At 58.4% G+C, this 57671-nt stretch carries 48 protein-coding genes and 1 pseudogene (2 of these 49 running past the window's edge); 18 read left to right on the forward strand and 31 right to left on the reverse strand.

All coding sequences use genetic code 11. From position 1 onward, the window contains the following. On the forward strand, positions 1–571 hold the end of the coding sequence (locus ACM6I7_RS19415) for a PQQ-dependent sugar dehydrogenase (protein ID WP_097087366.1). Its footprint begins 575 nt before the window's first position; 571 of the gene's 1146 nt are visible here — the last part of the coding sequence; its start codon lies off the left edge, out of view; its stop codon occupies positions 569–571. 144 nt (positions 572–715) lie between these two features. On the opposite strand, the gene rimI is transcribed toward ACM6I7_RS19415, so the two are convergent. Continuing rightward, positions 716–1825, reverse strand: a complete 1110-nt coding sequence (gene rimI / locus ACM6I7_RS19420; RefSeq protein WP_414889075.1) for a ribosomal protein S18-alanine N-acetyltransferase — start codon at positions 1823–1825, stop codon at positions 716–718. A gap of 92 nt (positions 1826–1917) precedes the next feature. Between rimI and ACM6I7_RS19425 the strand changes: the two genes are divergently transcribed. Both ACM6I7_RS19425 and ACM6I7_RS19430 read left to right on the forward strand, forming a co-directional pair. Next, positions 1918–3492 carry a RimK family protein gene (locus ACM6I7_RS19425; RefSeq protein WP_414889076.1) on the forward strand — a complete coding sequence of 525 codons (1575 nt, stop codon included), beginning with the start codon at positions 1918–1920 and terminating at the stop codon, positions 3490–3492. Positions 3493–3499: 7 nt separating this feature from the next. Further along, complete coding sequence (locus tag ACM6I7_RS19430; RefSeq protein ID WP_047597123.1) at positions 3500–4423, forward strand: magnesium transporter CorA family protein; 924 nt, start codon at positions 3500–3502, stop codon at positions 4421–4423. A gap of 145 nt (positions 4424–4568) precedes the next feature. On the opposite strand, the gene ACM6I7_RS19435 is transcribed toward ACM6I7_RS19430, so the two are convergent. Then, positions 4569–4904 (reverse strand): DUF2834 domain-containing protein, encoded by a 336-nt coding sequence (locus ACM6I7_RS19435; protein ID WP_414889077.1) that lies wholly within the window; start codon positions 4902–4904, stop codon positions 4569–4571. A gap of 252 nt (positions 4905–5156) precedes the next feature. Here ACM6I7_RS19435 and ilvA point away from each other — a divergent pair. Next, positions 5157–6152, forward strand: a pseudogene (ilvA, locus tag ACM6I7_RS19440) (threonine ammonia-lyase, biosynthetic); the annotation flags it as partial. 24 nt (positions 6153–6176) lie between these two features. Here the strand turns inward: ilvA and ACM6I7_RS19445 are convergent. Both ACM6I7_RS19445 and eco read right to left on the reverse strand, forming a co-directional pair. Next, positions 6177–6482, reverse strand: coding sequence for an NIPSNAP family protein (locus tag ACM6I7_RS19445; RefSeq protein ID WP_003225174.1), 306 nt, complete (start codon positions 6480–6482; stop codon positions 6177–6179). 21 nt (positions 6483–6503) lie between these two features. Further along, a complete protein-coding gene (eco, locus tag ACM6I7_RS19450) occupies positions 6504–6989 on the reverse strand; it encodes a serine protease inhibitor ecotin (protein ID WP_096796565.1) in 486 nt (161 codons plus the stop codon). 370 nt (positions 6990–7359) lie between these two features. Here eco and ACM6I7_RS19455 point away from each other — a divergent pair, with 370 nt between their 5' ends. After that, positions 7360–7629 carry a DUF1652 domain-containing protein gene (locus tag ACM6I7_RS19455; protein WP_047597127.1) on the forward strand — a complete coding sequence of 90 codons (270 nt, stop codon included), beginning with the start codon at positions 7360–7362 and terminating at the stop codon, positions 7627–7629. Here the strand turns inward: ACM6I7_RS19455 and ACM6I7_RS19460 are convergent. Both ACM6I7_RS19460 and ACM6I7_RS19465 read right to left on the reverse strand, forming a co-directional pair. Further along, on the reverse strand, positions 7626–8024 hold the full coding sequence (locus tag ACM6I7_RS19460) for a hypothetical protein (RefSeq protein WP_414889078.1): 399 nt from the start codon (positions 8022–8024) through the stop codon (positions 7626–7628). The genes ACM6I7_RS19455 and ACM6I7_RS19460 overlap by 4 nt on opposite strands. A gap of 90 nt (positions 8025–8114) precedes the next feature. Next, positions 8115–8384 (reverse strand): DUF2790 domain-containing protein, encoded by a 270-nt coding sequence (locus ACM6I7_RS19465; RefSeq protein WP_027612725.1) that lies wholly within the window; start codon positions 8382–8384, stop codon positions 8115–8117. Positions 8385–8873: 489 nt separating this feature from the next. Between ACM6I7_RS19465 and ACM6I7_RS19470 the strand changes: the two genes are divergently transcribed. Next, positions 8874–9170: a hypothetical protein gene (locus ACM6I7_RS19470; RefSeq protein ID WP_414889079.1), complete on the forward strand. Its 297-nt coding sequence runs from the start codon at positions 8874–8876 to the stop codon at positions 9168–9170. Between the two features lie 97 nt (positions 9171–9267). Here the strand turns inward: ACM6I7_RS19470 and ACM6I7_RS19475 are convergent, their stop codons facing one another. The 3 genes from ACM6I7_RS19475 to ACM6I7_RS19485 are packed head-to-tail and all read right to left on the reverse strand — an operon-like array spanning position 9268 to position 11248. After that, positions 9268–10281 carry a tetratricopeptide repeat protein gene (locus tag ACM6I7_RS19475; protein WP_256578391.1) on the reverse strand — a complete coding sequence of 338 codons (1014 nt, stop codon included), beginning with the start codon at positions 10279–10281 and terminating at the stop codon, positions 9268–9270. Then, positions 10281–10856, reverse strand: a complete 576-nt coding sequence (locus ACM6I7_RS19480) for a hypothetical protein (protein ID WP_143503059.1) — start codon at positions 10854–10856, stop codon at positions 10281–10283. Before ACM6I7_RS19480 ends, ACM6I7_RS19475 begins: the two co-directional genes overlap by 1 nt. Positions 10857–10903: 47 nt before the next feature. Beyond that, positions 10904–11248, reverse strand: a complete 345-nt coding sequence (locus tag ACM6I7_RS19485; protein ID WP_027612728.1) for a hypothetical protein — start codon at positions 11246–11248, stop codon at positions 10904–10906. A 2-nt stretch (positions 11249–11250) separates the two neighbouring features. Between ACM6I7_RS19485 and ACM6I7_RS19490 the strand changes: the two genes are divergently transcribed. Further along, a complete protein-coding gene (locus tag ACM6I7_RS19490) occupies positions 11251–11493 on the forward strand; it encodes a hypothetical protein (protein WP_143503061.1) in 243 nt (80 codons plus the stop codon). A 169-nt stretch (positions 11494–11662) separates the two neighbouring features. Here ACM6I7_RS19490 and ACM6I7_RS19495 read toward each other — a convergent pair whose 3' ends face one another. From ACM6I7_RS19495 to ACM6I7_RS19510, 4 genes are read right to left on the reverse strand one after another with little or no spacing between them, the layout of a single operon-like run. Then, positions 11663–12637, reverse strand: coding sequence for a tetratricopeptide repeat protein (locus tag ACM6I7_RS19495; protein WP_027612729.1), 975 nt, complete (start codon positions 12635–12637; stop codon positions 11663–11665). Positions 12638–12645: 8 nt separating this feature from the next. Then, on the reverse strand, positions 12646–15936 hold the full coding sequence (locus ACM6I7_RS19500; RefSeq protein WP_414889080.1) for a hypothetical protein: 3291 nt from the start codon (positions 15934–15936) through the stop codon (positions 12646–12648). A gap of 33 nt (positions 15937–15969) precedes the next feature. Next, positions 15970–16833 (reverse strand): DUF4123 domain-containing protein, encoded by an 864-nt coding sequence (locus tag ACM6I7_RS19505; RefSeq protein ID WP_414889081.1) that lies wholly within the window; start codon positions 16831–16833, stop codon positions 15970–15972. Continuing rightward, a complete protein-coding gene (locus tag ACM6I7_RS19510) occupies positions 16824–18878 on the reverse strand; it encodes a type VI secretion system tip protein VgrG (protein WP_414889082.1) in 2055 nt (684 codons plus the stop codon). The genes ACM6I7_RS19505 and ACM6I7_RS19510 overlap by 10 nt, the downstream gene beginning before the upstream one ends. 374 nt (positions 18879–19252) lie before the next feature. Between ACM6I7_RS19510 and ACM6I7_RS19515 the strand changes: the two genes are divergently transcribed. Further along, positions 19253–20554: an OprD family porin gene (locus ACM6I7_RS19515; protein ID WP_414889083.1), complete on the forward strand. Its 1302-nt coding sequence runs from the start codon at positions 19253–19255 to the stop codon at positions 20552–20554. Between the two features lie 142 nt (positions 20555–20696). On the opposite strand, the gene ACM6I7_RS19520 is transcribed toward ACM6I7_RS19515, so the two are convergent. The 12 genes from ACM6I7_RS19520 to ACM6I7_RS19575 form a co-directional block, all read right to left on the reverse strand. Further along, complete coding sequence (locus ACM6I7_RS19520; RefSeq protein WP_414889084.1) at positions 20697–21317, reverse strand: hypothetical protein; 621 nt, start codon at positions 21315–21317, stop codon at positions 20697–20699. A gap of 43 nt (positions 21318–21360) precedes the next feature. Beyond that, positions 21361–22299, reverse strand: coding sequence for a carbohydrate kinase family protein (locus ACM6I7_RS19525; RefSeq protein WP_414889085.1), 939 nt, complete (start codon positions 22297–22299; stop codon positions 21361–21363). A 13-nt stretch (positions 22300–22312) separates the two neighbouring features. Continuing rightward, the gene (gene xylB / locus ACM6I7_RS19530; protein ID WP_414889086.1) at positions 22313–23809 is read right to left on the reverse strand and encodes a xylulokinase; all 1497 of its coding nucleotides are present in this window, start codon (positions 23807–23809) and stop codon (positions 22313–22315) included. A gap of 131 nt (positions 23810–23940) precedes the next feature. Then, entirely contained in the window at positions 23941–25416 is a 1476-nt protein-coding gene (locus ACM6I7_RS19535) for a mannitol dehydrogenase family protein (RefSeq protein WP_414889087.1), read from the reverse strand. Between the two features lie 17 nt (positions 25417–25433). Next, positions 25434–26537, reverse strand: coding sequence for an ABC transporter ATP-binding protein (locus tag ACM6I7_RS19540; RefSeq protein ID WP_103367020.1), 1104 nt, complete (start codon positions 26535–26537; stop codon positions 25434–25436). A gap of 165 nt (positions 26538–26702) precedes the next feature. Continuing rightward, the gene (locus tag ACM6I7_RS19545) at positions 26703–27533 is read right to left on the reverse strand and encodes a carbohydrate ABC transporter permease (RefSeq protein ID WP_003225143.1); all 831 of its coding nucleotides are present in this window, start codon (positions 27531–27533) and stop codon (positions 26703–26705) included. Positions 27534–27541: 8 nt separating this feature from the next. Then, entirely contained in the window at positions 27542–28468 is a 927-nt protein-coding gene (locus ACM6I7_RS19550; protein WP_003225141.1) for a carbohydrate ABC transporter permease, read from the reverse strand. A 153-nt stretch (positions 28469–28621) separates the two neighbouring features. Next, positions 28622–29932: an ABC transporter substrate-binding protein gene (locus tag ACM6I7_RS19555; protein ID WP_103367022.1), complete on the reverse strand. Its 1311-nt coding sequence runs from the start codon at positions 29930–29932 to the stop codon at positions 28622–28624. Between the two features lie 341 nt (positions 29933–30273). Beyond that, positions 30274–31179, reverse strand: coding sequence for an AraC family transcriptional regulator (locus ACM6I7_RS19560; RefSeq protein WP_096796578.1), 906 nt, complete (start codon positions 31177–31179; stop codon positions 30274–30276). A 68-nt stretch (positions 31180–31247) separates the two neighbouring features. Continuing rightward, on the reverse strand, positions 31248–32117 hold the full coding sequence (locus ACM6I7_RS19565) for a phosphatidylinositol-specific phospholipase C domain-containing protein (RefSeq protein ID WP_414889088.1): 870 nt from the start codon (positions 32115–32117) through the stop codon (positions 31248–31250). Positions 32118–32261: 144 nt separating this feature from the next. Continuing rightward, positions 32262–33554: a glycosyltransferase gene (locus tag ACM6I7_RS19570; protein ID WP_225135050.1), complete on the reverse strand. Its 1293-nt coding sequence runs from the start codon at positions 33552–33554 to the stop codon at positions 32262–32264. A gap of 82 nt (positions 33555–33636) precedes the next feature. Then, positions 33637–33999 carry a response regulator gene (locus ACM6I7_RS19575; RefSeq protein WP_027612743.1) on the reverse strand — a complete coding sequence of 121 codons (363 nt, stop codon included), beginning with the start codon at positions 33997–33999 and terminating at the stop codon, positions 33637–33639. Between the two features lie 262 nt (positions 34000–34261). On the opposite strand from ACM6I7_RS19575, the gene ACM6I7_RS19580 reads away from it, so the two are divergent. Genes ACM6I7_RS19580 through ACM6I7_RS19600 form a run of 5 tightly spaced genes read left to right on the forward strand, consistent with a single transcriptional unit; the run spans position 34262 to position 40815 of the window. Further along, positions 34262–37762: a response regulator gene (locus tag ACM6I7_RS19580; RefSeq protein WP_103367024.1), complete on the forward strand. Its 3501-nt coding sequence runs from the start codon at positions 34262–34264 to the stop codon at positions 37760–37762. Then, positions 37762–38595: a CheR family methyltransferase gene (locus ACM6I7_RS19585; RefSeq protein ID WP_027612745.1), complete on the forward strand. Its 834-nt coding sequence runs from the start codon at positions 37762–37764 to the stop codon at positions 38593–38595. The genes ACM6I7_RS19580 and ACM6I7_RS19585 overlap by 1 nt, the downstream gene beginning before the upstream one ends. Next, positions 38592–39185 carry a chemotaxis protein CheB gene (locus tag ACM6I7_RS19590; RefSeq protein ID WP_097087405.1) on the forward strand — a complete coding sequence of 198 codons (594 nt, stop codon included), beginning with the start codon at positions 38592–38594 and terminating at the stop codon, positions 39183–39185. Before ACM6I7_RS19585 ends, ACM6I7_RS19590 begins: the two co-directional genes overlap by 4 nt. Further along, positions 39179–40393, forward strand: coding sequence for a hybrid sensor histidine kinase/response regulator (locus tag ACM6I7_RS19595; protein ID WP_027612747.1), 1215 nt, complete (start codon positions 39179–39181; stop codon positions 40391–40393). Before ACM6I7_RS19590 ends, ACM6I7_RS19595 begins: the two co-directional genes overlap by 7 nt. A gap of 44 nt (positions 40394–40437) precedes the next feature. Beyond that, the gene (locus tag ACM6I7_RS19600) at positions 40438–40815 is read left to right on the forward strand and encodes a response regulator (RefSeq protein WP_003225116.1); all 378 of its coding nucleotides are present in this window, start codon (positions 40438–40440) and stop codon (positions 40813–40815) included. Positions 40816–40931: 116 nt separating this feature from the next. On the opposite strand, the gene ACM6I7_RS19605 is transcribed toward ACM6I7_RS19600, so the two are convergent. From ACM6I7_RS19605 to ACM6I7_RS19615, 3 genes are all read right to left on the reverse strand, one after another. Beyond that, positions 40932–42602: an ATP-binding protein gene (locus ACM6I7_RS19605; RefSeq protein WP_183779953.1), complete on the reverse strand. Its 1671-nt coding sequence runs from the start codon at positions 42600–42602 to the stop codon at positions 40932–40934. Beyond that, on the reverse strand, positions 42599–44101 hold the full coding sequence (locus tag ACM6I7_RS19610) for an ATPase domain-containing protein (protein ID WP_027612749.1): 1503 nt from the start codon (positions 44099–44101) through the stop codon (positions 42599–42601). Before ACM6I7_RS19610 ends, ACM6I7_RS19605 begins: the two co-directional genes overlap by 4 nt. A 140-nt stretch (positions 44102–44241) precedes the next feature. Continuing rightward, the gene (locus tag ACM6I7_RS19615) at positions 44242–45297 is read right to left on the reverse strand and encodes a tetratricopeptide repeat protein (protein ID WP_027612750.1); all 1056 of its coding nucleotides are present in this window, start codon (positions 45295–45297) and stop codon (positions 44242–44244) included. A gap of 172 nt (positions 45298–45469) precedes the next feature. On the opposite strand from ACM6I7_RS19615, the gene ACM6I7_RS19620 reads away from it, so the two are divergent. The 3 genes from ACM6I7_RS19620 to ACM6I7_RS19630 are packed head-to-tail and all read left to right on the forward strand — an operon-like array spanning position 45470 to position 48780. Further along, a complete protein-coding gene (locus tag ACM6I7_RS19620) occupies positions 45470–47605 on the forward strand; it encodes an FUSC family protein (RefSeq protein ID WP_414889208.1) in 2136 nt (711 codons plus the stop codon). Further along, positions 47595–47795: a DUF1656 domain-containing protein gene (locus tag ACM6I7_RS19625; protein WP_414889089.1), complete on the forward strand. Its 201-nt coding sequence runs from the start codon at positions 47595–47597 to the stop codon at positions 47793–47795. The genes ACM6I7_RS19620 and ACM6I7_RS19625 overlap by 11 nt, the downstream gene beginning before the upstream one ends. Positions 47796–47799: 4 nt before the next feature. Further along, positions 47800–48780: an HlyD family secretion protein gene (locus ACM6I7_RS19630; RefSeq protein WP_027612753.1), complete on the forward strand. Its 981-nt coding sequence runs from the start codon at positions 47800–47802 to the stop codon at positions 48778–48780. A gap of 58 nt (positions 48781–48838) precedes the next feature. Here the strand turns inward: ACM6I7_RS19630 and ACM6I7_RS19635 are convergent, their stop codons facing one another. From ACM6I7_RS19635 to mexE, 3 genes are read right to left on the reverse strand one after another with little or no spacing between them, the layout of a single operon-like run. After that, positions 48839–50260, reverse strand: coding sequence for an efflux transporter outer membrane subunit (locus ACM6I7_RS19635; RefSeq protein ID WP_414889090.1), 1422 nt, complete (start codon positions 50258–50260; stop codon positions 48839–48841). After that, entirely contained in the window at positions 50260–53448 is a 3189-nt protein-coding gene (locus tag ACM6I7_RS19640) for an efflux RND transporter permease subunit (protein WP_096796769.1), read from the reverse strand. The genes ACM6I7_RS19635 and ACM6I7_RS19640 overlap by 1 nt, the downstream gene beginning before the upstream one ends. 15 nt (positions 53449–53463) lie before the next feature. Beyond that, positions 53464–54717 (reverse strand): multidrug efflux RND transporter periplasmic adaptor subunit MexE, encoded by a 1254-nt coding sequence (mexE, locus tag ACM6I7_RS19645; protein ID WP_027612756.1) that lies wholly within the window; start codon positions 54715–54717, stop codon positions 53464–53466. A gap of 295 nt (positions 54718–55012) precedes the next feature. Between mexE and ACM6I7_RS19650 the strand changes: the two genes are divergently transcribed. Beyond that, complete coding sequence (locus tag ACM6I7_RS19650) at positions 55013–56419, forward strand: McrB family protein (protein ID WP_049827894.1); 1407 nt, start codon at positions 55013–55015, stop codon at positions 56417–56419. A gap of 2 nt (positions 56420–56421) precedes the next feature. Beyond that, on the forward strand, positions 56422–57671 hold the 5' portion of the coding sequence (locus tag ACM6I7_RS19655; protein WP_414889091.1) for a hypothetical protein. Its footprint extends 79 nt past the window's final position; 1250 of the gene's 1329 nt are visible here — the first part of the coding sequence; the start codon lies at positions 56422–56424; its stop codon lies beyond the right edge, outside the window.

The following is a 57671-nucleotide window of genomic DNA, read 5'->3' on the forward strand; positions in this document are numbered from 1 at the left end:
CAAGGTCGTGCGGATCTTCCCCGACGGCAAGGTGCCGGATGACAACCCGTTCGTGGGCCAGTCCGGCGTGCGTCCGGAAATCTGGTCGTACGGCCAGCGCAATCCGCAGGGCGCGGCGCTCAATCCGTGGAATGGAACTATCTGGGAAAACGAACACGGCCCCCGTGGCGGCGATGAGGTGAACATCATTGAGCGCGGCAAGAACTACGGTTGGCCGCTGGCGACCCACGGCATCAACTACTCGCTGCAACCGATCCCGGAAGCCAAGGGCAAGAGCGTCGAGGGCGCGGTTGACCCACACCATGTCTGGGAAAAATCACCCGGTGTCAGCGGAATGGCGTTCTATGACGCTGACCGCTTCAAGCCTTGGCAGCAGAACCTGTTTATCGGCGCGCTGGTTAGTCAGGAGCTCATTCGTTTGCAGTTTGACGGGGACAAGGTGGTGCACGAGGAGCGTTTGCTGGGCGACTTGAAACAACGAATTCGCGATGTACGGCAGGGGCCGGACGGGTATCTGTATGTGCTGACGGATGAGCAGGATGGTTCGTTGTACAAAATCGGTCTGAAATAACTTCACTTCAGACACTGAGTTTCAACTGTAGTGAGGGGATTTATCCCCGATGGCCTGTGCAGCAGGCCCTTAAAAATTCAGGAGGGCCCGCTTCGCGCCATCGGGGCGGTGCGACGTTTCGCTAAATCCCCTCACTACAACGGGTCAGCCAGAGATTTCATTCCGGGCATACAAAACCACCGCCGCGCGCAATTTCCCACGCCCAAACCGGCTCATCTTCTCAAACTCGCCATGGCTGACCGGCACATGCTGGCAGTCCATCGGCTGACGATGCTGGCTGTGATCGACATCCGGATCGTGCAGATACACAAAGTCTTCATCGCAATCGGTGACCACCACCCAGTGCGGTGACTTGGAACGGGTGAGGCGATAGCTGCTGATCAGCACCAGAGGCTGTCCGCCAGCCTGTAACAACTTCGGCAAATCCAGGTGGGTGCCAATCTGCCGATCGATGTCGGTTTCGTGCATTTGCGCAGTGAACTCCTCGTGCACCAGGCGCATGACGTCTTTTTTATGCTCATCGCGCACGCCATCGAGGAACAATGGTCCGGCCATACTCAGCTGCAAACGCACCTTAAAACCCCGTCGCCAGGCCGCCAGTGCCAAGCCCTGGGGGCTGCAGCCACCATGGCCGGAGGTCATGAACACCGTGGTCGCTTCACGCCAGATCTGCAATTCCTCACGCCGCTCCAGCAAGCGCTCAGGTTGCAGCGCGCCCATGGCCATCAGCAGGCAAGCCGGGCCACAGGTAAATTCAGTGGTTTGCGGGTAATAGGGCACCTTGATGTTGCGCGAGTCACGGTGCTGAACAATGCGCTTTTCCAGACGCAACGCATCGGCGTGGTCTTCGTAGTAATCGTGAATCAACGCAAAGCGTCGGTAGCCGTTGCGCTCGTAAAGCGCGATGGCGGTGGGGTTGTCGATACGCACTTCAAGGCGCAGGTATGCGCAGTCATGCTCGACGGCGCAGGCCTCGATACGTTGTAGCAACTGTTTGCCCAAACCGCTGCCGCGAGCCTCGCCAGCAATGGCGATCGAGTACAGGCGCGCCAGCGAGGTGCCGCGATGAAACAGCACCAGTGCGTAGCCGAGCAATCGACCGTCAAGCTCGGCCACCAGCAATTGCGCGTGGGCGCGAGTGATCATCCATTGAAAGCTGCGGCTGGTGAGCCGGTCGGTGGTGAAACATTGCATTTCCAGGGCCAGCAGCGCTGGCAGATCTTCAACTACCGCCAAACGAAAAACAGCATTCATATGACCACCGTAAAAGTTGCGTAACGAAACGGGACTTTCGAAAAACTTCGTGCTTAATAGAAATGGTCTTGTTCTCCAACGGATCAATCTCTATGTCAGCGGTACAGGGTCATTGGCGCGAAGTATCCGAGCAAAGTTTGCCGGCGGCAACTTTTTTTAATCCAGCCATCAGAACTTCCAGTCAAGTGTTGATTATCGTCGAACGCAAGGAAGACTGGGCCTCGTACTTTCCCAGCGAGGACATCGTCACAGCTCAGGAATACCTCGAGCAAACCCGTGACAGCGAGCCGGGCAAGCGCGTGCAGGTGATCAACCTGTGCCGCAGCTACAAATACCTCGGGCACGGTTACTACTGCTCGCTGCTGGCTGAAGCCCGCGGCCACAAGGTGATTCCATCGGTGCGCACCATCAGCGAACTGACGAAAAAATCGCTTTACGGTCTGGCGCTGGACGATCTCGATAAAACCCTGGAAAAAGCCCTCAGTCATCATCTGTACAGCGATACCGAAGGTTTCACCTTGACTCTTTACTTCGGCAAGACTCATATCGAGCCGCTGCAGGATCTGGCTCGACAGTTGTTTGAAGTGTTTCCTTGTCCAATCCTGTTAGTTGAGTTTCGGCGAACTAACGGTTGGCACATCGAAGGCATAAAGTCCGGCGCGCTGCACAAGTTGCGTGACGATCAGGAAGACCAGTTCGCCAATGCGCTGGACGGCTTCAGCCGTAAAGTCTGGCGGGCGCCACGCTCGCCACAAGTGGCGCGTTACGACCTGGCGATCCTGCACGATCCGCAGGAAGCCTTGCCGCCATCCAACGCCAAGGCGCTGGAAAACTTCGTGCGGGTCGGCAAACGCATGGGCATCGACGTCGAACTGATCGAGCGCAGGGATTATGCGCGGATCGCCGAGTACGACGGCTTGCTGATCCGCGAGACCACCAGCGTCGACAACCACACCTATCGCTTTGCAAAAAAAGCCGAAAGCGAAGGGCTGGTGGTCATGGATGATCCGACGTCGATCCTGCGCTGCACCAACAAGGTGTATCTGACCGACCTGCTCAACAGCCACCAACTGGGCATGCCCGCCACCGAAATTCTCTACAAGGAACGACCGGAAGACTTCGAGCGGGTCGGCGAACGCCTCGGTTTTCCGCTGGTGCTGAAGATCCCCGACGGCTGTTTTTCTCGCGGAGTGATCAAGGTCGAAAGCCAGCAGGCGTTGCTCGAAGCCACCGCCGAACTGTTCGAGCACTCGGTGTTGCTGCTTGCTCAGGAGTTTTTCTACACCGAGTACGACTGGCGCATCGGCGTGCTCAACCGCAAACCGATCTTCGCCTGCCAGTACTTCATGTCCAAGGGTCACTGGCAAATCTACAACCACAAAGCCAAGGGCCAGGACATCAACGGCGAGTGTCGCACCCTGGCCGTGCACGAGGCGCCGCGAGCGGTGGTGGAACTGGCGGTCAAGACCGCCAACCTGATCGGCGATGGCCTCTACGGCGTGGACCTGAAACAGGCCGGCGACAAAGTGGTAGTAATCGAGGTCAACGACAACCCCAACCTCGATGCCGGTATCGAAGACGCCTACTTGCAGGACGATCTGTATTCACTGGTGCTGGAAGAGTTCGTGCGACGGCTGGAGCTCAAACGTCGCGGCCAGGCCTGGTGACGCGCCGATGATCAGCAGTTTCGCATTGAGTCATGGCGCGCTTCAGCGGGTCGAGCGGCTGGACGCCGAGGTGATGCTGTTCAGCAATCCCGATGCTGCCGAGCGCGATTTGCTGCACAGCCACTACAAGGTCGACGAACACGCGCTGGCCTCGGCGCTGGACCCGGACGAGGTCTCGCGAATCGAGTTTCACCCGGATCATTTGTTCCTGATCTGGAAACGTCCGGAAAACTATTCCGGCGGTGGCAGCCTGGCGTTTGAAGTGTCGTCCTGTGGCCTGCTGTTTGCGCCCGGGCAACTGCTGGTGATCGCCACCGACGACACGCCGCTGCACGGCATCGGCACACGCCAACCGCTCAATGCACCGCTGGATGTGTTGCTCGATTTGCTGTTCAACAACATCCATCACTACCTCGGCCATCTGAAGGTGATCAAACTGGTTGCCCGCGAGCTGCAACAGAAATTCAACGCCTCGATGCAGAACCAGCATCTAGTGCAGATGTTTAATCTCAGCGAAAGCCTGATCTATTACATCAATGCCCTGCACAGCAACGGCGCGGTGCTGACGCGGCTGCGCAATCATGCGGAAAAACAGCATTTCGGCAGCGAGGCGATCGGGCTGATCGACGACCTGATCATCGAGAATAACCAGTGCTACAAGCAGGCGGAGATCTACTCCACGGTGTTCTCGGGGCTGATCGATGCGCGCGGCAATCTGATGAACAACAGCATGAACAACCTGCTGCGCAAGTTGACGTTGATCAACGTGGTGTTTCTGCCGTTGAACCTGATTGCGAGCATTGGCGGGATGTCGGAATTCAGCATGATGACGGCGGGCACGCCGTGGTGGATTTCATACCCGGTGTTTCTGCTGGTGATGTTGTTGGGGGCGGGGGGGATGTTGTTTGGGTTGCGGCGGTTGGCCAAGTGATCTGTGGTGGCTTGCCGACGCCTTCGCTGGCAAGCCAGCCCCCACAGTGGATCGCGGGCTGGCACGGGATCTGTGCCTGACACAAATCCCTTGTGGGAGCGGGCTTGCTCGCGAAAGCAATTTCAGCAGCACCGGAGGCTCAGGATCAGCTCGCCGGATCTGCCACAGTCACGTTCCTGCGCTCCCGAACCCCACGCACCACCAGATACAACAACGGCCCAATCGACACAAACACCGCCGTCAGCAACAGATACGGCACCACCGACCAGACCGACATCCCTCGCGAGCGGGCGTCCTTGACCATCCATACCCCGGCCAGCGTCGCCAGCAGATACAGATCAATCACCACCTGCGCTGTGTCCGGACGCGACATCAGGCTGATACCGAAGTCGATCAACGACTGTTCGGCCTGGAGCATCACCGACACGGTGTAGCCAGTAAACGCAATCAACGCCGTGAGGGGCAGGGCGACAGGCATCATGTATTCCTTCCTTGGGGTGATGAGCAGAATCGCCAGCCTACCTTGGCGTCCGCAAATAAGCCATTGACTCGCCGGCCGCCGCCGGGCTAATTTCAGGCCTATGACTTCCACCGTATTGCGCTGCCAGCCAAGCATTATTACCGCCATTCCTCATTTGGCGGGCTAGCTCACGACTGCAGCACCCAACCCGCCCTAGAGGCGGGTTTTTATTTTCTGTCTCCGGGGTTCTGATCAAAACGTCAGGAGACGACCATGCCGCACAGCCCCGACCAACAAACCCTGCTTGAGCAGTACGTGAAAAGGATCCTCGCCGCGCCGGTCTACGACATTGCTGTGCGCACGCCGTTGCAAGCTGCGCCGGCGCTGTCCGAGGCGCTGGGCAACCGGGTCCTGCTCAAGCGCGAAGACCTGCAACCGACGTTCTCCTTCAAGATCCGTGGCGCCTACAACAAGCTGGTGCAATTGAGCGATGCGCAGAAAGCACGCGGGGTGATCACCGCTTCGGCGGGCAATCATGCCCAAGGCGTGGCGCTGGCAGCGCGGGAGCTGGGGATCGCGGCGACCATCGTCATGCCCTCGACCACGCCCGAACTCAAGGTGTTTGGGGTGCGAAGTCGGGGCGCCGAGGCGCTGCTGCACGGCGAGAGTTTTCCGTTTGCCCTGGCCCATGCGCTGCAACTGGCCGAGCAAACCGGGCGCACCTTTGTCTCTCCATTCGACGACCCGGATGTGATCGCCGGCCAAGGTACGGTGGCCATGGAAATCCTCCGTCAGCATCAGGGCTCGCTGGATGCGATCTTCGTTCCGGTCGGTGGGGGCGGGCTGATCGCCGGCATCGCGGCGTACGTCAAATACCTGCGACCGGAGGTACGGATCATCGGTGTCGAATCGGAGCATTCGGCCTGCCTGAAGGCGGCGCTGCAAGCGGATGCGCGCGTTGTGTTGCCCAGTGTCGGAACGTTCGCCGATGGCGTGGCGGTGGCGCAGATCGGCGCTTATGGTTTTGAGGTGTGCCGGTTCTGCGTGGACGAGGTGGTCACCGTCAGCAATGACGAGCTGTGCGCGGCGATCAAGAATATCTACGACGATACCCGCTCGATCACCGAGCCTTCCGGGGCATTGGCGGTGGCCGGCATCAAGCAATACGTGGCGCGCAGCGGTGTTCGCGGGCAAACCTTCGTCGCGATCGACTCCGGCGCGAATATCAACTTCGACAGCCTGCGCCATGTCGCCGAGCGCGCCGCGATGTGCGGCGTCCCGGCGTGATACCGCTCAGGGCAGCAATGGGCGCAGGAAACTGCGCTCGTAGCTGACGATGAATTTCTTCTGCACCAGTGATTCCACCAGCGCCGTGCTTTCCGGGTCGGTCAGCGCGATGTGCCGGTAGCTTTCGTAATCGGCCAGCGAGGGAAAGCTGAACAGGCAATAAGCGATGTTGCTCGCGCCCTCGGAGGGCAGGAAATAGCCGTGATGCGTGCCGCCCAAGCGCTCGACGATGCCCAGCCAGGCCTTGGCGTAGGCCTCGAATTCGGTCAGTTGGTACGGATCGATCACGTATCGCACATGGCAGGTAATCACGTTTGGCGCTCCCTGTTCAGGTCATTCCGCAATAGCAGTGCCGACCTTGTCCGAAGCCGACCAGATGCGATAGCGCACCTCTACATCTTTCGGGGCGTAGATCACCAGTGGCAGCTTGCTGTTGTAGCGCAGCATGAAGCCGTCACCGACAACCGGGACAAAGGCGCGTTTCTTCGCGGTGCCGGGTGGGCAGGCCATCAGGGTGCTCATCGGGCCGATGACTTTTTCCAGTCGGTAGAACGGGTAGCCCCAGCCTTCGAGGTTTTTCTCGTCCAGAGCGCCGCCCAGGCGCTGGCGATTGCAGTCGACTTCCAGGGTTTTGCCGGCGAGCACTTCAACCTGGAAGTTCTCCTCCTGATCCTGTTTGGGCAGGTAGATGACTTGGCGGGTGAAGCCGTTTTCCGCCTTGGGATACGGCGCGACGTCTTCGAGTTTGGCCGCGTGGGCGAGGGTAGACAGGCCGGCAACGAGCAGACCGATTGTCGCGCGAGCGCGTAAAGAACCCATGAAAGCCTCCTGGCGGGTGTAGGGTGGATGTCGGGCATTCTCACTGTCATCAGCGATGAATGCAAACCGGCGTCGACTTGCAAATTGCAGTGCTCAGGAGGGTCGATCTTGCATTTTGCAACTGGCCAACTGCTGGCCACCGCGCCAAGTGCTTGATTTCATGAGGGTCGAAATGACCCGATGAAAGGCACGTTTTATGTGTCGCTTTGGTGCAGCGCACCGGCTTCGGGCGCCTACACTCCAATGGGCATTTCGCAGTACAACCGTTTGCCGCACCAGGGAATCAGCGGGGACACACCCGTGCAGGGGCAGCAAAAGTGGTCAACGTGAAGAGTTGATTGGCAGTTTCATCAATAAGGAGAGGTTCATCATGTTTCTGTCTGCCTTGGAACTACGCAATATCATTGAAAGCAGTTTTCTGCCTAAACGCTGCCAGTGCACGCTGTCGCCAGACCTGTCGATGACCGTCAAGGTATTCGGCGATCACCAGACTGACCAGGTTGATTTGCACGTCAGCGGTATCGATGCCAGCCATCTCAATGGCTGTCGCGAGATCAACGATCTGATTGCCGGCCTGCGCTCGGATCTGGCGCAACAAACCACACCACAGCATTACAGTCCTCGCTCCAGAGCGCTTTAACTCACCGTTTCACCCAGTTCGACCGTCACGCGCCGGGCCTGCACAAAGCCTAGGCCCAGCGCGAACTCGACCAGCACCGCGAGCAGAATCCCGGGGCCGGCGTGGCCGTTCAGCCATTCGCCAAAACCCAGTACCGCCAGACCAAAACAACCGACGATAAACCCGTTACTCAGGGCATTGCGCCCCAGCGACGGCGGCGCGCTGCGCACCAGATAAAACATCACTCCCAACGCTGCAAACAGCACCGCACTGCGTCGCGCTACAAAACCGGCAGCGCTCGAATACTCAATGCTCCAGATCGCCAGAAACACCTGCGGGAAAAAGCCCCAAGCCAGCGCCAGCACGAAACACAACAAAGATGTGATGATCGACAGCGTGCGAAACGACAACTGCATGGCGAGTCCTTGCGGCAGTGAGAAGTGACCCCGAGCATAACCCGCGAGCCCCTCACCGCCTACCGCAAAGCCGCAAATCAGAGCCTTCTGTCAGTTCTGGAAGCTGCAGGCGTCAGACATTTTCCGGTAGGTGATTTCCGCCGGCTTGCCTGCATTGTCGATGTACTTCATGTCAGCGGTGATGACCTTGCACTGCTGAGTCTGTGGCTCGGTCAGCGAGATCACTTTGTTCACATGCAACGGCATGCCGTACTGGTAAGGAACGGGCTGGGTAGCAGCGTTGGTGTCATTGGCCTGAGCCAGCCCGGCGAATGCGCTGCAGGCGAGGGCGGAGGTGAGCAATAGCGTGCGAATGTTCATGAATCGGACTCCCGTGCGACGGAATAAGCGTTCGGCGCCATACAGCCGAACCTGCCGCACTCGGCGCCAGCCAGGGGCTGAGGTGTGCGGTTCAGTACAGTCTTGGACTGCGGCGTTAAGTGATGGTTAACCTGGCTGAACGCCGGCTGTCTGGCAGAGGGATGATTTCTCGGGAATGCGGTGCCGATTCCTACAAGGGGTGATGCCTTGTCTGCTTTCGGCGCTTGGAGCGGGGCGGTTATGGTTTGGCGTCGCTGCAAAATCAGCGGCTCGGGTTTGGTCACCTGAGAATAATCGATTGCATATGTGCCATCATTTGCACCGCGGAGTTCTTTGACCGTGTAGTGCATTGCTGTGGTGGCCGTGTGCAGGACGCCTTCGGGCGAGCTGAGTTGATTGTTCTCGGTTGACCAAGCCTGTACACGGTCCGCCTCCCATCGTTTGGTCACGGTGCTGGCGGGTTACTTTCGAAACAATCGAGTAATCAATATGCTTACACCAAATCCGCTCCCAAGCCGCTATCACCCGCTCAACAGCGGCGTCACCGACAGCGCGCCAATGGTCATCGACACCCTAGCCAACCCCCAAGACATCCTCGAGTCCGCCGTCCAGCGCATCCGCGCCTGCAGCGACTTGCTCGAAACCCTGCACTGCATGTGCTTCCGGCATGGCGATGTTCAGGACATTCCACACACTACCCATGCGCTGTATCTGCTGGCTCAGGATGGCAATGATTTGCTGCAGGTGGCACAGCAGCAGATGCTGGATTGGAAGGCGCCGGTTTGATGTTGTAGCAAGAAGGGAATGAGTGAGGTTGAAGTAGAGTTCATACAACTCACTCTTTCCGTTATTTACGGCATTTCTTTCGCAGAAATAATTGTTTTTAACGTCCCAGTTTTTCGGGGAAAAAGGAGAGGGGCGGGTGACTGTCTTTCCATTTTTTAGCGACTGCTTTTGAGCTTTCAATCTGTTCGGAAGTCATCTTTGCCCCAATCTCTTCAAGAGTATCCTGAACGAAATCCTGAATGGCACCACCCCCATCCAGCTCTTTGAGTAGGCTAATCAGTGCATAGCCCTTAACCAAATCCAAAGGGTAACCAACCTGATCAGGCGCATGAGCAAGGTAAGAGCCATAGCTGCTGATTGCTTTTTGATCCCCTGTTTCAGCCGCTACTTGAAGCCAATGACGGACGCCCTCGAGATCGTTGTTTTTATAAAGGATCTCAATGTAATCCATCATTGCTTTTGGATTCCCTCCCTCAGAAGCCGCTTTCAACCACCGGCTTACTGATGCTTCCCGCTTCCCGGGAAGAAGGAAAAATCCCTCACCTTGCCGATCACCGACGGCCATCCAATACTGTGCGAGCGCGTAGCCTGAGCTAGCCGATTTTTCTAACCAGGTACGATCGAAAGTTATTTCATACATCAAATACAAAGACTCAGGATCGCCTTTGCTTGCTCCCTTCATAGCTTGATCTTTTGCCTGGCTCAACCATTCGGCGCTTGATTTTTCGCTAGGGGGGCAGTTGTTCATTTTTTTGCAAAGATCATTGTTTTGGCGACCTAATTGAATCATCGCAAATATAGATCCATTATTCGCAGCTTTTCCATACCATTGCTGTGCTTCTCTCGTCATGTAGCGATTCCGCTTTCGAAGAGCCTCTCCTAAGTAATATTGGGAATCTATATCGCCGGCCTCTGCGTCTTTTTCTAATTGTGGAATGGCAGCGTCGATTTTTAATTGGTTGTATAAGATGATTCCGCTAATTTTGTTGCGGTTATTCTGACTGTCTGGCGTGGAAGCAAATGCTGCAGTACTTACGCTCTGAGAGAAAATAACAGACCAGATGATTAGCGAGCGAAGCGCCTTATAAATACTCATATTTTCTGTGCTCATTAGAAATTTCTTAAAAATGGTGACGCTCCACTACTAGAGTAGTTTGGACGAGGAACGAAATTTTTCTGGCAATACTCTGAAAGATTTGCGCCAAGCAGCCTTACGTGATTTTTGTAACGCTCTCTGGCACTGTTGCTTTGTTTGTCTAGTAAGTTTTGAACGCCTTCTGCCATGAAGCTATCTAGCGCAAATCGATTCTTGCAGTAATCTTGCTCTGAGTTAGCAGCTCTTACGCCGAATTCATTCATCGACATACACGCCATCTCAAACTGGCTTTGTGCTTTGTCAATAGTGTTGTTCTTCTGTGCGTTTTTAACAATCCAACCTAAAATCCGCTCGATTGCTTTCTGTTGAAGTGCATGAGCTTCCGATTGTGGATATGTCCGTTTTGAACCTTCGCTATTTACAGAGAACGCCTCAGGCGGGCTACTTAATGTTCTAAGTAGCGGGCCCAATGCGCTAGGGATTGCATTAATACACCAGTCCTCTAGCTCGCTCTGGTTGCCGTACTCAACAATCGCATCCGCAATTGGGCCACCCTTGCCACTACGAGTCAGCGCCTCATATAGGCTCATCACAACATCACAACATCACAACATCACAACATCACAACATCACAACATCACAACATCACAACATCCCAACGCATCATGTACGCCATCGCCACGTTCAACCCGGCAGCACCCAATGCATTAAGCGCTGACGCATATTCACTCGCTTCAGGATCCATCCACTCGACCTTACGACCTTTAGTCTTGTGAAGTTCCTTACGGTACAAGTTGATGATATCAACCACCGCCTCATAACCAATCTCAAACTTAAAGCTGCCGTTAGCACCAGGGCCCAGCACTACCGCAGCCTTCAGATTGAGAATAAAGCGGCCCTTATCCACAGAAATCTGCGCCGTTCCCTGGAATCCTGCGCCCAGCGCAACCCCCACAGACCCACTCAGCTTGGCAAGCGTCAACCATGGATTCGCTTTTTTTCGCGTCTTTATCGCTGCCGATACCCATCGTTGGTGCGGTGCGCAGTGCGACCAGCTCTTTAGGTGGTGCCCAGTTCAGTGCGCCGGTGAGTTCGATGGCGGCTTGCAAGCCTCCGAAAACATTGAAAGTCGCTTTCGATTTGGACATTGGCGGCACGCCCGGTCAGCACTTGGTCTGTGCTTTTGGTGCTGGCAACGGTGCCGGATTTGGACTTGTGTTGTCATGATTGTGTTTTAGTCATTTATTCTTTGGGCCGTAATATGTCGCTCTTCCGCCAGAAAGGTATGTCCGGCCATAGTGCGTAAATCGTTGAAAAAATTCGTCTAGTCTCGCGCCAAGCTCCTCAACATGTTTTTTTGTATCTAGCCCTAATCTGGTCGTGGAAGTGCTTTGAATTAGCGTCCAAGTTTGTCGGGGAAAAAGGAGAGCGGCGGGTGAGTAGCTTTCCACTGTTGTGCAAATATTTTTGCTTCTGCTATTTGATTTTGCGTCATTTTTGCAGCGATTTTAGGAAGCTTATCATTGACGTTCGCATCCATGCCGCCTCCGCCATCAAGCTCTTTCAATAAATAAATTAAGGCATAGCCTTTGATGATGTCATAAGGGAAGCCATAAGTATCGGGCTCATGGGCAAGGTCTGACCCATATCCATATACTGTAGTAGCGAAGCCAACTGAAGCGGCTTGTTCATTCCAATATCGAAAACTCTCCACGTCACCCTTCTCGAAAAGAATGGCAGCGTACTCCATCATTCCCTTGGGATTACCTCCCATAGCAGATGCCTTTGCCCAACTCTCCACAGCTTCCGATCGTTTCCAAGGCAACAAAAAGGATCCATTACCTTCCTTATATCGAATGGCAAGCAGCCATTGACCTTGAGCAAAACCAGACTCTGCGGATTTTTTTAACCAGTCCAACTGGCCAGTCGCCAAATACATGATATAAGCGGACTCAGCGTCACCCTTTTCAGCTCTAGATGTTGCTAACTCTTTTACTTTATCCATCCACTCTGCCGAAGTTTTTTGCCCGGGAGGGCAGTTTTTCATTGTCGTACAGAGATCATCGTCCGAGCGGGCGAGCCTAAGCATGGCGTAAAGATCACCTTGTGCACTTGCCGCCTCTAACCATTTTTTTGCCTCAGTCGTAATGTATTGGCTTCTTTGTCGGAGCTCTTCAGCCAAGTAGAATTGTGATTCAGCGTCACCTGCTTCTGCAGCAATCCGAAGTTCCGTTTCAGCAGGTTTATATTGATTAAAAAGCGTAATTCCTTTTTCTTTAGCAGTTGCCTGAGCGCTTGTGAGTGCCATAGCGGAATTAGATACGAACACCAGGAGCACAAAAAAGATTTGGGATATTGATTTGTATTGCATGTTTTTAATCATTTTACACTGTCGTCCGGTCCGGTATAGGTTGCTTTTCCACTTGGCAAATATGTTCTTCCATAGTGTGTAATCCGAGCGCAATAGCCGTCTAGTCGCTCGCCAAGAGTTTTAACATGCGCTTTGTATCTAGCTCTGGTGTCGTCACTTGTTCGATCTTGAAGTCGCATAACTGCTTCCGACATGAAATTATCCATGTGCAGGCGGTTCTCGCAATATTTCTGGTTTTGGTTCTTCTCTTTTGTCCCAAACCTGTTCATGCACATGCAGGCTTCTTCAAATTGGCTTTGTGCTTTTAAAATAGTTCCGTCTTTTTCGGCGCGCTTTGTTATCCAACCAAGAGTGCGCTCAATTGCTTTTTGCTGAAGAAGGTGAGCTTGGTCATGACTATACTCAGTAGCGAGGCTGCTGTCGGAAAGTTTTAGTGGGATTTTGAACGCTTCCGCTGCACTGGTAAGTGTCATTAGCATCGGACCCAACGCTCCTGGCGTAGCTGCTATGAACCACTCTTCAAGCTCTGCTTGGTTTCGATATGTCATGATTGTATGAGCGACAGTACCGCCTCGACCACCTCCTGTTAACGCCTCATACAAAGACATCACCATATCAACGCCCTGCATATAAGACATCGCCACTTCCATACCGGCAGCGCCAAGGAAATTGAGCTTGTCGATATAATCCGATGCTTCATCCGTAACAAAAATCAGCGATTTATCCTGGTTCTTGTGAATCTCGCGGCGTAGGAGGTTAATCAGGTCAGTAACCCCGTCATAACCGACTTCGAACTGGAACTCGCCGCCGGCTCCCGCTCCGACAATGACAGATGCCTTGAACCGCATAATGAAGCGGCCTTCGTGCAAGGAAATGCCAATGTCTGCATTCGTGCCAAGCCCGTATGCGGCAGTAAAACCAGCAGTAAGTCTGGCAAGACTGGACCATTGACTGGCTTTGGTGCTGTTGACGCTGTTACCCATTCCGGGCGTTGGCGCGGTGCGCAAGGCTGCTATGTCTTTTGGTGGTGCCCAGTTCAGAGCGCCGGTCAGTAGGATCCCTGCCTGCACTCCAGCAAAAAGGTTGAATTGAGCTTTGGCGCCGTCCTCTACTCGAACTTTGGCGGCATTGCCTTCCAGCACCGGTTCGCTTCTCACGGTTCCAGCGGTTGAATTTGTCGTTTCAGGACGTTTTGCGTCGGTGATTTCCGGAAGATTTAGGCCGCCTTGTACGTTTGCACGTCCCAACTGCACGCTGGAGGAAAGGAGGAGAGTGGCACCTGTGTATCCCCAGGCTCTGGCGCCCAGGTGGATGGAGAACCGACCGAGATTCAGGTTTTTGCGATTTTTGTCGTAGTCGAGGTAAGGAATCAGGATGTCTTTGGCCTGATCTCTGCCCGGAAGATCCATTTTCATCAGTTCGACTTCGCCACGTGCGAGGTCAATGCCCAGGCTTGCTTCAGCCTTGGCGGAAGCTTTGAAGTTATCCGCGACACTGAATGTCGGGCCGTTTATCTTAGCGCCAGTGTGGATTGATGACTGCGGCGGTGTGAGGCAACGCACGAGTTGCGCTTGGGGGCTATTGTCGAACAGGCGCAACGAGCTTCTGACTTCTTCTTTGAAGAGCAACTGACGAAGACGAAGTCCCCAGTCCTTGCGGGCTCCTGCATCCTCAAAGGTTTCGACCTTGTAGTTTTTCGACTTCAGGTAAGAATGGAACAGCTCTACATCAAACCAGCCTTTCTCATCAAACCAGTCACTCTGCTGATCTTTGATGGCTAGTGCACCTTCCGCTCGCAGCCACTCATGGAAAGGATTGTCGTCAGTGTCCGATGTTGCTTTTCCGTTGCTGTTTCCCGGAAGTTTCTTCAAATCCTTGCTTGCTTTGGCGCCGATTTCACTCGCGTCCTTTTTCAGTACCTTTGTGATGCCCTCCAGATTGAGCAGACTCAGGTGTTTAACGGGACTGTTGGGACTATTGAAAAGTGCAACTTCGCGCAAAGGAAATTCTGCTTTGACCAAGCGCTCTTCCGGTTTTGGTTGAAACTGCTCGGGTTCCCACAGGAGGTGTCGTAATGGCAGGGCTGCAGCAACCGCTGCTTCAGCGTCTTCGCGGAGTTTAAGGCGATCTTGTTGGATGCGCTGCCACTCTGCTTGCTCCGCTTCCACGATTCCTGTGGGGGGCGCGACGTTTTGGCCGCTGGCGTCAATCCAGGCTTTATATTTCGTGCGGATCTGCTCGGTGAGCTTGATCTGTTGCTGCTCCATCTCGAGATATGCTTTGAACTTCTCGACACCTGCGCTGATGTCACCCGTCTCAGGAATGAGCGCAAACTCCGGTAGGGCCAATCCGTAGTCGGCAACTTTCAAAATCGCATCGATATAAGCAGCGAAGTCTTTTTCGACTTTTTTGCGCTCGTTAGCAACTTCCTTTAAATAACCACACATCCGGGCTTTGCCATCGATTACGCAGTTTGTGGCGTCCAGATAAGCCTTTTTGTTTTTCTGAAAGTCTGCCTCCTTCAGAGTCGTCAACTTGCCACTCTTCGTGAGCGCAGCGCGGGCTTTCAAGTAAGTCTGCACGCGATTTCTTGCTTCGATCGCCCCTGGGGAAAACAGGTTGCCGCTTTCGTAGGTGTAGCCAGCAATTTTTGCCTGTGCAACTGCAATCGCTTTCAGCTTCTTCCATTCGTTGTAGAGGCGCTGCAGTTTCTGGCCGTCAGAGTTGGCTTCAAGCAGGCTCGCTTGCTGTTGATTGGCAAGCTCCCGATTGCGAGCGTATTCGCTTTGGTCTGGCAGTTTGTCCAAAGCAGCGGAGTTCCGGGCCTCTCGGCTGACAGCCTTCAATCGCATAGCCATGGTGGGCTGCGCGATATCGGGTTCCTGAGCCTCGATTTCGAGCATTCGGCTTTTTTGCTCGCCTTGCAGGAAATTACTCAGTTTGGGCTCCAGAAAGTACTCTAGAAGCCCTGCGGTGTTCATTCCCTTGAGTCGTTCTTCCGGAGACTTGCTGGCGCTGATGTGTTGCTCGAGTTCATTCATCGCCTCTTTGATCGAGCTGGCCGCTCGCTTAGGCAACAGGTAGAACATTTTTTCCTTGGTGGCGTAAATCACTTCGCCATATTCCGTCGAGCAGGCCGCCTTCACTTCGTCGAACGCGTTAGAGCAACTGTCAGGCGCCTCAGGCTGGGGATCAAGTTCCAAAGCAGGCTTGCTTTCGACCGGTACCGCTGAAGTCGACGCGTTCGCACGTGGTCCGTTGAGATCTACCTCGGGTGCTTCTGAAATTTCAGTTTCCATTTCGCTTCCATTCATTCTTTACGGACGGGGTCATCAAGCAACGCTGTTAGTGAGTTGCTGCAACTGCTGCACTTTGATGAACGACTCTTCCTTGGATTGCAGGATGGCCATTGCCTGTGGCTGCGTTTCGAGCAGCGGGCCGTTGGTGATTTGGCCCAGTTTCAGTAAATGACGCCCTTCGTAAATGTTGTGGGCAACCAGCACATTGAGGTTTTCCACGAGGTTGGGCAGTTGTTCGTCGGTAGGTTCACCGTAGGCAGAGTATTGCTCGTCTGCCCAGTAAACCCATCCAAGATGCTCCTGAACCTTTGGCGCTGCTGGTGGCAGGTTGAACGCTGAGACGTCGCCCAGCCATTCAAGTTCCGAAAGGGCTCGCCAACTGAGCCAGCGACCGCGATTGCGCCCGAAGTGAACCGGTGCCGGGCTGTATACGTGTTGCCAAGGGCCGAAGAGCTGATGTGAATGTTCAGCGGTGGTGTAGGCCAGTGCGGCCCACAGGCTTGGCTTGTGATAACTCAACAGGCTTTGACCGCCGGAGCCATCGTTGGCACGCAGGAGCCAGCGGGCGTGTGCAAGTGCTTTGACTGGATCTGCTGTGGTGAGGGCGATGCCGGCAAAGTTCTCTTCGCAGAGACCTGCCGCTTCTGCAGCGAGGCGACTGCCCCACGGGGCGACCAGCCAGAGAGGGCCGTCAGCGGCGATTTCGGCGAAGTCGGTGTTGAGGAACAGGCCTTGGGTGTCGACGGGTTCGCCGACACGGTAGAGGCGGCTCATGGCTTCTGGCTGACGGACGCGATCAATGATGAAACACAGGCTCAGGTCGGAGCTTTCTTTCGGCAAACCCTCGAAGGCGTAGCGCGGCGCTTCGAGGAGGGCGCTCAGTGCTTTTACATGCATGTGCAATCCTTACGGCTGCAAGCGCCGTTGCTTTGTTTGCCGCACAACGGCGTGATACCGGACTCGTTGAGGCGTTTGGGCAGCGGGATGAGCACTTTGCCCGCCTTATCCACATCCGCCACTTTCATCGGCCCTGGCAGCAACGGGGCGGCCGGCGTACCTACGCCCGGCGCACCGCCGGTATTGACCTTCACCTCGGCGCCGCTGATGGTCACGCCACCGGCGTCGACCTTGACGAAGCTGCCGCCGGCTTTGGCGGTCAGTTCCATGGCGCCTTCGACGACGACTTTCTGGCCGGCGTAGTAATGGATTTCGCTGCCGGCTTCGACGAATTGCGCTGTGCCTACTTTGAGGTGCTGGGTGACTGCGACGGTCAGGTGATCATCTGCGCGCATTTCACTGACGCGATTCAAATGGGTGATGCGGTGCTCTTCGACTTTGAATTCGCTGTAGGTGTTGGCCTCAACCGTGTCATGCCGCTCATTGCCCACGCGGATCTTCTGGTCGTGCTCAATGTTCTCGTCCCAATCGCGTTGGGCATGGATGTAGATCTGCTCCACACCCTTTTTGTCTTCAATCCGAAACTCGTTGTAGCCCTTTCCGCCCGGGGAACTGAGGGTTTTGAAGGTGCTGCGGGTCTTGTTTGCCGGCAGGTCGTAGGGGACGACGTTTTCCTTGTGGTACAGGCAGCCGGTGACGAGTGGCTGGTCGGGGTCGCCTTCGAGGAAGGTAACGAGGACTTCCATGCCGATGCGCGGGATGGCGATGCCGCCGTAGGCGGCGCCGGCCCAGCCGCTGGCGACGCGCAGCCAGCAGGTGGTTTTGTCGTCGGATTGGCCGTCGCGATCCCAGTGGAACTGGACTTTGATGCGGCCGTACTGGTCGCAGTGGATTTCTTCACCGGCCGGGCCGGTGACGACCGCGGTCTGGCTGCCGAGGACTTTTGGTTTCGGGTGTTCGAGGGCAGGGCGGTAGTGCGCGTCCCACGGGGTGGCGAGGAAGCTGTTGCGGTAGCCCTGGTGGAAATCGCTTTTGTTGTCGGTGACGTCGCTGGTGACGTTTTCACCGAGCACTTGCGGTTGTTTGCCTTCGTGGAAGACTTCCAGCAGCAGCCACAGGTCGTTCCATTCAGCGCGCGGGTGTTCGGCCAGGGTCAGGAAGTGGCCGCTGGTCAGGGTCGGTTCGTCACCTTTGCCTTCGGCGAGTTTGTAGTCGCTGCGATGACGTTCGAGGGCGCGGGTCGAGAGGAATTTGCCGCGCTCGCGGGTGGTGAAGCGGCCGGGGTAGTCGTAGTCCTCCAGATCCGGGGCGAAGTCGGATTTGACTGCGCCTTCGGGCAGGATCTTCGGTTTTTCGAAGTCGTAGTCGCGGCGGCTGACGCGGGTGGTGCGGGTCTCCAGGCGCAGGTTGAAGCGCTTGATCACCGGTTTGTCGGCGCTCATGCCGGAGTCTTGCTGGTAGCTCACGGCCTTGAGTTTGCGGAACACCGTCTGATCGTCGCCGAACACCAGTTTGTGCCCGCTGCTGCTGTGCTGGAAGTGGAAGTGAATGCCTTCCTCTTCGCACAGGCGCTGGATGAAGTGCAGGTCGGACTCGTCGTACTGCACGCAGTAGTCGCGCTGCGGGTACTCGGCGTTGAGCTGGAAGCTGTAGGCGTCGGCCAGAATGCCGCGATCTTCCAGCACTTGGGCGATGATCTTCGGCACCGTGAGGTTCTGGAAAATCTGCTGGTCATGGTTGTGCCGCAGATAGGCCAGCTGCGGCACCAGGCTGATGCTGTAACGGGTCAGGGTCTTGCCGGAATCGCCTTGTTCGATGCGATACACCAGGCCATGAATCTTGCCTTCGCCGGTGGCGCCGAAGGTCAGGACGCCGGGCTTGTGCAGCAGCTCTTCGAGTTTGAGGTCGGGGCGGGCGCTGACCAGTTCGAGGTCGAAACGGAAAGGCTCGTTGAGGGCTTCGCGACCGGTGAAGCTGAGCACTTGCAGGTCGGCGGAGGCGCCTTCGAGGGTAAGGGTAATGTGGGTAGCGTTGGCGTCCAGCATGCCTTGAATTCCGTCCATTGAATAAGCAGGTGACGGATGATGGAGGATTAAACCGCCTCGTTCAAGGCGCAAATGCCGTAGAGAGGGGGCCCGCGGGGTATAGGGAAAACCCCTATGCCGGCGTTTAAACCCAATGAAACCGGGGGCTTCGCAGTCGTGAGCCCTTGGTCAGCGCATGATTTGAGCCAATCGCAGGCCGAAGAATCGCCAGTCAGTTTCAGACTAAAGTCGCCTTCAACCCGTAAAAGCCATCTGCCATCATTGCAACTCACCCCTGCGTGTCCACTTCTTCCCGGCTGTTTTTGACCCGGGACGGGAGCTATTTTTCTGGCTGACTGCGCCCCGGCGCAAACGCTGTATTGTTGGAGTTTTTCATGCGTCCCCCATTCCCTCTCATCACCCCGCGCCAGTCGTTTGGCTTCGGAGCCGTTGTGCTGTGCGCCGGTTTTGCCGCGCAGGTTCAGGCCAGCGGTTTTCTCGAAGACACCACGGCGAAAATCGAATCGCGCACGGTGTACTTCAACCGCGATTTCCGTGATGGGCATACCTCCAGTGACCAGGGCGCTTCCAAGCGTGAAGAGTCGGCGCAAGGCTTTATTCTGAATCTGCAATCGGGTTACACCGAGGGCACGGTCGGCTTCGGTATCGATGCGCTGGGCATGCTCGGGTTTCAGCTCGACTCCAGCCCCGATCGCAGCAACAGCGGCTTGCTGCCGTCCAGTGGCGAGAACCCGCGCGGCTCGAAGGGTCAGTACGCAAAAATGGGCCTGACCGCCAAGGTCAAGGTCTCGGACACGGTGTTGAAGTACGGCGCACTGCTGCCGGATCTGCCACTGCTCAAGTACAACGACGGCCGCTTGCTGCCGACCATGTTCAACGGTGCGATGCTGACCTCCAAAGAAGTGAAGGATCTGACCTTCATGGCCGCGCGTCTGGACAAGTACACCGCGCGCGATTCCACCGATTCGCAAGACATCCGCGTGCACTGTAAGAACAAGCGCTACGCCTGCAACACCACCGCCGATCATTTCGACATGTACGGCATCGATTACAAGATCAACGATCGCCTGACCGCGCAGTATTACTACGCCGAGCTGGAAGACATCTACCGCCAGCACTTCATTGGCTTGCTCGGCAACCAACCGCTGGGTGACGGTGTGCTGAAGGCCGATCTGCGTTTGCTGAAAAGTGCCGACAGCGGTGATGCCAAAGCCGGCTCCATCGACAACCGCGCCTTGAGCGGCATGCTCTCGTACGGCATCAGCGGCCACACCTTCAGTGCCGGCTGGCAGCGCATGAACGGCGACAACTCGATGCCGTACCTCGATGGCAGCAATCCGTATCTGGTCAACTACGTGCAGGTCAACGACTTCGCCGCGGCGCAGGAGCGTTCCTGGCAGTTGCGTTACGACTATGACTTCAAGGCCATCGGCATCAACGGCCTGAGCTTCCTGACCCGCTATGTCAACGGTGATCACATCAAGGTCCCGGGCAGCGATCAGGAAGGCAAAGAGTGGGAACGCGACAGCGAGTTGAAGTACGTGATCCAGACGGGCACGTTCAAGGATGTCAGCCTGCGCCTGCGCAATGCGACTTACCGCACCAACTATGAAAAGTTTGCCCGGGATGTGGATGAGACCCGGTTGATTGTGAGTTACAACTTTTCGGTGTTGTAACCCTTAGAACTATGGCGCCTGGATGACCGCTATCGCGAGCAGGCTCACTCCTACAAAGGAATTTTGGTCGCCGCGGATAGCGTGTTCGCCATCGATCCCTTGTAGGAGTGAGCCTGCTCGCGATTGGGCCTGATAGTCATCCCTACAACCAATGCCAGAACCGGCTCCAGAAGCCGCGATTCAGATCCTCTTTGCACCCGGCATACTGCCGCGCATACACGTCGGAGCGCGCCTGCACCTTGCGTGCAGTCGGCATCAGCCAGGCCTTGCTGGCGTAGGTTTTGTTGCGAAAACCGCCCCAGCCTTCGTGGTAGTTCAGGTACTGGTTATAGGCGTCGTACTTGTACACGCCGTTGATCGAAGTGGTCTTGTCCATGTACCAGCCGACGAAGTCGATGGCATCGTCGAAGTCTTCGCGGTCGGCCCAGTTGCGCCCGGTACTTTTCTGGTAATCGGCCCAGACTTCATCCTTGGCCTGGGCATAGCCGGAGGCTGTCGATACCCGGCCCCACGGAATCACCCACAGCAGGTATTTGCGTGGCGTCTTGGCGTCGTAGCGGTAGCCGGACTCCTGATACATGATCGCGAAGGGCACCTGGATCGGCACGCCCCAACGCTTTTGCGTGACTTGCGCCGCATCGTACCAGTCGCTTTTTTCGCGGAAGATCTCGCAGATGTCTTCTGGCGAACGCGGCGGCGAGGTGCCGCAGCCGCTGAGTAATCCCGCCAGTATCAAAAGTCCCGCCGTCCGCCCCGAATTCAAACCGTCATCCCCATGCGCGCAAAAAGGCCGACAGTCTACGCGCTCAGCTCAACTGGTGACGATAGGGCAAATCCGGACCGGTCTTGCTGCACGTAAGGGCGGCCGCCTGTACGGCAAACCTGAGCATCGCCTCGATCTGCTCGCGGCTGAGTTGTTGAACCCCTTCGACCGAATCCAGTTCCTGCTCGGTCAACCAGGTAATCAGCGCCGCTTGAAAGGTATCGCCGGCGCCGACGGTATCCGCGATCTTCACCGAGCACGCTGGCACCGACCACGAACCGTAGGCGCGGCTGAATACGGTGGCGCCTTCGCCGCCACGGGTGAGGAACACCAACTGGCAGCGATGCTGCAGCCAGCCTTCGATCACGCGTTTTGGGTCCTGCTCGGGATACAACAGGCTGAGGTCTTCGTCGCTGACCTTGATCATGTCGGCCAGTTGCACCAGGGTCGCCACGCGCTCGCGCCACAGGTCGATGTTCGGTTCCGGGTTGAGGCGCACGTTGGGGTCGAGGGTGATCAGGCGCTTGCCGCTTTCGCGCTGCACCAGGGTCAGCAGGGTGTCGGCGATCGGTTGCACCACCAGCGAGAACGAGCCGATGTGCAGACCACGCACTTCAGGGCCGAGCTGGGGCAGGTGGGTGAGGCTTAATTGGCGATCAGCGCAGCCCTCGCCGCGAAAACTATAATGCGGCGAGCCATTGGCGCCGACCGCGACCATCGCCAGCGTGGTTGGCGCGGCGAAGTCGATCAGGTAGTCCGCACGCACGCCTTCATCCTGCAACACCTGCTGCAAGCGTCGGCCGAGATAGTCGGTGGACAGCCCGGCAAACAACGCCGAATCCACACCCAAGCGGCGCAAGCCGACCGCGACGTTGAACGGCGAGCCGCCGGCAATCGCCTTGAAATTCACTTTCGAAGCCAGACCGCTGGCATCGTCTTCGCTGAAGAAATCGAACAGGGCTTCGCCACACACCAAATACATAATTGTTTGCTCTTTATAGGGTTGCGACATGCTGTTGATAGCGTTCATAGGCCTGCTGGAACGCCGCGACATTGGCGGCAACCGGCAGGGTTTCACTGTGCAGATCGAGCTTCACGCAGCGCTGGCACAGATCGGCCAAAGTGTCTTCGTGGCCGTTCGACCATGACTTGCACCACGCCGCCTGAATCGCCGCGCCAAGGGCTGCGGCTTCGCTGTGTTCGGTGCAGATCACCGGGGTATTCATGATGTCGGCGACGATCTGCCGCCACACCGCGCTTTTCGAACCGCCGCCGATCAGGCAAATGCTGCGGCTTTGTAAACCATTGTGGCGCAACAGATCCAGTCCATAACGCAAACCGAAGGTGGTGCCTTCGACCACGGCGCGACACAGGTTGGCCTGGGTCAGGTTGCTCAGGGTCAGGCCGTGCAGGCTGCCGGTGGCATGGGGCAGGGCGGGGACGCGTTCACCGTTGAGGAATGGCAGCATGCTCACGCCTTCCGCGCCGATCGGCGCCTGGGCCACGAGGTCGTTGAATTGTTCGAGATCGAGGTCGAACAGTTCGCGGATCGCGCCGGTGGCGTTGGTCAGGTTCATGGTGCAGATCAGCGGCAGCCAGCCGCCACTGGACGAGCAGAACGTCGCAACCGAAGCGTCCGCGCTGACCAGCGGCGCCTCGGCGTAGGCGTACACCGTGCCGGAGGAACCGAGGCTCATGGTGATCGCTCCCGGCTGAATGTTGCCGGTGCCGATGGCGCCCATCATGTTGTCGCCACCGCCGCTGGCGACCAGCGCATTAGGGTTAAGGCCGAGCTGTTCGGCAATCGCCGGCAGCAGGGTGCCGACCGCCTGATGTGCGTCGATCAGCTCCGGCAACGCGGCTTGCAGGCGACCCGTGGTGTCGATGTCGCGCAGCAGTTGTAAATCCCACTGGCGACTGCGCACGTTGAAATAGCCGGTGCCGGAGGCGTCGCCGTATTCACTGCAGGCGCGGCCGGTGAGCCAGAAGTTCAGGTAGTCGTGGGGCAGAAGGATGCGCGCAATACGCGAGAACACCTCCGGGTGTTGTTCCTTTGTCCACAGCAGTTTCGACACGGTGTAGCCCGGGGCGATGACCACCCCGAGGCGCTCCAGCGAGCCTTTTTCGCCGCCGAGGTGTTTGAGCAGGCGATCGTTTTCGTCAGTGGTTTCGGTATCGCACCACAGCTTGGCCGGGCGCAGCACCTGGCCCTGATCGTCGAGCAGCACCAGCCCGTGTTGCTGGCCGGAAACGCCGATGCCGAGGATCGCTTGACCGTCAACATTGGCTGCGAGCAAGGCGCGGCGGGTGGCGAGGGCGAAGGCGTCGAGCCACTGTTGGGTGTCCTGCTCGCGCCGGCCATTGGCGCCGCTGATCATCGTGTGCGTGGCGGCGCCTTCGCCGAGCACCTGACCGCTGGCGGCATCGAGGATGATCGCTTTGGTGCCCTGGGTGCCGCAGTCGATGCCGAGGAAGAGTTGTCGGGTGGTCACAGTGAGGTCCTCAGGGTGTCAGGTCTGCCAAGGTGAGACCGCCATTCGCGAGCAGGCTCGCTCCCACATTTTGAAATGCGTTCCCCTGTGGGAGCGAGCCTGCTCGCGAAGGCGGCAGTAAAGTCACCGCATCATTCAGTCAAGACCCGCTCCAAAGTGCGCGTCACGCCCACCTCGCGCAAGCTGTTGCAGCACCACTCGAACGCCGCCACAAATGCCGCCGAACGCGGAATCGCCGTGCCGAAGATCTCCTCAACCGCCAACAACCGCTGAGTGATCAACGCATCATCCGCTACCAGTCCCTGACAAAACTCTGCCCGTGGATCGGGAATCGAATAAGTGTCGCCATTTTCATCCACGCCCTTCAGATACAACGCCCAGGCCGCCACCACCAACGCGGCACGCTTGGTCTCCTGGCCATCGGTAATCAAGCGATTGATCGTCGGAATGGTGAACTTGGGAAACTTCGACGAGCCATCCGAGCACACCCGCTCGAGCTGGTCGGCAATCGCCTGATTGGAAAAGCGCGCCACCAGCGTGTTCTTGTAGTCGGTCAGGTCGATGCCCGGCACCGGCGCCAGTTGCGGGGTGACGTCGAAGTCCATGTAGGCGCGCATGTAGCGCACGAACAGCGGGTCGTTCATGGTCTCGTGGACGAAACGATAGCCCTTCAAAAAGCCCAGATACGTCAGCGCCAGATGGCTGCCGTTGAGCAGTTTGATCTTCATTTCTTCGTAGGGCGAAACGTCATCGGTGAACTGCACGCCAACCTGTTCCCAGGCCGGGCGCCCATTGACGAACTTGTCTTCCAGCACCCATTGCACAAAAGGCTCGCAGACCACTGGCCAGTTGTCGTCCACACCGTGTTTGTCGGCCAGTTGCAGACGATGCGCGGTGCTGGTCATCGGCGTGATGCGATCGACCATGGCGTTGGGAAAACTGACGTTCTGCGCGATCCAGTCGCGCAGCCCCGGGTCGCGCAGGGTGGCGAAGGCGAGCAGCGCCTTGCGGGTCACCGCGCCGTTATGCGGCAGGTTATCGCAGGACATGATCGTGAACGCCGGTATGCCCGCGCCACGGCGTTTTTCCAGCGCCGCGCAGAGGAAACCGAACACGGTTTTCGGCGTTTGCGGATTTGCCAGATCGTGTTGAATCTGCGGCAGGTGCGCCATGAATTCGCCGTTGCTGTCGTCGATGCAGTAGCCGCCTTCAGTGATGGTCAGCGAGACGATGCGGATCTGCGGATCGGCAAGTTTGTCGATCAGCGCCTGCGCGCCATCCTCGGCCAGGAGCATGTCGCGGATCGCACCGATCACCCGCACTTCGGTGTCGTCGTTATCGCCGAGTTCGAACAGGGTAAACAGGTAATCCTGCTCCTTGAGGTCGTCACGGGCGCGGCGGTCTTCCGCGCGCAAGCCGACCCCACAGATCGCCCAGTCCAGCGCCTGGCCGGTGTTCATCAGCGCATCGGTGTAATACGCCTGATGCGCGCGGTGGAAGCCGCCGACGCCAATGTGCGCGATGCCCTGACGGGTGTCGCTGAGGTTGTAGGCCGGCAGTTGCACCTCGGGGGCGAGGCGATGCAGGTTTTGTTCATTCAGTTTCATCGGGCAGGTCTCGAAATTCAGGCCGCGGCGCGAAGCGGGCGGGTCAGCGCCACGCCATCGGCGTCGAACAGGTGGCAATGGCTGGCGTCCAGGTGCAGGTTCAGTTGCTCGCCGTAGCGGCTCGCCAGGTCACCGCGCACGCGCATGGTCAGGGCTTCGCCGGCGTTGGTGGTGACGTGGCAGAAGGTGTCGCTGCCCAGGCGTTCGCTGACGTCGGCGGTGACTTGCAGGGTGCAGTCGCCCGGTTGTGCCAGCTCCAGATGTTCCGGGCGAATGCCCAGGGTCACGGTGCTGCCGACGCTCAGGTTGGCGGCATTGAACGGCAGGGTGATGCGCGTGCCGGCGTCCAGCGAGACTTCGCAGCTCTGGCCGTCGATGCGGGCGATCTTGCCTTTGAGGAAACCCATTTTCGGCGTGCCGAGAAAACCGGCGACGAACAGGTTGGCCGGGTTGTGATAGAGGTCCAGCGGCGAGCCGACCTGCTCGATTTTGCCGCCGTTGAGCACCACCACTTTGTCGGCCATGGTCATGGCTTCGACCTGATCGTGGGTCACGTAGATCATCGTGGCTTGCAGGTCCTTGTGCAGACGCAGCAGCTCCAGACGCATCTGCACGCGCAGCGCGGCGTCGAGGTTGGACAGTGGTTCGTCGAACAGAAAGATCTTCGGATTGCGCACGATCGCCCGGCCGATGGCGACCCGTTGCCGTTGGCCGCCGGACAGCTGTTTCGGCTTGCGCTCGAGCATCGGCCCGAGTTCGAGAATGCGCGCCGCTTCGCCGACCTTTTTCTCGACTTCGGCTTTCGGTACACCGGCCAGGTCGAGGGCGAACGACATGTTTTTCTTCACGGTCATGTGCGGGTACAGCGCGTAGGTCTGGAACACCATCGCCAGATCGCGCTTGGCCGGGCTGACTTCGGTGATGTCGCGGCCATCGAGTTCGATGGTGCCGCCGCTGACCTCTTCCAGCCCGGCGATCAGTCGGAGCAGGGTGGATTTGCCGCAACCGGACGGGCCGACGAAGACCACGAATTCCTTGTCATTCACCTCAAGGTCGATGCCCTTGATGATGGAGAAACCTTCGAAGCCTTTTTGCAGATTCTTGATTTTCAGGTTGGCCATTTTGATGGGCCTCCACTTAAGTTAATTCAATGGCGCCGGGCATGCTTTTATGTGGGAGCGAGCCTGCTCGCGAAAGCGGTGTGTCATTCAGCATTAATGCCGACTGACACGGCCCCTTCGCGAGCAGGCTCGCTCCCACAGGGGATTGGGTACGGTTGGAGCACTTCATTTCACGGCACCGAACGACAAGCCGCGCACCAGTTGTTTCTGGCTGATCCAGCCGAAGATCAGGATCGGCGCACAGGCCAGGGTCGAGACTGCCGACAACTTGGCCCAGAACAAGCCTTCAGGACTTGAGTACGAGGCGATCAACGCGGTCAAGGGCGCGGCTTTCGACGAGGTCAGGTTCAGCGACCAGAAGGCCTCGTTCCAGCACAGGATCAGCGACAGCAGCACGGTCGAGGCGAGGCCGCCCTTGGCGATCGGCAGCAGCACGCGGACCATCTCCTGCCACAGGGTGGCGCCGTCGAGGCGGGCGGCTTCGAGGATGTCTTTGGGGATGTCCTTGAAGTAGGTGTAAATCATCCACACCACAATCGGCAGATTGATCAGGGTGTAGATCACGATCAACGCGATGCGCGTATCGAGCAGGCCGAAACTCTTGGCCAGCAGGTAGATCGGCATCAGTACGCCCACCGGCGGCAGCATCTTGGTCGAGAGCATCCACAGCAGCGTGCCCTTGGTACGCTGGGTTTCGTAGAACGCCATCGAGTAAGCGGCAGGCACCGCGATCAGCAGGCACAGCGCCGTGGCACTGAAGGAAATCACCACCGAGTTCCAGGCAAAACTGAAGTAGTCGCTGCGTTCGTTGATGTGCAGGTAGTTCTCCAGCGTTGGCGTGAAGATGAACTGCGGCGGCGTGGCGAAGGCGTCGATTTCGGTCTTGAAACTGGTCATCACCATCCAGAAGATCGGGAAGAAAATCACGATCGCGATGGCCCAGGCCAGGGTGCCGAGCAGCAGGCTTTGCAGCCGGCGGGATTGTTGAAGAGTCATGGCAGGCCTCAGGCTTTGTCAGTCAGGTTTTTGCCGATCATCCGCACCAGAATGATCGCGGCGATGTTGGCGATGACCACGGCAATCAAGCCGCCCGCCGAGGCCATGCCGACGTCGAACTGCACCAGCGCCTGGTTGTAGATCAGGTAGGCGAGGTTGGTCGAGGCGTAGCCGGGGCCGCCGTTGGTGGTGGTGAAAATCTCGGCGAACACCGACAGCAGGAAGATCGTTTCGATCATCACCACCACGGCAATCGGGCGTGCGAGGTGCGGCAGGGTCAGATGCCAGAAGATCGCGACGGGGCCGGCACCATCGAGACGCGCGGCTTCCTTCTGTTCCTGGTCGAGGGACTGCATGGCGGTCATCAGGATCAGGATCGCGAAGGGCAGCCATTGCCACGAAACAATGATGATGATCGACAGCAGCGGGTAATGCGCCAGCCAGTCCACCGGCTCGGCACCGAACAGCCGCCAGACGTAGGCGAGAATCCCCGACACCGGATGGAAAATCAGGTTCTTCCAGATCAGCGCACCGACGGTGGGCATGATGAAGAACGGCGAGATCAGCATCACCCGCACGATGCCGCGGCCGAGAAATTCGCTGGCCTCGAGCAACGCGCTGATCAGCACACCGAACACCACGCTGATCAACAGCACGCTGCCCACCAGCAACAGGGTGTTGGTGGCGCCGGGCAGGAACCCGGAGTCGGTCAGAAAGTAAGTGAAGTTCTCCAGCCCGACGAATTCGTTGACGCCCGGATCGAGCAGGTTGTAGCGAATCATCGAGAAGTAAATGGTCATGCCCAACGGCACGATCATCCACAGCAGCAACAGGGCCACCGAAGGGCTGACCAGAAACCAGCCGGGATTGCGTACGCGGACTTTGCGCTGGGGTTGCGACAAGTCGAGGTGGGCTTTGGCAGTTGAAGTATTCATGGTGATCACAACCGAGTCATACAGACCTATGGAGATCTAATGTAGGAGTGAGCCTGCTCGCGATAGCGGTGTGTCAGCCACCAATGGGGTTTGATGGAAAACCGCCATCGCGAGCAGGCTCACTCCTACAAAAGGCAGGAGCGAGCAGTGTGGTTACTTGGGATAACCGGCGCGCTTCATCTCGCGTTCGGTGGTTTGCTGCGCGGCGGTCAGGGCCTGATCCACCGTGGTCTGGCCGATCAGCGCTGCCGAGAACAGCTTGCCGACCTGGGTGCCCACGCCCTGGAATTCAGGAATGGTCACCAGCTGAATGCCGATGTAAGGCACCGGTTTCAGCGTCGGTTTGCTCGGATCCGCCGCTTTCAGCGATTCCAGCGTGACCTTGGCGAACGGCGCGGCGCTCATGTAAGCATCGCTGTAGGTTGAGGCGCGGGTGCCCGGCGGCACGTTGGCGATGCCGTCGGTCTTGGCCACCAGTTCCCCATATTCTTTGGAGGTGGCCCAGGCGCTGAACGCTTTGGCGGCGTCCTTGGCCTTGGAACTGGTCGGAATCGCCAGTGCCCACGAATACAGCCACGCCGATCCTTTATCGGTGACCTGATGCGGGGCGAAGGTGAAGCCGACGTGATCGGCGACCTTGCTCTGGGTCTTGTCGGTGACGAACGAGCCGGCGACGGAAGCGTCAACCCAGATCGCGCATTTGCCGCTGTTGAACAGCGCGAGGTTTTCGTTGAAACCGTTACTGGAGGCGCCCGGCGGGCCGGATTTCTTCATGGTGTCGACGTAGAAATTCAGCGCGTTTTTCCATTCCGGGCCGGTGAATTCCGGCTGCCATTTCTCATCGAACCAGCGCGCGCCGTAAGCATTGGCGACGGTGGTGATCAACGCCATGTTCTCTCCCCAGCCGGCCTTGCCGCGCAGGCAGATGCCGTACTGTTCTTTGTCTTTATTAGTGAGTTTTTCTGCGAAACCGGCGATCTGTTCCCAGGTCGGGCGCTCGGGCATGCTCAGGCCGGCGTCCTTGAACAGGTCGGTGCGGTAATAGGTGATCGAGCTTTCGGCGTAGAACGGCAGGGCATACAGCGAACCCTTGACCGACAGGCCTTCGCGCACCGACGGGAACACATCGTCGAGGGCGTAAGAAGCCGGCAGATCCTTCATCGGTTCGAGCCAGCCCTTGGCGCCCCAGAGTGCCGCTTCGTACATGCCGATGGTCAACACATCGAACTGTCCGCCCTGAGTGGCGATGTCGGTAGTCAGGCGCTGACGCAGGACGTTCTCTTCCAGCACCACCCAGTTGAGCTTGATCTCCGGATGCTCGGACTCGAAAGTTTTCGAGAGCTTCTGCATGCGGATCATGTCGCTGTTGTTGACGGTGGCGATGGTCAGGGTCTGGGCGCCAAGGCTGACGCTGCTGAGGGTCATGCAGGTGAGGGCTAGCAGAGCTTTTGCAGTGGGTTGCATCGTGCACTCCTTTTCTGCGTCCGTTGGGGGGCAGAAGGACAGTTATTGTTTTTGTGTCTTCCGGTGCAGGAAGAATGTGCGCTGATTACAGCCCTCAATCGACGGACTGACAAATCATCCGTCGCACTCAAATCAATACTTTTTTGCACTGGTGTTTGTTGCGGTAGACGCAGGGAAGGGCTTTTCAGTGGGAAGGGGCTATCGAATCAGTACAGGTTTCATCGCGTCGGATGCTTTTTGTGGGGGCGGGCTTGCTCGCGAAAACACTGTGTCAGTTTGCCGATCAGTTGACTGATACACCGCTTTCGCGAGCAGGCTCACTCCTACAGGGGGCGGTGGTATCAGCCGAGGTTTTGTTCGGTCAGACGCTGTACAGCGAGGCGTCGATAGTGCGACGGCGTCATGCCCTTGAGTTGCTGGAAGCGTCGATTGAAATTGGAAATGTTATTGAACCCCGACTCGAAACACACCTCGGTCACCGGTTTGTCGCCGTCAGCGAGCAGTTCGCAGGATTTACTGATGCGCAGGCGATTGACGAACTCGATGAAGTTGCGCCCGGTGGCCTGTTTGAACACGCGGCTGAAATAGGTCGGCTTCATCCCCAGATGATCGGCGACTTCTTCCAGGGTCAATTCGCGGGCGTAATGGTCGAAGATGAAATCGACCGCTCGGTTGGTGCGGTCGATGTTGTGCTCGTCGGCCAGTTGCGTGTTAGTGGCGCCGGACAGCAATTGATAATCGTCAGTCGCCGCCAGCAGCTCCATCAAAATGAAAAAGTGTCCGAGACGGGTAACGCCGCGCGTGTCGGCAATTCGCTGCATCAACGTCATGGCCTGACGGATCGTATCCTTGTCGCGAAATTCGATGCCATATTGCGCACGCTCCAGTAGCGGCGCCAAAGTCTTGAGTTCGGCGAACACCTGGTGCCCGCTGTCGAACAACTCATCGGTGAAGTTCACCAGCATGTCGCGCTTTTCCACCACCTCGTCGTCGGCCACCTGGCTGATCCAGTTGTGCGGCAGATTGGGCCCGGTGAGGAACAATGTTTGCGGATAAAAGTTGCCGATGTAGTCGCCGATGAAGACCTTGCCGGAACTGGCGACGATCAGGTGCAGTTCGTATTCCTTGTGAAAATGCCAGCGCACTAACGGGCACGGAAAACCATGCTGACGGTAGATGATGGACAACCCGTTATGGTCGTCCATCAGTTCGTAGGAGGGATCAGTGATTCTGGTTGCCCGAGTCATGTCCGATGCGTCTTGTTGTGGTGTTCAGGCGCCCATCATGCACGCGCGTCACGGACAGTTCCAGCGCCTCAGCCCCGGGCCTTGCGTAGACCTTTGGACTGGTTGACCTGCTGGCAATGGCTGATCAGTGGAGTGCCACCGATGAAGTCGGCATTGATAATGCTGCACTTCGGCGCCCATCCCGAGTCTGGGCCAAACCATTGATCGAGTTCGTCGGTGATCCGCTTGACGCCGGCCAGTTCGCCGTAGCTGGTGGCCGACAATGACCAGAGGCTGCCGGGTACCGGCGGGTTGGCGAGGGTTCGGGTGATGTGTTGCTTGAGTTGCTCTGGCGAGGTGATGTCCGACCCGCTCCATTCATGGCGGATTTTCGGCCAGTACAGGGGCGAATTGAAATCCGGGTGCGATTCGCTTGCCAACACCACGCGTTGTAGCGAACTGGCCCTTTTAAGTTGTTCAAGGGTCAGATGACCGTTGTTTCGGGGAATAAGCCGCGAAGCCAGCTCCGTGGTGATGACTTCATGGAAACCCTTGTAATCGAATTGCTGATCGTTGGTGCCCTTGAGTTCATGTAAGTCCAATACGATGAACTCGTTCGGATTTTCATTGAGGAAAAAGTTGAGACTTTTTACCAGGTCGCTCAAGGAGCGTCCCTGGAGCAGTTTCACGCCATGAAAGGTATGAAACTTCCTGATGCCCAGCCAGTGTTCATCTGAATGCAGACGCAAGTCGAAGGCGCGCACGCCTTCATTAAGTTGCTGAATGAATGGACCATCCTGGCAAACAAACCAGTTTTGGGCGGGTTGGAGATAAGCCGGGTACGGAAAATCAAAATCCAGCCCGGAATTATGCGCGCCGGGCCAGACCACTTCGCCAAGGGTCAGTCGGTCCATATCCGGTGTAGCCGCCATCCAGTTTTTGAAAGGGTAATTACTCATGGTGCATTCCGTTGCAGATAAAGTTTAATTTCCGACCAGTCAACTTGTTTGGTCAGTTCGGAAGTTATTCTTTGGTGCAAACGGAAAAAGTACAAGCCAGCACTCTTTGCAAAGTATTGGCAATGTGCTTTTGCACTTTAATTATCAACTTTTCTGGTTCTTTGCTTCGATCCACTGCGCCATGTATTGAGTGCTTTTATGCAAGTGGTGACGCAACATGCTGCCAGTAAAGTTGGCGCGACGTAATGCTGACAAGTTGTCGCGGCAATGTTGCAGGCGAGCGATCAGCGCCGGGCCGTGATCAGTCTGCCGATAGCGCGCATTCAACAACGCGACGCCGGCCTGCTGTGCGTCAGCCCAGCGCAATCTGTCTTCGTGCAGCGCTACAGCGGCGTCGGCCAGGGCCTGGGCCGACTGAGCCATCGCACCGGGCCAGGGCAATGCGCCGCCCATGCCTTCGGCGCCGATGGGCGTCGTGACATTGGGCGTGCCGCAGAGCATCGCATCGACGATCTTGCCCTTGATCCCAGCGCCGAAACGCAAAGGCGCCAGGCAAACCCGGGCTTGCGACATCACTTGCAGCGCATCTTCTGCCCAGTTCATCACATGAAACCCCTGCGCCGCGTTGTGCAGGGCTGTGGCCTTGGGCGGCGTATAGGCACCGTAGATATGCAGTTGGGCGCCGGGCAATTGCTGGCGGATCAGCGGCCAGATGGCGGTCTTCATCCACAGCACGGCGTCCCAGTTGGGCGCGTGACGGAAGTTGCCAATACTCAGAAAGTGCGCCCGCTCTTCAAAGGGGACGAACGAATCGCGCGGCGGTTCGAGCATCAGCGGGCACCAGTGCAGCAGGTCGCCAGGGACTTGAAACTGTTCGACCAGCAACTGAATTTCAACTTCGGAAATCATCAGATTCAGATCGCAGCGATACAACGCGGCGATTTCCCGTTTGGCCAGGTCCGTATCGGCCATCAACTCGAACTCTTCGCGCAGCGCCGGCGCGAACAGGGCGCTGAAGTCCTGATTGTCCGGGTCGTCTTTCAAACGTTCCTTGAGCCGTTGGTGGCGGGCGTGGCGCAGGCTCTGCAGGTCGGACGTCTCCAGTACGCGCAAGGCATTCGGGCATTGCTTTTCGACGCGCCAGCCGAACTGCTCTTCCATCATGAACTGGTCGAACAGCACGATATCCGGGGCCAGTTCACTGATGAAACTATCGAAGCTGCTGTTGTTCAGTTCGATCGGCACTTCGCGGATGCCCAGCGCGGTCAGGTCAGCCTTGTGCTCGCCCGGGCCGGCCGGGCTGCTGAAGGTGATGTCCCAGCCTTGCTGCAAAAACGTCTCGAGGATCTGCATCACATGCCCGCTGGCTGCCGAAGAGCGCGGTTCGGGCCAGACGTAACCGATGACCAGAACTTTGGTGGCGGGTGATGCAGTCATTGACGGGTAATCCTTGCAGGCAGGCGGCTGAAAATGGCGCGCAATTAGAGCACATCTGCAGCCGCTGCCGGATCAAGGCCAATCACTCGGTCAGAATGCCCTTGACCTTGTCACGCAGTTGATCGATCGAGAAGGGTTTGCCGATCACATGCATGCCCGCAGGCACGTCGATGTTTTCGGCGTAACCGCTGGCGAACAGAACGGGCAGGGTGGAGCGCAGTTCACGTGCCTTGCCGGCCAGTTCACTGCCTGTCATGCCCGGCAGGCCGTAGTCAGTCATCATCAAGTCGATAGCCTTGCTCTGATCCCCGAGAATCTCCAGCGCAGACTCGCCGTCATCGGCCTCCAACACACTGAATTCCAGCTCCTCGAGCACATCGACGATGAGCATGCGTACGATGTCGTCGTCTTCTACTACAAGGATGGTGGACGCTGGGGTGGACATAGGGATAGCTCTCAAGAAATGAAATCGGAACGGCGACCGGTCGAAAATGCCGGGCTCTTGCATGAGTAAGTGGCGCATGGCCACAAGTTCCCGAGCGGATACGAAAAAGATTAGCTGCAAATCGGGGCGGCAAGGATACCCGTTGCCTGATCGGGAAGTGCAGCAAATGTAGGAAATTGCCATCATGGCGGTGAGAAAAATGGATCCATAGTACCGTTTTGGGGCAAACTCCCGGGTTTCGACAGTTCGACAAGGCTGCCCCATGTCCACTCGGTCTACAGTTGACGAAACACGGTTCCGTAAACTCCTGACGCGCAACATCAGTCTGCCCTTGGGCGTCGGCGCGATCAGTGCAGTGTTTTTCATTTCGCTGATCACCTATTTGCTCTCGGTGATCCAGTGGGTGGAACACACCGACCGGGTGATCAATAACGCCAACGAAGCGGTGAAACTCACCGTTGATCTGGAAACCGGCATGCGTGGTTTCCTGCTCAGCGGCGACGAGCACTTCCTCGACCCGTACGAGACTGCCAAGCCGCGGATCAATGTGGCGCTCAATACCTTGCTCGAATTGACCGCCGACAACCCGGTGCAGACCGATCGTCTGCGGCGTCTGCAGGCCTTGCAGACCGAATGGAGCAACTACGCGCAATCGATGATCGACCTGCAGCGCTCCAGCGGCGACTACCGGGGCGCGGTCAAGGCCGGGCGTGGCAAGCGCCTGACCGACGAAATTCGCAAGCAATTCGAAGACGTGATCGACATGGAGCAGCAGTTGCGCACCACGCGCAACGAAGAGGTGCGCCGCACGACGATCTGGAGCATCACTCTTTATCTGCTGTTCATCGCCGGGATCAGCGGTTTGCTCGCGTATGTCGGTCGCCGCGATCTGGTCAGTCTGTCGGACAGCTACAGCGCCAACCTTGCGGCGCAGCAAGCCAGCGCCGAGCGTCTGGAGCGTCAGGCGTGGATGCGCAGCGGCCAGACCGAACTGGCGGAACAGGTGCTGGGGCAACTGACGCTTAACCTGCTGGGGCGCAACATCCTGCAGTTCTGCGCACAATATCTGGGCACTGCGGTGGCGGCGCTGTACGTACGCGAAGAACACGGCGGCCTCAAGCGCGTGGCGTCCTATGGGTTCTCCCGCGAACAGGAAGAAAAAGATCAGCAGATCTACAGCGGCGAAGGCATCGTCGGCCAGGTTGCCCAGCAGGGACAACTGATTCGCCTGGATTCGGTTCCGGCCGACTACTTCAAAGTCAGCTCCGGCCTGGGCGCAGGTCTGCCGCACAGTGTGCTGGTGGTGCCGACCAGTGATGATGACCGGGTCAACGGGGTGATCGAACTGGGCTTCCTGCGCCCGCTCACCGACCGCGATATCGATTTGCTGGAACTGATTGCCGGCAACATCGGCACCTCGATCGAAGCGGCGCGTTATCGCCAGCGTCTGCAGGAAGTGCTGGCCGAAACCCAGCAGCTCAACGAAGAGTTGCAGGTGCAGCAGGAAGAGCTGAAAACCGCCAACGAGGAGTTGGAAGAACAGTCGCGGATTCTCAAGGAATCCCAGGCGCATCTGGAAACCCAGCAAGTCGAGCTGGAGCAGACCAACGAGCAGCTGGCCGAACAGGCGCAGACTCTGGCCGAGCAGCGCGACGCCATGGACCAGAAGAACACCGAACTCAATCAGGCTCAGGTGCAGCTCGAAGAACGCGCCGAAGAACTGCAGCGTTCGAGCAAGTACAAGTCCGAATTCCTCGCCAACATGTCCCACGAACTGCGCACGCCGCTGAACAGTTCGCTGATCCTCGCCAAGTTGCTGGCCGAGAACCCGCAGGACAATCTGACGGCCGAGCAGGTCAAGTTCGCCGAGTCGATCTATTCGGCGGGCAACGATCTGCTGAACCTGATCAACGACATTCTCGACATTTCCAAGGTCGAGGCCGGCAAGCTGGAAGTGATCCCGGAAAACACCAGCGTCGCGCGTCTGGCCGACGGCCTGCGCAGCGTGTTCGAACCGCTGGCGGCGGACAAGCAACTGACGTTCAGCGTCGAGTTGCAGCCGGATGCGCCAATCATGCTGTACACCGATCGCCAGCGTCTGGAGCAGGTGATCAAGAACCTGCTGTCCAACGCCGTGAAGTTCACCGAACACGGCGCGGTCAGCCTGACCATCGCCGGCCAGCCGAACGAGCGCATTGCCTTCATCGTGCGCGATTCGGGGATCGGTATCGCCGCAGATCAGCAGGAAAGCATCTTCGAAGCGTTCCGCCAGGCTGACGGCACCACCAACCGCAAGTACGGTGGCACCGGTCTGGGCTTGTCGATCTCGCGCGATCTGGCAGCCTTGCTCGGCGGCTCGATCAGCGTCAGCAGCGCGCCGGGGCAGGGCAGTGTGTTTACCCTGGTGCTGCCGCAGCAATACAGCGAGCCGGGTGACAGCCCTGCGATCCCGCTGACCTTCACGCCGCCGGTATCGGCCCCGGCCCCGGTGGTGCAGCCGCCATCGATCACGGTGTCGCCGCTGGCGCCGGTGCACATCCCGCGTTTTGCCGATGACCGTGGCAAGGCGCCATTCGCCACGCGCTGCATTCTGGTGGTGGAAGACGAGCCGAATTTCGCCCACATCCTTTACGACCTGGCCCACGAACTGGGTTATCAGTGTCTGGTGGCGCACGGAGCGGATGAAGGTTATGACCTGGCCCGCGAGTTCGTGCCGGACGCGATTCTGCTCGACATGCGTCTGCCGGATCACTCCGGTCTGACCGTGCTGCAACGCCTGAAAGAACACGCCGAAACCCGGCACATCCCGGTGCATGTGATCTCGGTCGAAGACCGCGTTGAAGCGGCGATGCACATGGGGGCGATCGGTTACGCAGTCAAACCGACCACCCGCGAAGAGCTCAAGGACGTGTTCGCCCGTCTCGAAGCCAAGCTGACTCAGAAGGTCAAGCGCGTGTTGCTGGTCGAAGATGACGATCTGCAACGCGAAAGCATTGCCCGCCTGATCGGTGATGAAGACATCGAGATCACCGCGGTCGGTCTGGCGCAAGACGCGCTGGAGAAACTGCGCACGACGATTTACGACTGCATGGTGATCGACCTGAAATTGCCGGACATGCTCGGCAACGATCTGCTCAAACGCATGTCGACCGAGGACATCTGCTCGTTCCCGCCGGTGATCGTCTACACCGGCCGCAACCTGACCCGCGATGAAGAGGCCGAGCTGCGCAAGTATTCGCGCTCGATCATCATCAAGGGCGCTCGCTCGCCGGAACGCCTGCTGGATGAGGTGACACTCTTTCTGCACAAAGTCGAATCGCAGTTGTCCCATGAACGGCAGAAGATGCTCAAGACCGCCCGCAGCCGCGACAAGGTCTTCGAAGGCCGCAAGGTGCTGCTGGTGGACGACGATGTGCGCAACATCTTCGCCCTGACCAGTGCGTTGGAGCACAAGGGCGCAGTCGTGGTGATCGGCCGTAACGGTCGCGAAGCGATTGATAAGTTGAATGAAATCGAGGACATCGACCTGGTGCTGATGGACGTGATGATGCCGGAGATGGATGGTTTTGAAGCCACCATTGAAATCCGCAAGGATCCGCGCTGGCGCAAACTGCCGATCATCGCAGTGACGGCCAAGGCCATGAAAGACGATCAGGAGCGCTGCCTGCAGGCGGGCGCCAACGATTATCTGGCCAAGCCGATCGATCTGGATCGCCTGTTCTCGTTGATTCGCGTGTGGTTACCGAAGATGGAACGCATTTAGTGGATAGCAGTCACTCCGCGGAGCGCAACAGCGAAATCGAATTACGCCTGTTGATTGAGGCCATCTACCTCAAGTACAGCTACGATTTTCGCGATTACTCGGGCGCTTCGATCAAGCGCCGGGTGCAGCACGCCTTGAGTCAGTTCGAATGCGCAACGATCTCGGCGTTACAAGAGAAAGTCCTGCACGATCCCACGGCGTTCATGCAGTTGCTGCAGTTGCTGACGATTCCGGTCAGCGAGATGTTCCGCGATCCGTCGCACTTTCTGGCGATCCGCAAGGAAGTGGTGCCGCTGCTGCGCACCTATCCGTCGCTGAAGATCTGGATCGCCGGGTGCAGCACTGGTGAGGAGGTCTATTCGATGGCGATCCTGCTGCGCGAAGAAGGCCTGCTCGACCGTACGATCATCTACGCTACCGATATCAATCCGCGCTCGCTGGACAAGGCCAAACAGGGCATTTTCTCGATGGAGAATGTCCGGGCCTACACTGCCAATTACCAGCAGGCCGGCGGTCAGCGTTCCTTTGCCGATTACTACACCGCAGCCTATGGCTACGCGATCTTCGACAAGAGCCTGTGTGAGAACGTGACCTTCGCCGATCACAGCCTGGCGACGGACAGCGTGTTCTCCGAAACGCAGTTGATTTCCTGCCGCAACGTACTGATTTACTTCAACAAGAAACTTCAGGACCGTGCCTTCGGTCTGTTTCACGAATCGCTGTGCCACCGTGGCTTTCTGGTGCTGGGCAGCAAGGAAACGCTGGATTTTTCCGGTTACTCGAATCAGTTCGAACCGTTGGTCAAACAAGAACGGATCTACCGCAAATTATGAACGATGCCGTGGATTTGCCTCGTGTCGAGGCCATCGTGGTCGGTGCTTCAGCCGGTGGGGTCGAGGCCCTGCTGACTCTGCTCGCGCCGTTGCGCCAGGGCTACGTGTTGCCGATCATTGTGGTGCTGCACCTGCCGGAGGAGCGGCGCAGTCAGTTGGCCGAAGTGTTCTCCCGGCGACTGATGCTGCCGGTGGCAGAGGCGACCGACAAGCAAGACATCATGCCCGGCACGGTTTATTTCGCCACGCCCGGGTATCACCTGTCGGTGGAACAGGATCGCAGTCTGTCGCTGAGTCTTGAGGACCGCGTACACCATTCCCGACCTGCCATCGACTACTTGTTTGAGTCCGCCGCTGATGTTTACGGCGAAACCCTGGCTGCCGTGTTGCTGACCGGCGCCAATCACGATGGCGCTCGCGGCCTGGCACAAGTCAAGCAGCGCGGCGGACTGACCATCGTTCAAGACCCGCAGGACGCACAGGTCGCCACCATGCCTCTGGCTGCGCTGAAAATTCAGCAGCCTGACCATGTCCTACCCATTCACGGCATCGGCCGTCTGCTTGTCGAGCTGGAACGAATCGCATGCTGAGTAATATCCAGGCCAAATTGCTGATCGTCGACGATCTGCCGGAGAACCTGCTGGCCCTCGAAGCGCTGATCAAGCGCGAGGACCGCACGGTGTACAAGGCGCTGTCGGCGGACGAAGCACTTTCGCTGCTGCTGCAACACGAGTTCGCCATGGCCATCCTCGACGTGCAGATGCCGGGGATGAACGGCTTCGAGCTCGCCGAGTTGATGCGCGGCACCGAGAAAACCAAGAACATTCCGATCATTTTCGTCAGCGCCGCCGGCCGTGAACTGAACTACGCGTTCAAGGGCTACGAGAGCGGGGCGGTGGACTTCCTGCACAAGCCGCTGGATATCCACGCGGTGAAGAGCAAGGTCAACGTATTCGTCGACCTGTACCGCCAGAGCAAGGCCATGAAGCAACAGGTCGAAGCCCTGGAGCAGGCGCGTCGCGAGCAGGAAGCGCTGCTGCAACAACTGCAAAGTACGCAACTGGAGCTGGAGCAGGCCGTGCGTATGCGCGATGACTTCATGTCAATCGTCGCTCACGAAGTGCGCACGCCGCTCAATGGCCTGATACTCGAAACCCAGTTGCGCAAGATGCACCTGGCGCGGGACAACGCCGCGGCGTTCACCCTCGACAAGATGCACGCGATGGTCGATCGCGACGAGCGCCAGATCAAAAGTCTGATCCGGCTGATCGAAGACATGCTCGACGTTTCGCGCATCCGCACCGGCAAGCTGTCGATCCGGCCGAATCGTTTCGACCTGACGCAACTGGTGAGCAACCTGCTGCAGAATTTCGCCCAGCAGATAGAGGCGGCGGAGACCGAAGTGTCGTTCACCGCGCCGCAGCCGGTGGAAGGTTACTGGGACGAATTCCGCATTGAGCAGGTGGTCTCCAACCTGCTGACCAATGCCTTGCGCTACGGTGGCCGCAGCCCGATTCAGGTGCGCGTGTACCGTGAAGGCGACGAGGCGCGGGTTGAGGTTCAGGACCGTGGCATCGGCATCAGCGAAGAGAACCAGAAGCGCATTTTCCAACAGTTCGAACGGGTTTCCGCCAAGACGGTAGTGGCTGGTCTCGGGCTGGGTCTGTTCATTTCCGAGCAGATCGTCGCCGCCCATGGCGGTTCCATCGTCGTCGAGAGTCAAATCAACGAAGGCGCCCTGTTTCGCGTTTGTCTGCCAATCCAGGAAAACGGCATATCCGACGCAACCTCTGAGTGACCGCACGGTCGTATCAGCAGCTATTGACCGAACAAAGGCTTCCCATGAGCGTAGATGCACAAGATGTAGTACTCGTCGTCGAGGACGAACCGGTTATCTTGATGGTGCTGACAGATTACCTGTCGGGGCAGGGGTACCGCGTGTTGCAGGCCGAAAACGGCGAGCAGGCGTTCGAGATCCTCGCGAGCAAGCCGCATCTGGACATGCTGATCACTGACTTCCGCCTGCCGGGCGGGATCTCCGGCGTGCAGATCGCGGAGCCTGCAGTAAAACTGCGCCCGGATCTGAAGGTGATCTTCATCAGCGGATACCCGCAGGAAATCCGCGAGACCGGCAGCCCGATCACGCGCAAGGCGCCGATCCTGGAAAAACCGTTCGATCTGGACGTATTGCAGGAAAAGATTCAGGAATTGCTGGCCTGATCCATAGCGGCTGATATTTCCCATGTAGGAGCTGCCGCAGGCTGCGATCTTTTGATCTTGAAAAACAAGATCAAAAGATCGCAGCCTGCGGCAGCTCCTACAGTCGTTTTGGGGGATCAGTTCTGGATCATCTCGCGGACCTTGGCGGTCAGCAGATCGAAGGTGAACGGCTTGGTGATCATCTGCATGCCCGGGTCGAGGAAACCACCGCGCACTGCCGCGTGCTCGGCATACCCAGTGATGAATAACACCTTCAGCCCCGGCCGATACTGCCGGCCGATTTCCGCCAGTTGCCGGCCGTTCATGCCTGGCAGGCCGACGTCACTGATCAGCAGGTCGATGCGCTGCGTCGAGTTGAGGATCGGCACGGCGCCGTCGGCATCGCCGGCTTCGACGAACGCATAACCCAGCTCACTGAGCACCGCGCTGACCAGTACGCGCACGGCGGGGTCGTCCTCGACGATCAACACGGTTTCACCATCCATTGCTTCCGGGGCCTGCTGAATATCGGACACCGGATGCTCCAGCTCTTCACCGCGAAAACGCGGCAGGTACAGTTTGACCGTGGTGCCCTGATCGATTTCGCTGTCGATCGAGACGTGACCACGGGACTGCTTGCTGAAGCCGTAAATCATCGACAGACCCAGCCCGGTGCCCTGGCCGATCGGCTTGGTGGTGAAGAACGGATCGAACGCGCGGCTGACCACGCTCTGCGCCATGCCACTGCCGTTATCGGTGACGCTGAGCATCACATAGTCGCCGGGTTCCAGGTTCGGGTAGGCCTCGGTGAATTCCGGCTTAAGCACCTGATTGCTGGTTTCGACCACCAGTTTGCCGCCCTCGGGCATTGCATCGCGGGCGTTGAGTACCAGGTTGAGCAGGGCGCTTTCCAGTTGATTGGGATCCGCTTCGGCGATCCACAACTGGTCGTTGAGGCGCATCTCCAGCTGGATACTTTCGTTGAGGCTGCGCTGCAGCAGCTCGCCCATCGACAGTACCAGTGTGTTCATCTGCACGGCTTTGGAGTCCAGCGATTGCCGGCGGGAAAACGCCAGCAAACGGTGGGTCAGGCCGGCCGCGCGGTTGGCTGAAGTGACACCGAGATCGATCAGGCTGTCGAGGTCATCAAGGCGTCCGCGAGCCAGCCGCCGGCGCAGCAGTTCAAGGCTGCCGATAATGCCGGTGAGCATGTTGTTGAAGTCGTGAGCGATGCCGCCGGTCAACTGACCGACCGCTTCCATTTTCTGTGACTGGCGCAGGGCTTCTTCGTTGTGGCGCAGTTGCGCGGTACGCTCCTCGACCTGTTGCTCAAGGGTTTCCAGTGTCGATTGCAGTCGGCGTTCGCTTTCACTCAAATCGATCAGGCGGTCGCGGGCTTCGTACTGTCGTCGTCGCCCGCGCAGGGCGGTGGAGACCAGACTGACCAGGGTCGCCGGATGAAACGGGCGCTCAAGGAACGTGACGTTGCCCAGCAGTTTGCTCAGGCGCGAGGAGGGGCCCGGTTCCGGGCCGCCATGGTGGGTCAGCAAGACGATCGGCAGATCGGACCAGGCCGGCTGCTGTTCGAGAAAATGCAGAAGATTTTCCAGCTCGGGGCCGCGCAGGGCTTCGGTGGCAATCAACAAAAGTCCGGCGCCAGGCTCCAGTTCTGCGCACAGCGCGCCCAGATCCGGGGTGATAACGCCGCCGTAACCCGCCTCATTGAGGATCATCAGCGCCACTTGGCTGTCCCGGCCCATGGGCGCCAGAATCAGCGCCCGTTCCGGCAGTGATACGGAGGCTGTCACAAGGTTTCTTCCCGCAACAGCGGATTGCTCGCGCCGAGGTAAGTCGGCACGCCACGCAGCACGCCCTGGAACGCTTCCAGCGGTTCGCCGATGGTCATGCCCTGGCCCGAAATGCGGTATTCACGAATGGTCGACTCGTGGCTGCCGGTACGTTTCTTGATGATGGAAATGGCCCGGCGAACTTTGCCGATGGCTTCGAAGTAGCGCAGCAGGATCACCGTGTCGGCCAGGTAAGTGATGTCGACCGGCGCCTGCATGTCGCCAACCAGGCCATGCTGGGCAACGGTCATGAAGGTCGCTGCACCTTTGCGGTTTAGATACAGCAGCAGCTCGTGCATGTGCAGCACCAGCGCATTTTCTTCCGGCATCGCGGCCTGATAGCCGTTGATGCTGTCGATCACCACGGTCTTGATATTGCCTTCATCTACGCAACGACGCACCCGATGCGAGAACTCGCCGGGGGACAGTTCGGCGGCGTCCACTTGATCGATCAGCAGGTTGCCGGTGGCTTGCAGGGCCTTGAGGTCGATGCCGATATTTTTCATGCGCTCGAACAGCAAGCCCAGCTCTTCATCAAAGATGAACAGCGCCGCTTTTTCGCCGCGTGCTACGGCTGCGGCGGCGAAGATCATCGAAATCAGCGATTTGCCGGTACCGGCCGGGCCGAGAATCAGCGTGCTGGAACCGGTCTCGATGCCGCCGCCGAGCAGGGCGTCCATTTCCTTGATGCCGCTGGTCAATTGCAGGCGCGGGTAGTCGCTGCGGTGTTCGGCGGCGACCAGTCGTGGGAACACATGGACGCCGTCGCCCATGATGGTGAAGTCGTGGTAACCGCCACGGTATTTCTGGCCGCGATACTTGACGATGCGCACGCGGCGGCGCTCGGCACCGTAATTTGGCGTCAGTTCTTCGAGGCGGATCACCCCGTGGGCGACGCTGTGCACGGTCTTGTCGAGGGACTCGGTGGTCAGGTCGTCAAGCAGCAGGACGGTGGCGTCGTAACGCACGAAGTAATGTTTGATCGCCAGAATCTGCCGGCGGTAGCGCAGCGAACTCTGCGCCAGCAGGCGGATCTCCGACAGGCTGTCGAGCACCACGCGGGTGGGCTTGAAGCGCTCGACCACTTCGAAAATCTGCTTGGTGGCTTCGCCCAGCTCAAGGTCGGAGGAGTACAGCAGGCTTTGCTGATGCTCGGCGTTGAGCAGGCTTTCGGGTGGCGTCAGCTCGAAGATTTCAATGTTCTCGTTCAGCTCCCAGCCGTGGGAGGCCGCGCCTTGACGCAATTCACGCTCGGTTTCCGACAGCGTGATGTACAGACAGCGTTCGCCGGCACGGGCGCCCGCCATCAGGAAATGCAACGCGACGGTGGTTTTGCCTGTACCGGGTTCACCTTCGAGCAAAAACACATGCCCTCGGGACAGACCACCGGCGAGGATGTCATCCAGGCCAATGATGCCGGTGGCGGCTTTTGCACTGATCAACTCGTTGGACGTAGACAAAGAATGCCCTCTCATGACTAGGGGAATCGAGGCAGCAGGCTGTATCAGCCGTTGTGCTCTACCTGATTACTTGACCGCTGCCAGTCATGACGGTTCCGATGTTTCGATATCAAAATGTCATTGAATCAGCGGGTAAAGGCTCAGAGTCCCTGCTGTAACGCCGGGTCATCAGGGTTCATCTGCTCCAGTTGCGCGAGCAGAATCTGCACGTTCTGCAACTGGCCGCTTTCCTTCCAGTAATTGATCAGCAGCACTCGCGCCTTGCGGTCGGCTGGGTGACGCTGGACGACTTCCTGCAACTGCTTTTGCGCCGCTTCCAGCTCTTCGGCAGCGTGCAGGGTGGTGGCGAGGTCGTAGCGGTAATCCTTGTTGTCCGGCTCCAGCTCCACCGCTTTGGACAAGCCGAGCAGGGCGAATTCACGCTGGCCGTGGTGCAACAGCCACAGTCCGAGCGCGTGTTGCAGGTAGGCGGAATCCGGTTGCGCCTGCAACTGTTTGGCGAGCAACTGGCGGGCGGCGTCGCTCTGGCCCTGACGGTCGAGGACATCGATCTGCATCACCAGTGCCGGCAGGTTGCCCGGCTCCAGCCGCAGGGTGTTGTCCAGCGCTTGTTGGGCCTGTTTGAGTTCGGCGTTGTGCAGATACAGGCGTGCCAGTTGCGCATAGGTGGCGGCGCTTTCCGGCTGTCCCTTGAGCGCTTGTTCCCAGCCATCGATCGCCTGCTGCAGCGGGGCGAAATACAGCCCCAGTTCATCCGGCGTCAGACCGAGCAGGGCGTTGATGGCGGCGAACCGTACGTTTTGGTCCTCATCGTCGAGCATCGGCCCGAGCAGCAGACTGCGTTGCCCGCCGGGCACCAGTCCGACCACACTTTGAATCGCTGCCAGCCGTACTTCGGGGGCTTCGTTCTGCAGATGGGCGTCGGCCAGTTTCAGCGCTTGCGGGCTCGGATAGTTGGGCAGCTCGGCCAGCAGCCAGACACTGCGCTTGACCGACAGGTCCGGGCGACCCAATTGCTGATACAACTGTCGCGCGGCTCCCGGCTGACCGGAACGGGCGGCCGTCAGGGCTTCGCTGTAGCCGCGCTTGATCGCTTCTGGCACCACCGGGGCGGTGGAGCGCAGGGATAACCAGGCGATGACGACGAGCAGCACAAGGCCAAGGCTGATAAGCAGGTAGCGGCGGGACTGAGGCATGCAGATTTCCGTGAACTGGCGTTCTATAGCAGAACGGCAAGCTTCGACCAGCGAGGGCCGTGAGTCAAACCCCGTGCATGCGAATCGCCCTACAACATCTGTCGATTCAGTTACCCATCAGGCATTCGATGCAGAGTCTACGCTTGCAGGAGTCGCTTCGATGAGAGCCCCCATGCAAGCCCTGCGCAATTATTTTCATGTCGTGATCCATCCCGGTCAGGCTGTCCTGCTGTTCGCCCTGCGCACCATTGCCGCCGGGCTGTTGACGCTGTATCTGGCGTTTTTGTTCGATCTCGACCAACCCAAGTGGTCGATCATGGCCGTCGTGATTGTCAGCCAGCCGTTGGCCGGCATGGCGCTGGCGCGTAGTTTCGGTCAAGTGATTGGCACAACGCTGGGTGCTGCGGTGGCGGTGTTGATCATGGCGATATTCCCGCAGGCGCCGCTTCCGTTCATCACAACGCTGGCACTGTGGCTGGCGCTCTGCACCGCGGGCGGCACGTTGCTGCGCTATACCAGTTCTCAGGCGTTTGTGCTCAGTGGTTATACCGCCGTGGTGGTGGCATTGCTGGCCATTCCCGACCAGGATGGCACCTTTCTGCTGGCTGTCACCCGCGTTACCGAAACCTTGCTGGCCGTAGCGTGCGTCTGCGTGGTCAGCCTGCTCACTGCGCGTCCGGAAGCAGTTGCCAAAGGTTACTTCGCCAAGGTCGATCAGGTGATCAAACTGGCTGCCAGTCACTCCGCTGCGGTGATTCGAACAGAAGAAAGTGAAGCCGACTTTCAGCGCCGTCAGATGCAGTTGCTCGGTGAAATCAGCGCGCTCGAAGGGTTGCGCCGCCATCTGTATTTCGATGCCCCACGGTTGCGCGGTGCCGACAATCTGGTGCTGCTGTTGGGTAATCAACTGATGTTGCTGACCTCGCGTTTGACTGCATTACGTCATCAGCGCGAATTGCTCACCGAACGTTGGGAGGGCGATCTTCCTCTGGATGTACAGCGCTTGCGTGCAGAAGAGCTCGCACTTCTCGACCAGTTGGCGCAATTGGGTCGAGCGCTGCCCGCCGAGCGGCGGCATCAATTCATCACGCTGCAGCAGCAGTTTGAAGCCTTGGCGTATGAGGCCGAACAACTGACCGAAGACATGAGCGCTATCCTGCGCTCGCTGGCGTGGGCGTTACGCTGGGAGCAGGCGCGGCTGTTGCAGCAACTGGAGCAGATTCTGGAGTTGAGTGATGCCATTCAGGAAGGGCGCGAAGCCAGTTGTCTGTATCGCGGTCAGGCCAGCCCGTTGCATCTGGATTTCACACTGGCTTCAATGAACGCCATCCGCGCCTTTACCGCATTACTGGTAGCCGGGTTGATCTGGATCGAAACCGCCTGGGATGGCGCGCGGGGCGGGATGATTCTGGTGGGGATTCTCTGTTCGCTGATGGCGACATTCCCGCGGCCACTGATGGCCGCGCAGAGTTACGCGCGTGGGTTGGGACTGGCACTGGTGGTCTCGGCGTTCTATCAATTCATGCTGGTGCCGACCATCAGTGATTTCGAGCCATTGGCGTTGATGCTGGCACCACTGCTGTACGTGATCGCTGTCGGTTTGGCGAGCCCGACGACCGCGGGCATTGGTATGGGCCTGGGGTTGTCGAGTTTCCTCCTGCTCGGCCCACAGAATGTCGGCACCGGGCAGAACACTGCAATTCAATGGTTCGAATTCGCCGGCGCCTATGTCAGCGCGGCGATGCTCGCTTTGATGGTCTACGCATGGATTTTCCCGTTCCGTCCGGCATTGCGTCTCCGCCGCTTTTATAACGAGGCGCGTGAGCAGGTTTATGAACTGACCAAAAAACCGGCCACCGATGAACAGCAATTCGCTTTCGAAAGCCGTATGGTCGACCGACTGACCAGCATGCTTGGCTTGCTGCCGGCCGTGAGCGAGCGCGCCATGCAGCAGCTCTATGAAATCAGTCTGGCGTGCGTCGCATTGGGCGTAGCAATGCATCAACTCCGGCAGCAGGCACAGAACAATGCACTGCTGACGGACGCGTTCAGCCAGCAATTGGCTTCGGCGCTGCGCAAGACCGGCCGTTTTGTGGCCGGGCGCCAGGACGTGCAATTGCAAGCGTTGTTGACCTCGCTCCAGCTATTGGGTGATGAGCTGGACGAGTTGCACGTCGCCAGCCACGAACATTTGTGGTCGGTGTTTCGCATGCGCGTGGCGCTGTTGATCGTCGTGTCTTTCCTGAAACGCCACGGCGAATACCTGCAACGTAAAGTCTCGGAAGGAGAACCGGCCCTTGCCCATTGATTTCGAAATGGGTGGCGTTTATCTGCCACCCATTGCCCAGGCCCTATTGCTGGCGATACCGATATTTATGCTCCTGGACTGGTGTTTGCGACGTATGGGTGTGTTGCGACTGGTCTGGCACGAGGCGCTGTTTGAGGGCGCCTTGTATGCATGCGTTTGTGCCTCGCTGATTTTGCTGATGGGAGCCTGATGCCTTGAAAGTGTTACTCGCTCGAACAACGACATTAGCGGTGGTGTTGCTGGCCATCGTGCTTGGCTGGTTTGCCTGGGAGCATTACACCCGTGCGCCCTGGACGCGGGATGCGCGGGTGAGGGCGGATGTGGTGACGCTATCAGCCGATGTTTCCGGGCGTATCGTCAGCCTCGTGGTGCAGGACAACCAGCATGTCGACAAGGGGCAATTGCTCATGGAGATCGATCCGGCGCGCTATAGCCTGGCAGTCGAGCATGCGCGGCGTTCGGTCGAGGTGGCGAAGGCGACGCTGGGGCAATCACAGGCATCCATCGTCGCCAGTGAAGCGCTGCTCAAACAACGCCAGAGCGAAGAGCGGCGCCGGCGTACGCTCAAGCAGGGTTTTGCAATTTCCGGGGAAGAATGGGAGAAGTCCAATACCGATGTGGCGGTGGCTCAGGCTGATCTGTTGCGCAATCAGGCCAATCTCGGGCTGGCCGAGGCCAATGTGCAATTGGCGATTGCTGCACTGACTCAGGCGGAACTGGACTTGCAGCGTACTCGTGTCGAATCGCCGGTCAGCGGTTACGTCACTAATCTGCTGACCCGACAGGGTGATTACGCGGTTGCGGGTGGTGCACTGCTGGCACTGGTCGACAGCGATTCGTTCTACGTCAGCGGTTACTTTGAAGAGACCAAATTGCCGCGAATCGAGGAGGGGGACCGCGTGCGCGTGCAGTTGATGAGCGGAGAAACCTTTGGTGGCACGGTCCAGAGCATCGCCTTTGCCATCGCCGACCGGGAAAACGCCACGGGTGGCCGACTGCTGGCCAATATCAATCCGAGTTACACCTGGGTGAAGCTGGCGCAGCGGGTGCCGGTGCGCATCGGCATTGATGGTGACTATGCCGGCAAGAATCGATTAAGGGCCGGTACGACAGCCACTGTCACTGTTCTGGAAGCGCAAAACCATCAGGCCAAAAAAAGCCCCGCGACCGAATGATACGCGGGGCAAAAAAATTGGTTGGTTGCGGCCAACCAAAGGAGCTCTTTAACAACTATTACTTACTGGCGACGGTTTCCGGCTGCCAGCCACCACCCAAGGCCTTGTAGATCGCGACGATGCCGCGATACAGATCAACTTCGGCCTGTGCCTGGCTGTCTTCGGCATTCAGGCGTTCGCGCTGAGCATCGAGCAGCACGAGGAAGTCGGTGGTGCCTTCGCGGTAGCGGATTTCCGCCAGATCGGCAGCCTTGCGGCTCGATTCACTCTGACGAATCAGCGAGATCAGCCGTTGCTGACGCTTGCCGTAATCGCTGAAGGCGTTTTCCGATTCTTCCAGCGCCAGCAACACCTGTTGCTCGTAGGTGGCGAGTGCGCCTTCGGCGTCGGCATCGGCGCCGCGCAGACGCGCGCGCACGCTGCCCAGATCGAACGCCGCCCAGGTGATGCTCGGGCCGAGTGCCCAGGCGTTGGCCGCCGAGGAGCCGATCTGCGAACCACGCCCAGCCGTCCAGCCGAGGAACCCGCTGAGGCTGACCCGTGGAAACAGATCAGCCTTCGCCACACCGATTCGCGCGGTGGCCGAGGCCAGTTTGCGTTCGGCGCTGAGGATGTCCGGCCGGCGTTGCAGCAGTTCACCCGGATCGCCGATCGGCAGGGCCTTGGCAATCGCCGGCAAGTCTTTCGGGCTCAGATCCACGGTCAGTTTGTCCGGACGTTCACCCAGCAGGGTCGCGATACGGTTTTTCTGCCGAACCTGTTCCGCCTGCAATTGCGGCACGCTGGCTTCGACCGAGGCCAGACGCGCATCGGCACGTTCGACGTCGAGCTGATCGCCCACGCCGGCGTCACGCAGGCTGATGGTGATCTTGCGCGACTCCTGCTGGTTTTCCAGGTTGGCCACGGCGATCTTCTCGCGCAATTGCGCACCGCGCAGTTGACCGTAGGCGTCCACCAGTTCGGCAATCATGGTGACTTGCAACTGGTACAGATCGGCTTCGGCCGCTTGCTGATCGGCGTCGCTGGCTTCCAGATTGCGCTGGATGCGCCCGAACAGATCGAGTTCCCAGGCCATGTCCAAGCCCAGATCGTAGCGTTCGCTGTTGACCCGTTTGGTGGTCTGGCCGGGGATTTGCCCCTTGGCCAGATCACTGCTCGCACGGCTGGTGATGGTCGGCATCGCATCGTTGCTGAAGTCGTCGCGGATCGCCCGGGCGGCTTTCCAGCGGGCGAACGCCACGCGCAGTTCACGGTTGCCTTGCAGCGATTGCGTCACCAACTGGTTGAGGGTCGGGTCGTCGAATTGCTGCCACCAGATGCCTTCGAATTTCGAACGGTCAAAGTTCTTCTGACCGGCAGCGCCGTCGGTGGCGGTCGTGATATTGGCCGCCTCCGTGGCTGGGGTCTTGTAGTCGGGGCCGACGGCGCAGGCGCTCAATGCCAGCACCAGCAGACTCGGCAGGAAGACTTTCAGACTCATTATTGCGCCTCCAGTGGCTTTTGAAGAGCTTGCGCCTTGGCCGCTTTGCGGGCTTCGCCACGCTCGACGAAATTACGGATCAACACGTAGAACACTGGCGTCAGCAACAGACCGAAGAAGGTTACCCCGAGCATCCCGGAGAACACCGCCACACCCATCGCGTGACGCATCTCGGCACCGGCACCGCTGGAGAACACCAGTGGCACCACACCCATGATGAACGCGAAGGAGGTCATCAGGATCGGCCGCAGACGCAGACGGCAGGCTTCCAGTACTGCGGCCAGCGGGTCGAGACCTTCCAGCTGTTTATCCTTGGCGAACTCGACGATCAGAATCGCGTTCTTGCACGCCAGGCCCACCAGTACGATCAGGCCGATCTGGGTGAAGATGTTGTTGTCGCCGCCGGAGACAATCACCCCGGTGATGGCCGACAGCAGGGTCATCGGTACGATCAGGATCACCGCCAGTGGCAGGCTCCAGCTTTCGTACTGCGCCGCGAGCACCAGGAACGCCAGCAATACGCAGAGCGGGAACACGAACAGCGCGGTGTTACCGGACAGAATCTGCTGGTAGGTCAGGTCGGTCCACTCGTAGGTCATGCCGTTCGGCAATTCATCCTTGAGCAGTTTCTCGATGGCTTTTTCGGCCTGGCCGGAGCTGTAGCCGGGGGCTGCCGCACCGTTGATTTCCGCAGTGATGAAGCCGTTGTAGTGCATCACGCGATCCGGACCCGAGGTGTCGCTGACCTTGATGAAGGTCGCCAGCGGGATCATTTCGCCCTTGTTGTTGCGCACTTTCAGTTGACCGATCTGGTCGGATTCGAGGCGGAACTGTTGCTCAGCCTGAACGTTGACCTGATAGGTGCGTCCGAAACGGTTGAAGTCGTTGGCATACAGCGAACCCAGGTAAATCTGCAGGGTGTCGAAGATGTCGCTGACGGCCACGCCGTGGGTCTTGGCTTTTTCGCGGTCGATGGCGGCATCGACCTGGGGTACGTTCACGGTGTAGCTGGTGAACAGCCCCGCAAGCTCAGGCACGCTGTGGCTCTTGGTGATGATGTTCATCGTCTCTTTGTACAGCTCGTCGTAGCCCAGGTTGCCCCGGTCTTCGATTTGCAGGCGGAAACCGCCAATGGTGCCCAGACCTTGTACCGGCGGTGGCGGGAAGATCGCCATGTACGCTTCCTGAATGTTCGCGTACTGACCGTTCAAGGCTCCGGCGATCGCACCGGCGGACATGCTCGGGTCTTTACGTTCGTCGAACGGTTTCAGGGTCACGAACACGATGCCGGCGTTCGGGCTGTTGGTGAAGCCGTTGATCGACAGGCCCGGGAACGCTACGGCGCTTTCCACGCCCGGCTGTTTCAGCGCCAGGTCGGACATGCGCTTGATCACGTCTTCGGTGCGATCCAGGCTCGCGGCGTCCGGCAGTTGCGCGAAGGCCACCAGGTATTGCTTGTCCTGGCCAGGTACGAAACCGGTCGGTGTGCTGGAGAATCCGAAGAACGTCAGCACCATCAGGCCTGCATACAACAGCAGGGCGATGCCGCTGCCACGGATGACCCGGCGCACTGTACCGACGTAACCGTGACTGGCCTTTTCAAAGAAGCGGTTGAACGGACGGAACAACCAGCCACCAAAGATCTTGTCGAGCACTTTGGAGAAGCGGTCTTTCGGCGCGTCATGACTTTTCAGCAACACAGCGGCCAGCGCTGGCGACAGGGTCAGCGAGTTGAACGCGGAGATCACGGTGGAGATCGCAATGGTCAACGCAAACTGCTTGTAGAACTGCCCGGTGAGGCCGGAGATGAACGCCGCCGGAACGAACACCGCACACAGCACCAGCGCGGTTGCGATGATCGGGCCGGTCACTTCACCCATGGCCTTTTTGGTCGCATCGAACGGGTTGAGCCCCAGTTCAATATTACGCTCGACGTTCTCCACCACCACGATGGCGTCGTCGACCACGATACCGATCGCCAGTACCAGGCCGAACAGCGACAGGGCGTTGAGCGAGAAGCCGAACAGGTGCATGACTGCAAACGTACCGATCAACGATACCGGCACCGCCACCAATGGAATGATCGAGGCGCGCCAGGTCTGCAGGAACAGGATCACCACCAGCACCACGAGGATCAATGCTTCGAAGAGGGTGTGAACCACCGCCTCGATCGAGCCGCGTACGAAGATCGTCGGGTCATAGACGATGCTGTAGTCCATGCCTTGCGGGAAGCCTTTCTTCAGCTCTTCCATCTTGCCGCGAACTTCGTTCGAGATATCGATGGCGTTGGAGCCTGGACGCTGGAAGATCGGGATCGCTACAGCGGGCTGGTTGTTCAGCAGCGAACGCAGGGCGTACTGGCTGGAACCCAGCTCGACGCGCGCGATGTCCTTCAGACGAGTGATTTCACCGTTATCGCCTGCGCGAATGATGATGTTCTCGAACTCTTCTTCAGTGACCAGACGGCCCTGAGTGTTGACCGACAGCTGGAAGCTCTGGGCATTCGGGGCAGGGGGCGCACCGAGTTGACCGGCAGCGACCTGACGGTTCTGCTCACGAATCGCCGTCACCACGTCAGTGGCGGTCAGATTACGCGAAGCAGTCTTGTTCGGATCGAGCCAGACCCGCAGCGAGTAGTCGCCCATACCGAACAGCTGCACGTCACCGACGCCGCCCAGACGCGCCAGCTCATCCTTGATGTTGAGGATCGCGTAGTTGGACAGGTAGAGCATGTCGTAACGTTTGTCCGGCGAGGTCAAGTGCACAACCATGGTCAGGTCGGGCGAGGCCTTGTCGACGGTGATACCGATGCGCGTCACTTCTTCGGGAAGTTTCGGCTCGGTCCGGGTCACCCGGTTCTGCACCTGCACCTGCGCGTTGTCCAGGTCGGTGCCCAGAGCGAAGGTGATGGTCAGGGTGATCTTGCCGTCGGCGGTGGACTGCGAGGACATGTACAGCATGTTCTCGACGCCGGTGATGGCTTGCTCCAGCGGAGCGGCCACGGTTTCACCGATGACTTTGGGGTTGGCGCCCGGGAAGTTGGCACGCACCACCACGGTCGGTGGCACGACTTCCGGGTATTCGCTGATCGGCAGCTGGAACAGCGAGATCGCACCGGCGATCAGGATCAACAGCGAGAGCACCGCTGCGAAGATCGGCCGTGAAATGAAGAATTGGGAAAAATTCATCGGAGTTGTCGTCCCTTAACCGCGTGGGGTCGTAGCGGCCAGCTTCACAGCCGTACCCTGTGCACCTTTGGCGGGTGCGACTTTGGGCAGGTTGCTGGCTTCCAGCGCTTGACGTTGTTGAGCCAGAGCGGCAATGGTCTGCTCGCTGGCCATCGGGATCACTTCAGGCGTCACCGGCGAACCCGGACGCACCCGTTGCAGACCCTTGACGATGATCGTGTCGTCCTTGTTCAGACCTGTGCGCACAATGCGCAGGCCTTCGATCTTCGGCCCCAGTTCGACGGCGCGGTAAGCGGTCTTGTTGTCCGCATCCATCACCAGCACAAACTTCTTGCCGAGGTCGGTACCGACCGCTTCGTCGTTGATCAGCATGGCGTTGTAGGTGCCGCTGCCGACCAGTTTCAGACGTGCATACAGGCCAGGGGTGTAGGTGCCGTCGCTGTTGTCGAACACCGCACGACCACGGATGGTGCCGGTTTTCGGGTTGACCTGGTTGTCGACGAAGTTCATCTGACCGAGGTGCGGATTGCCGTCCTCATTGGACAGGCCCATGTACACCGGGGTGGTGGCGCCACGTTGGCCGTTACGGGCGAGTTGGGTGTATTTGAGGAACACACGCTCGTCGGCGTCGAAGTAGGCGTAGACCTTGTCGGTGGAGACCACGCTAGTCAGCGGGGTGGTGTCGGCAGTCACCAGGTTACCGGCGGTGATCTCGGCACGGCTGACGCGACCGCTGATGGGCGCGGTGACGCGGGTGAAGCTCAGGTTCAGCTTGGCCAGATCCAGTTGCGCCTGCAGGGCGCCGACGGCGGCGCGGGCTTCCTGGGCAGCGCTGGTGCGCGAGTCGGCCAGTTCAGCGGAAATCGCGTTGCTCGCACGCAGACGTTCGCCACGCCCGGCTTCGTTTTCACTGCGGGTGGCATTGGCGCGGGCCTGGGCTACCAGGGCTTCGAGGCGGCGCACCTCAGCCTGGAAAGGACGCGGATCGATCTGGAACAGCAGGTCACCTTTCTTGACCAGCGCACCTTCGGTGAACGCCACCTCGTCGATCTGGCCAGAGACCCGAGGACGAATTTCAACAGTTTCCGGCGCTTCGAGGCGCCCGGTGAATTCGTCCCACTCGTTGACCGGTTGTTCCAGCACCTTGGCCACGCTGACTTTGGCAGCGGGCAGGGTGGCGGCAGTCTCCGGAGTCTTGCCGCAAGCGCTCATCACCAGCACGGCCAGCATGGCCAAGGGGAAGCGCAAATGTTTGAGTGACTGTTCCATGGAATCATCCGCCAATGTATTGAAGATGGGCGGATGATGCTCGGCAGGCTGTGATGGCACGAATCGAATGAAGCAAAGGTAACTATCATTCGGAATGATATAAGACCGATTCGAGCCCTCTAGCATGCACCTTTCGTTAGGGTGCTATCAATTGGTTTGATGACAAATGTTTGTTGCGTCGAGTGCAAAGGTCGCTTGGCCAAGTAAAAGCGGTATTCCATTTGAATAGTGGCTTTATGATGCTATTTTTCGCGAACTTTATTCTGTTTCATTGGCTCAGGGAGAAAGAGCACTCATGGTTGAGCATCAGTTGATCCTTTTCGGCCCGCCCGGCACCAGCAAGAGCCATCGGGCCCGGACAACAAAGGCCAGGGTTCTGGGCGTTAACAGTACCCAGATCGTTCCAGTGGCCTTCCACCCGGATTACAGTTATGGCGAGTTTGTCGCGCGGTTGATGCCAAGAACCCGGGAAAACCAGATCGAGTATCGCGTGCATGCCGGGCCATTACTGCGGGCGTTGGCACTGTCATACAGTCATCAGCCTCAGGAAGATAACGCTCAGGAAGCGCAGAACGTACTGCTGCTGGTCGATGAGATCAACCGTGGTAATTGCGCGGAAATTTTTGGCGATGTGTTTCAGTTGCTTGATCGTGATGACGAGGGTTGGTCCAGCTACGCGATCAGTGTTTCCGATCTGGTGATCGATGCCCTTGAGGCCGAGCTCGCGCTGCTTGGCCACATCAGCCCTTTTCCCGATCTGAATCGGCGACTGGCCGATGCGCTGAAGCAGCGTCAGTTATGCCTGCCACCTAACCTGTTCATGATCGGCACCATGAATACCAGCGACGAATCGGTGTTTTTCATGGATTCGGCGTTCAAGCGGCGCTGGCATTTCGAGTTTTGTGCGGAAGCGTTTAACGATGAGGTGCCGACCAGCCAGAGCAAGGCGTTGATGCCATCAACTCATCATTTGACCTGGGAGACATTCGTCACAGCGCTCAACCAGTTCATTCGTGATCGGTGCACAGCCCCGAGGCTCGATGACAAGCTGGTCGGGCCATGGTTTATCAAGGCCAGGCGGGAGCCTGACAAAACCCTGGCTGAAGTTTATCCGGGCGAATTGGCCAGACTCGTCGCCACTACCAGCATGATCGGAGATCCCGCCAGCGGTGTTAAACAAAGCAGGGCATTCGATGATGACCTGTTGGAATTGGCGACCAAAATGTCCAAAGCCAACCGCAAGCGACTGCTCGATGAGGGAGGGCATGAACCAGACGCCGAGCTCAAGTTCAAGCGAATCCGCTCTAATTCGGGCCACGCCAATCAATACTATTGCTCAAAGACCTCTCCCAAGAAGTTCAAGTCGGACACCAAGGGTCTCATTATCGAGGATTACCTGGAGCAGCTCGCCAAGTTCAAATTGCGCTTCGAAGTTCACCATATTCAGCGCGCCGATATCGTCGGCAAGTTGTTCCTGTATCTGTGGGACAACGTCTTTGATCGTGACCGAACCCCCCTGTGTTCGCTGCTTGAAATCGAACCGCGTGAGCTGCGCACCTTCGGTCAGTTTGCCAAACGCGCCGATGAATTCATTACTTGTCTGTGCCCGCCTCCTGATATTCACGAACTGCTGAGCGCCGCGTTTGCTGATGCCGCATTCAACTCGGAAGATGACGGACTGACGACATCCGGCGAGGCCTGATAATGCAGCTCGACGAAATCGAACGAGTAGAAAGCGACGGCGAGGTGGGACTGGTTCGTGAAGCGGATGGGCGTTACCTGTTGAAGGTGCCCTATGGCATGGGGGCAATGAGCGGTGCAGAAGCGTTGTCGCTGCTTTACCAGTGTTTCGTGGTATTTCGCCGGACACGACGCGAGCCTGAGGTGCTGACGGCCCGTGATGGCGTCGAGGCCCACGGCAAGGGCAAGGAGCGTGTTGGCGACGGACTTGCATTTCACGATGCGCTGGCGCTGGACGAGTTGTTCGACCGCGTCGACCCACGCAGTCTGCTTTCAATGTGTGAGCGCCGCGGTCGCAGTGTCGACGACCCCTATCGCCGTTTTGATCGACATCTGCATCGTGCGCTGTTTGATCAACGGGGCGCTGCTTACTTTGAGTCGGTCGCGCAGGATCGTCGGGTCGGTCAGTTTGGCAAGGCGGATATCGTAGGCCTCTATTGTTTTTTGGCAGTGGATTTCTATCGGGGTTTTCTGCAGGTAGATCCTCGATGTGCCTGGGGCAGCTTCGTGGGTGAAGGCGAAGCGCTGGCGCAAGACTTCCAGCATCGTTACCTCAGCGCTGAGGACTCGCTCTATTTTGGTAATGTCCAGTCGCGTCAGCGCAGCCTGAGCCATCTGCGGCACCTGTTGCAGAGTATCGACCGCTGTGCGGCCCCGCGCGACGCTCACTATTATCAGTTGCACGATGCTCTGGAGCGCTACCTGCATGCGGGTACACAAAGCGACCTGGACACGGGACTGATATGGGGCGTGGAGAAGTTCTGGGCTGTCTGGGAGTCAGTCTGTCTTTGTCATGGATTGAGCGAAGGCGAGGGAGGGCTGGAACGCTTCCAGACGTGCGACGACCAGCATCTGCCTCACGGGATAGCCAGCACGGCTATACAGTCTCGCTGGCAACAGCAGCGTCGAAAGATCTTTGCGCGCAACCACATCAAACGGCGCCCTGATCTGGTGAGGCAGGACGGTAAAAACTGGACGGTAGTGGATTTCAAATACTATGAGCGGGCGACTTTCCAGCGCCCCAAGTGGAGCAAGAATGCAGAAATCGCCAAGGAGGAGCGAGACTTTCTGAATCTGGAAGCCTACGGGCTACTGCTGCATAACCATCTGGCCAAAGAGGGATTGAGCGAGCACAAGGTAGGACTGGAAATGTGGTTGCCGGGCGAGCGAGAGGCATGGTTCGAGTTCGTTGGCGAACCGGCATGGGATCCGCC

This window comes from Pseudomonas sp. IT-93MI4 (genome assembly GCF_949767635.1).
Lineage (GTDB): Bacteria > Pseudomonadota > Gammaproteobacteria > Pseudomonadales > Pseudomonadaceae > Aquipseudomonas > Aquipseudomonas putida_A.

Bases quoted from the DNA above. Each gene is read 5' to 3' on its own strand.
- rimI (WP_414889075.1), bottom strand. From the start codon at position 1,825: ATGAATGCTGTTTTTCGTTTGGCGGTAGTTGAAGATCTGCCAGCGCTG.
- ACM6I7_RS19425 (WP_414889076.1), top strand. From the start codon at position 1,918: ATGTCAGCGGTACAGGGTCATTGGCGCGAAGTATCCGAGCAAAGTTTG.
- ACM6I7_RS19430 (WP_047597123.1), top strand. From the start codon at position 3,500: ATGATCAGCAGTTTCGCATTGAGTCATGGCGCGCTTCAGCGGGTCGAG.
- ACM6I7_RS19435 (WP_414889077.1), bottom strand. From the start codon at position 4,904: ATGATGCCTGTCGCCCTGCCCCTCACGGCGTTGATTGCGTTTACTGGC.
- eco (WP_096796565.1), bottom strand. From the start codon at position 6,989: ATGGGTTCTTTACGCGCTCGCGCGACAATCGGTCTGCTCGTTGCCGGC.
- ACM6I7_RS19455 (WP_047597127.1), top strand. From the start codon at position 7,360: ATGTTTCTGTCTGCCTTGGAACTACGCAATATCATTGAAAGCAGTTTT.
- ACM6I7_RS19460 (WP_414889078.1), bottom strand. From the start codon at position 8,024: ATGCAGTTGTCGTTTCGCACGCTGTCGATCATCACATCTTTGTTGTGT.
- ACM6I7_RS19465 (WP_027612725.1), bottom strand. From the start codon at position 8,384: ATGAACATTCGCACGCTATTGCTCACCTCCGCCCTCGCCTGCAGCGCA.
- ACM6I7_RS19470 (WP_414889079.1), top strand. From the start codon at position 8,874: ATGCTTACACCAAATCCGCTCCCAAGCCGCTATCACCCGCTCAACAGC.
- ACM6I7_RS19475 (WP_256578391.1), bottom strand. From the start codon at position 10,281: ATGAGCACAGAAAATATGAGTATTTATAAGGCGCTTCGCTCGCTAATC.
- ACM6I7_RS19480 (WP_143503059.1), bottom strand. From the start codon at position 10,856: ATGAGCCTATATGAGGCGCTGACTCGTAGTGGCAAGGGTGGCCCAATT.
- ACM6I7_RS19490 (WP_143503061.1), top strand. From the start codon at position 11,251: ATGGATTCGCTTTTTTTCGCGTCTTTATCGCTGCCGATACCCATCGTT.
- ACM6I7_RS19495 (WP_027612729.1), bottom strand. From the start codon at position 12,637: ATGCAATACAAATCAATATCCCAAATCTTTTTTGTGCTCCTGGTGTTC.
- ACM6I7_RS19500 (WP_414889080.1), bottom strand. From the start codon at position 15,936: ATGGAAACTGAAATTTCAGAAGCACCCGAGGTAGATCTCAACGGACCA.
- ACM6I7_RS19505 (WP_414889081.1), bottom strand. From the start codon at position 16,833: ATGCATGTAAAAGCACTGAGCGCCCTCCTCGAAGCGCCGCGCTACGCC.
- ACM6I7_RS19510 (WP_414889082.1), bottom strand. From the start codon at position 18,878: ATGCTGGACGCCAACGCTACCCACATTACCCTTACCCTCGAAGGCGCC.
- ACM6I7_RS19515 (WP_414889083.1), top strand. From the start codon at position 19,253: ATGCGTCCCCCATTCCCTCTCATCACCCCGCGCCAGTCGTTTGGCTTC.
- ACM6I7_RS19525 (WP_414889085.1), bottom strand. From the start codon at position 22,299: ATGTATTTGGTGTGTGGCGAAGCCCTGTTCGATTTCTTCAGCGAAGAC.
- ACM6I7_RS19535 (WP_414889087.1), bottom strand. From the start codon at position 25,416: ATGAAACTGAATGAACAAAACCTGCATCGCCTCGCCCCCGAGGTGCAA.
- ACM6I7_RS19540 (WP_103367020.1), bottom strand. From the start codon at position 26,537: ATGGCCAACCTGAAAATCAAGAATCTGCAAAAAGGCTTCGAAGGTTTC.
- ACM6I7_RS19545 (WP_003225143.1), bottom strand. From the start codon at position 27,533: ATGACTCTTCAACAATCCCGCCGGCTGCAAAGCCTGCTGCTCGGCACC.
- ACM6I7_RS19550 (WP_003225141.1), bottom strand. From the start codon at position 28,468: ATGAATACTTCAACTGCCAAAGCCCACCTCGACTTGTCGCAACCCCAG.
- ACM6I7_RS19555 (WP_103367022.1), bottom strand. From the start codon at position 29,932: ATGCAACCCACTGCAAAAGCTCTGCTAGCCCTCACCTGCATGACCCTC.
- ACM6I7_RS19560 (WP_096796578.1), bottom strand. From the start codon at position 31,179: ATGACTCGGGCAACCAGAATCACTGATCCCTCCTACGAACTGATGGAC.
- ACM6I7_RS19565 (WP_414889088.1), bottom strand. From the start codon at position 32,117: ATGAGTAATTACCCTTTCAAAAACTGGATGGCGGCTACACCGGATATG.
- ACM6I7_RS19570 (WP_225135050.1), bottom strand. From the start codon at position 33,554: ATGACTGCATCACCCGCCACCAAAGTTCTGGTCATCGGTTACGTCTGG.
- ACM6I7_RS19575 (WP_027612743.1), bottom strand. From the start codon at position 33,999: ATGTCCACCCCAGCGTCCACCATCCTTGTAGTAGAAGACGACGACATC.
- ACM6I7_RS19580 (WP_103367024.1), top strand. From the start codon at position 34,262: ATGTCCACTCGGTCTACAGTTGACGAAACACGGTTCCGTAAACTCCTG.
- ACM6I7_RS19590 (WP_097087405.1), top strand. From the start codon at position 38,592: ATGAACGATGCCGTGGATTTGCCTCGTGTCGAGGCCATCGTGGTCGGT.
- ACM6I7_RS19595 (WP_027612747.1), top strand. From the start codon at position 39,179: ATGCTGAGTAATATCCAGGCCAAATTGCTGATCGTCGACGATCTGCCG.
- ACM6I7_RS19600 (WP_003225116.1), top strand. From the start codon at position 40,438: ATGAGCGTAGATGCACAAGATGTAGTACTCGTCGTCGAGGACGAACCG.
- ACM6I7_RS19615 (WP_027612750.1), bottom strand. From the start codon at position 45,297: ATGCCTCAGTCCCGCCGCTACCTGCTTATCAGCCTTGGCCTTGTGCTG.
- ACM6I7_RS19620 (WP_414889208.1), top strand. From the start codon at position 45,470: ATGCAAGCCCTGCGCAATTATTTTCATGTCGTGATCCATCCCGGTCAG.
- ACM6I7_RS19635 (WP_414889090.1), bottom strand. From the start codon at position 50,260: ATGAGTCTGAAAGTCTTCCTGCCGAGTCTGCTGGTGCTGGCATTGAGC.
- ACM6I7_RS19640 (WP_096796769.1), bottom strand. From the start codon at position 53,448: ATGAATTTTTCCCAATTCTTCATTTCACGGCCGATCTTCGCAGCGGTG.
- mexE (WP_027612756.1), bottom strand. From the start codon at position 54,717: ATGGAACAGTCACTCAAACATTTGCGCTTCCCCTTGGCCATGCTGGCC.
- ACM6I7_RS19650 (WP_049827894.1), top strand. From the start codon at position 55,013: ATGGTTGAGCATCAGTTGATCCTTTTCGGCCCGCCCGGCACCAGCAAG.